Below are 54324 nucleotides of genomic sequence, written 5' to 3'. Positions count from 1 at the left end.
GCCCGCGAGGTGATGGGAAGGTTGAACCCAAACTTCCAGCGCTTCAAGGAGCCGGTGAAGGCGCTGTCGGGCGGCCAGCGCCAGTCGGTGGCGATCGCACGCGCCATCCTCTTCGACGCCCGCATCCTGATCATGGACGAGCCGACGGCGGCGCTCGGGCCGCAGGAGACGGCGCAGGTCGGCGAGCTCATCAAGCAGCTCAAGAAGGAGGGCATCGGCATCTTCCTGATCAGCCACGACATCCACGACGTCTTCGACCTCGCCGACCGCGTATCGGTGATGAAGAACGGCCAGGTCGTCGGCCACGCCCGCACCGAGGACGTCACCAAGGACGAGGTGCTCGGCATGATCATCCTCGGCAAGGTGCCGCCGAAGGCGATCCCCGGGCCGGGGGCGATGCAGGTGGCGTGAGAGGCGGAGAGGCGGAGCACAAGCCCCCCTCATCCGCCCTTCGGGCACCTTCTCCCCGATGGGGAGAAGGGGAAGAACGCCAACGCCGCAGTCCCTTCTCCCCTCGGGGAGAAGGTGCCCGAAGGGCGGATGAGGGCCCGGCCCGCCGCCCCTTTCCTTGCCCTTGCCGCCCACCCGGTCCATAAGATTGCGCGATCACCAACGCAGCCGGAACCGGACATGAACCTCAAGGAATTTTCCGCCCGCATCGGCCTGTCGCAGACGACGGTGAGCCGCGCGCTGAGCGGCTATCCGGAGGTGAAGCAGGAGACGCGAGAACGCGTGCTGGCGGCGGCCGAGCGCTTCGGCTACCGGCCGAACGTCAGCGCCCAGCGGCTCGCCACCGGCCGGGCGGGCGCGATCGGCATCGTCTTCCGCGGCGGCGGCCGCTTCGGCCCACATTCGAGCGAGTTCATGGGCGGCCTCTCCACCCGGCTGCAGGAGGACGGCATCGACATCCTCGTCTCCACCGTGGAGGGCGCCGGCGACGAGGAGGCCGCCTACCGGCGGCTCGCCGGCAGCAAGCGCGTCGACGCCGTCGTCCTGCATTCGCCGGCCTGCGAGGACGCGCGCATCCCGCTGCTGCGGACGCTCGGGCTCCCCTTCGTCGTGCACGGGCGCAGCGACACGGCCCTCCCCTTCGCCTATCTCGACATCGACAACCGCGGCGCCATCGCCGCCGCCACGCGCCACCTCGCCGACCTCGGCCACCGCCGCATCGCGCTGATCAACGGCGACACCGTCAGCACCTATGCGCGCGACCGCGACCGCGGCTACCACGCCGTGCTCGCCGAGCGCGGCATCGCCGCCGATCCGGCACTCCTCGGCCACGGCGAATTCACCGACGAGACCGGCTTCCGCCTGATGCAGGCCTTCCTCGCGCTCCCCGCACCGCCGACGGCGGTGATCGCCGGCTCGATGATGTCGGCGCTGGGCGCGATGCGGGCGATCCGCGTCGCCGGGCTCGGCGTGGGCAACGACATCTCGCTTGTCGCCCATGACGACGTCTTCCCCTATCTCAGCCCGGAAAACCTCGTGCCGCCGCTCACCACGACGCAATCGCCGATCCGCGCGGCGGGCGGGCGGATCGGCGACATGGCCCTGCGGCTGCTGCAGGGCGAGCCGGTCGAAAGCCTGCAGGAGGTCTGGCCCGTCGACCTCGTCATCCGCGGCTCGACGGGACCGGCACAGGCCTAAAACATTTCCGCAATGCCGGGCGCGAAACCCCCGCGCACTTTCGGCTGGAACGCTAGACGGCCAGTTCGCGCCGCTCCCGCTCGGTCTCCATGGCGAGGTCGAGGACCCGCTGCAGCTCGGCGGCGTGGCGGAAGCCCGGCTCCACGGCCTCGCCCGCCATGACGGCGGCGGCGAAGCGCTGGTAGTTGGTCGGCACCCTGCCGGCGTCGATCTCGCGCCAGACGGCCCGCTCGACGTCGTCGCCGAGACAGCCGGCGAGCCTCGACCCCTCCGTCGAATGCGTCACCTCCAGCGCGCCCTTGTCGCCGTGGATGCGCAGGCGCAGTTCGTTGAGATGCCCCGTCGCCCAGCGGCTGGCGTGGATCACGCCGAGCGCACCGTTGGAGAAGTCGACCGTCATGGTGAAGCTGTCGTTGGCATCGAGCTGGTATTCGCCGATGCGGTTGTCCGGCGCCTTGTCGAAGGCCTTCATCCGGGCGAAGACGTGCTCCACGTCGCTGCCGGTGCCGTAGCTCGCGAAATCGAGGATGTGGATGCCGACGTCGCCGAGCACGCCGTTCGAGCCGTGCCGGGTGGAAAGCCGCCAGAGCCACTGGCTCTCCGTCGCCCAGTCGCCCCAGGCCTTCGAGACCAGCCAGCTCTGCAGGTAGGAGGCCTCGACATGGCGCACCTTGCCGATCTCGCCGGAAAGCACCATGGCGCGCGCCACCTGCAGCGGCGCGACGTTGCGGTAGGTGAGGTTGACCATGGTGACGAGGCCGGAGGCCTCGGCCGCCAGCGCCATCTCGTCCGCCTTGGCGTAGTTCTCGGCGAGCGGCTTCTCGCACAGCACATGCTTGCCGGCGGCGATCAGGGCCAGCGTCGTCGGATGATGCGCCCGGTCGGGCGTCACGTTGGTGGCGGCATCGAAGCCGTTCCAGGCGATCGCATCCTCGAGCGAGGTGAAGATGTTGGGAATGCCGTGCTTCGTTGCGAAGGCTTCCGCGCGCGACGGGTCGACGTCGACGGCGCCGACCAGCTCGACGCCCTCGACGGCGGAGAAATGGGTGGCATGGGTGTTCGCCATGCCGCCGGTTCCGAGGATGAGAAGACGCATGGTTTTCCTCAGCGGTAGCCGGCTTCACCGGCTTCGTGCAGCCTCGGCCCGCGCTCGACGATGGGCTCGGGCGCCTGTTCGACCGGCACGTTCGGCGCGTCGTGGACCGCCTTGTAGGCGCCCTGCGGGTTGAAGGCCCATTTCACGCCGTTGACGAGCACCTTCTGCACCGTCGCGTCGTGGTAGGTCGGATAGGTCTCGTGGCCGGGGCGGAAATAGAAGATGTTGCCCGCGCCGCGCCGCCAGGTCAGCCCCGAGCGGAACACCTCGCCGCCGGCGAACCACGAGATGAAGACCGTTTCCAGCGGTTCCGGCACGGAGAAGGGCTCGCCGTACATCTCCTCGTTCTCCAGCACGAAGTTCTCGCCGATCCCGTCGGCGATCGGATGGCGCGGGTTGACGACCCAGACGCGCTCGCGCTCGCCGGCCTCGCGCCATTTCAGCGCGCAGGGCGTGCCCATCAGCCGCTTGAAGATCTTCGAGAAATGCCCGGAATGGAGCACGAGGAGGCCCATGCCTTCCCACACGCGCCGGGCGACGCGCTCGACGATTGCGTCCTCCACCGCGCCGTGGTCCGTGTGGCCCCACCAGAGGAGCACGTCGGTCTCGGCAAGCCGCGCCTCGGAAAGCCCGTGCTCGGGCTCCTGCAGGGTCGCGGTTTCGGCGCGAATCGCGGGATCGCGGTTGAGCGCGGCCGCGATCGTGTTGTGCATGCCGTCCGGGTAGATCCCGCGCACGACCGCATTGGTCTGCTCGTGGATGTTCTCACCCCATACAATGGTGCGTATCGCCATGATGCCTTGTCCTTGAGGTTCGCACTCCGGTCGTGAAGCCGCCGGAGCCGAGATTTGAAATCGCTTTCAATTGCCCACGACGGATAAGGCCGGACCGGCCTTTTGACAAGCCGATCTATGGCGCTTTCCGCCGATTTCAATGGAACGTGGATTTCGAGAAGAGGTTCAACACGATCACGCCCGCGACGATGAGCGCGAGGCCGGCGATGGCGGCGGCGTCGAGCTTCTGGCCGAAGACGAAGAAGCCGACGAGCGAGATCAGCACGATGCCGAGCCCGCTCCAGATCGCATAGGCGATGCCGACGGGCACGTAGCGCAGACTCCAGGACAGGAAGAAGAAGGCGACCGCATAGCAGACCACCATCAGGGCGGTCGGACCGGGCCGGGAGAAATGCTGCGCGGCCTGCATCGCCGAGGTGCCGAGCACCTCGAAGACGATGGCGACGACAAGGACGGAATAGACGAGGGCGAGGTTCATGGGGGTCTCCGGCGCGGCCGCGCGCAAGGGTGGAAGAGGATGTCAGGACGGCGAGAGCGCGATCAGCCGCTCCATCATCGCCGCGCGCTGCGCCGGGGTCATCGACGGCGCGCCGAGGAGGTCGGAGAGCCAGATGCCGTCGACGGCATAGCGCACCAGCAACGCGTCGAGGGGGGCCTCGGCCCGCACCTCGGCGCGGCCGTCGACCCAGGAGCGCAGGCGCTCGCGCAGATGCGGCTCGGAAATCATCGCGACCGTGAGCGCCTTCCAGCCCTCCTCCCCCTCCGCCACGCCGCCGGCCGGGAAGCAGACGGCGATATAGGCGCGGGTGAAGCGGCCCTTCTCGACGGGGTCGGCCGCCATCCGCTCGGCAAGCGCCTGGTCGAACCGGTGGGCGAGATCGTCGAACAGGCCGTCGAGCAGCGCCAGCTTGTTGGGGAAATGGTGGAGCAGCCCGCCCTTGCTGACACCGGCCGCCTGCGAGACCGCGTCGAGCGTCACGCCCGCCGGCCCCTTTTCCAGAAGCAGCCGCGCCGTCTCCGCCAGCACCTCGCGGCGGACGGCTTCCGGATGCTTCCTGCGGTTGCGGCTGTTGCTCATGCCGAAACATACCGTCCGGACGGTTTGTCGTCAATCGCGGCCTCGGCCCGGAGACGCTTCGTCGCAGCGGCGCGCGCCCCGTTGCGGCCGGCCGCGCCGGGCGCTAAGACCCGAAGGAACGGGGACGAGGGGCGATGTCCGGCGACGACGGCGAGAAGACGACCACGCTCTACGAGGCGATCGGCGGCGATCCCGCCGTACGCGCATTGACGCGGCGTTTCTACGAGCTGATGGACAGCCTGCCGGAGGCCGCGCGCTGCCGCGCCGTCCATCCGCCGGACCTTTCCGGCAGCGAGGAGAAGCTCTACGAATATCTCACCGGCTGGCTCGGCGGCCCGCCGCTCTACACCGAGAAGCGCGGCCATCCGATGCTGCGCCGCCGCCATTTCGCGGCCCCCATCGGCCCGGCCGAACGCGACGAGTGGCTGCTCTGCTTCACCCGCGCCCTGGAGGAGACGGTCGCGAGCGAGGGCCTGCGCAGGATCATCCTCGAGCCGGTGACGCGGCTCGCCCATCACATGCAGAACCAGGAACAGACCCCATGACCTCTTCGACGCGCTCGCTGACGCTCCTTGCCGCCGGCCTGATGGGCTTTGCCGGCGTGGCCACCGCGGCCGCCGCCTCGCACGGCGCCGATCCGCGGCTGATGGCCGGCGCCTCCGCCATGTGCCTGGCGCATGCGCCGGCCCTGGTGGCGCTCTACGCCGCCTGGCCGACGATGCGCACGGCGCCGGCCGCCGCCCTGCTGCTCACGCTCGGAACGGCGCTCTTCGCCGGCGACCTCGTCTTCCGCCACTGGAGCGGCCACGGGTTCTTCCCCATGTCCGCGCCGACCGGCGGCGTCACGACGATGCTCGGATGGCTGGCGGTGGCGGCGGGCGCCTTCCTGCGGCGCGGCTAGAGCCTCCTGCGGGCACCCATCTGGACGCGCGGCGCTCTGAGCCAGCCGGCAGAGCGGGTCAGCCCTGCGGAATCCTGCCGAAGCGCAGGAGGTTGCCGTGCGGATCGTGGACATAGAATTCCTCCATGTTCCAGGGCCGCACGGTCATCGGCGACAGGCGGGCGATGCCGCGCGTGGAAAATTCCGCGTGGAGCGCGCCGATGCCGCCGCCGCGCAGATAGACCGACGTCGCCTCGCAGAGCCGGCGGTCGTCGGTCAGCCAGAAATGCGGTTCCATGCCGGCCGTGCGCCGGAGGATGAGATAGGCTTCGTCCCGGTGCACGATCTCCGCGAAGCCGAGCTTTTCGGTGTAGAACGCAAGCGTCTCGCCGAGGTCGAGCGACGGCAGGACGGGCAGGACCTCGATGCGGTCGGGATCGTCCCACGCCGCCGTCATGCGCCCTCGACGACGCTGAAGCCCTCGAACTTCGGATGGCCGACATACATGGGCTTGCGGTCGCCGGCGCTGCGGTGCGCCTGGCGGAAATTCTCCGAGGTCGTCCAGTTGACGAAGTCCTCCTTGCGCGCCCAGACCGTGTGGGAGGCGAACAGCGTGTAACCCTCGTCCGCCACCGTTTCCCCGCGCAGGAGATGGAAGGACTGGAAGCCCGGCATCTCGGCAAGGCTCGTGTCCCTGTTCTTCCAGACATCCTCGAAGGCCTCTTCCTGGCCGACGGCGACGTGGAAACGGTTCATGGCGATAAACATGGAAAGACCTCGATCTGTCAGCGCGATTCCCGCCGCGCGCGGTGCGGCGCGGCCAGAGGGAAAGCTACGACATTGTCGTTGCGCGCTTCAAGAGGCGTTTCCGTTTCGAAGGCGGGCGTGCGGGCCGGCGGGCGGACATGCCGCACCGGAAACTCCGTCACGTTGGGTGCCTCCATCATCGCCGCACGGCGCGTCAGCAGGGCGTAGAGCTCCGGCACGAGGCCGTCGCCGTTCTGCTGGGCGAGCTTGTGCAGGCCGATCATCATGAAGGCCTCGGGTCTTTCGTCATTCACTGGAGGGGATCTCCCTGGCTGAGTGTCTGCAGGGCGCGCTCGAAGGAGGACTTGCTGCCGTTGCGCAGCGGCACGAAGGCCTTCTCCCACTTCTTGCAGCCCGTCTTCACGCGGATGCAGGCATCATGGCTAATACAGTCGATCGGGCAGAAGACGCAGTCGACCGAGGGGAGCACGTTGTCGATGCGCGAGACCGCCTCGCGCAGACCGCCGTCGTGGTGGATGAGGTTGGCGCCGTAGGCGCTGGCGATCTGGCGCAGGTGCGCCACCTGGCAATCGCGCCCGCCGACATAGAGGAAGCTGCGCCCCTCGAGCGCCGCCTTGCTTTCCGGCGTCTGGGCCGCGTCGCGTTCCCTCGCCTGCTGCTGCCTGTGCTTCTCGCGCATCGCCTTCCTCTCCGCTTCGCCGGTCCGGCGCTTGATCCTCGTGACTTCCACGCTGCGCGGCTCCTGCGGCGCCCGCGCCTCCGGCCGGGCCGCGATGGCGGCCGGGGCTGCCGGCACGCCGCCCTGAAGCTGGCGCTTCAGCGCGACCACCTGGCGCTCGAGGTCCGCGATGCGCCTGTCGCGCTCGGCGATCGCCGCCTTCAAGACCGCTTCCATGCGGCCTGCAGTCATTCCATTCATGCAGCATCCCCCTTGGCACTCCGCGATGCGTGCGGAGCCTCAGTTCGGCTGCAACCTACAAAACTTGATTTTCAGAGTAAAGTATAAACATGACTATCCCAGTCATATTTATCGGCAAAAAATCCCGCCGGGCGACGGCACGGCGGGAAAAGATGTCCTGACGCGATTGCGGGCGCGAAACCGCGGTGCGCTCCGGCCGGGTTCGTTCTTTCAGTTGAAGACGATCGGCACGCTGAAGGCCCAGGACGAGCGCCCGGCCCCCTCGGGGATCTTCGCGAAGGGCGCGGCGCGGCGCACCGAATCGAGCGCGGCCTTGTCGAGCTCGGGCTGGCCGGAGCTGCGGGCGACGCGGATGCCGCTCGCATCCCCGCCCGCGCCGACGACGAAGCTCACGACCACGCTGCCGCGCCCGCCGCCGGAGACGCGCCGCTTGGCGCGGTTGATCTTGTTGCGGACCTTGCCCGGATAATTGCTGACGGCGGCATTGCCGGCGGTGGACGAATTGCCCTTCTTCTGGCCGCCGAGCGAGGCGGTCTTGACGTCGGCGGAGCCGTCGACCTGCCCCCTGGAGGCGGTCTGCTTCGACTGGCCCTTCTCGCCGGCCTTCCTCACCGGCTTCTTCTTTTTCTTCGGCTCGGGCTTCTCGGCCTTCTTGACCGGCTCTTCCTTCTTCACCTCGGGAACCGGCTTGATCTCCTCCTCCGGCATGATCTCCGGCTTGATCTCGGGAATCGGGATCGCGGCGATCTCCACCTCGGCCGACGGCACGACGACCTCCTCGACGGGCTCGGAGACGAGCGGCTCGACGTCCGTCGGCGTCACGGTCTCGACCGGCTCGGGCTCGACCTCGTCCGGCCGGATCTCCGCCACTTCCTGCGGGGTCGGCTGGGTGACGTCGGGCTCGACCACCTCGGGCGTGATCGTGTCCTCGGGATTGCCGGCCTCGACCGCCTCGAAGGCGCTGTTGCCGAGCATGGCCACTTCCGCTACCACGCCGCCGGCGATCAGCGCCTCGTCTTCCTGCGGCGGCGGCGACATCGTCAGGATCGCGGCAGCTCCTGCATGCGCCAGCAGCGAGATCACGACCGCACCGCCCCAGAGCCACTTGCTTCCAGCCATCACGTCACCCGTCATTCCATTTCCGGGGCACGCGCCTCATGCGCGCGCCGTTCACTCAGCCTTCGAGGCCGGCGGTCGCCTTCGACCGCGTCACGATGCCGTCCATGCAACGGCCCTTGTCGATCCCCTCGCCCTCGCAGACCGGGGCGTCGTTGATCAGAAGGTTCTTCACGTTCTCGCAGGCGATCCCCGGCACGTCGAACTGGCGCACCTTGGACTTGCCGGCCGGCAGGTCGCGGAAGTCGAGCAGCGCTAGGCGCTCCACCGTGCCCTTGTCGTTGAAGATCACGAACTCGAAGGAGACCTTCGACACGCCCTCGGCCAGCCTGTTGCCCGCGACGAAGGTGAACTTGCACCCCTTCTGCGACGATTCGAGGGCATTGAGCTCGATTTCGAGCCCCTTGGCCGCCGACGCCTCCTGCGCCGGGGCACCGCCGGCGGCGGCAATGCAGAACATGGCGGTAAGCAGAAGCGTGCGTGGGGTCATGGGTTCGCCTGTCTCAAATGTCCATCCGGGCCGGCCGTCCCCGCAGAGAATTAACACGAGTTTACCGCGCCGGTATTGCGTGCATAGGTAAATATGAGTAAGGAAGTCAAGATAGTACGCCCCAAATTCCCGGCAACCCCCTGTTCCGAAAACAAAATTCGTTGACGGAAAAGTGCGGCCCGGGAATGCGGCGGCAGGTCCAGTTTCATTCAAGGTCACGCCATGTCAAACACGCCCCGCCCGACGCCCGCCGAGATCCGCGCCTTCCGTGCCGAAAACCCGAAGATGCGCGAGCGCGACATCGCCGCCCAGCTCGGCATTTCCGAAGCCGCCCTCGTCGCCGCCGAAGTGGGCCTCACGGCCGTGCGCATCGACGGCGGCGCGAACCGCTTCCTGGAGCGCGCCGAGGCGCTCGGCGAGGTCATGGTGCTCACGCGCAACGAGAGCGCCGTGCACGAGAAGATCGGCGTCTTCGAGAAGATCGAGACCGGCAAGCACGCCTCGATCGTGCTCGGCGAGAACGTCGACCTGCGCATCTTTCCCACCCGCTGGGCGCACGGCTTCGCCGTGACGAAGACCGACGGCGAGACCGTCCGCCGCAGCCTGCAGTTCTTCGACAAGGCCGGCAACGCCGTGCACAAGGTGCACCTGCGCCCGGCTTCCGATCTCGAGGCCTACGAGGCGATCGTCGCCGACTTCCGCCTCGACGACCAGTCGCAGGACTTCGTCGAGGTCGTCACCGAGAAGGTGAACGACACAGGCCCCGTCGACGTGGCGGCGCTGCGCGCCGAATGGAGCGCGATGACCGACACCCACCAGTTCTTCGGCATGCTGCGCAAGCTGAAGATCGCCCGGCAGGACGCCGTGCGCAGCGTCGGCGAGGATTTCGCCTGGCAGGTGCGCGCCGACGCCGTGGGCGACATGATGCGCAGCGCCGCCGAGAACGACACGCCGATCATGTGCTTCGTTGGCAACGACGGCTGCATCCAGATCCACACCGGCCCGGTGAAGAACATCCAGCCGATGGGGCCGTGGCTCAACGTCATGGACCCGACCTTCCACCTGCACCTGCGCATGGACCACATCGTCGAGTGCTGGGTGGTGCGCAAGCCGACGGCCGACGGCCACGTCACCTCGCTGGAGGCCTATGACGCCAAGGGCGAGATGATCATCCAGTTCTTCGGCCCGCGCAAGGAAGGCATCGCCGAGCGTCCCGAATGGCGCGAAATCCTCGACGGCCTGCCGCGCCCCGACAGCGTCGCCGCCTGAGAACCGGAGCCGTTCCGGCGGCCTTGCGTCCGGAATTGCGCAGAGACAGAGACAACCGCGTAGGATCACGACCCCGCGAAGGATCAAGACAATGAGCAAGAGCTTCGATTTCCGCCGCGCCCGCCCCTGGGAAGTGGCCCTTACCGTGTTCGCCCTGTCGGCGCCGCTCCTGGCGCCGTTCGCCGCCCCCGGCACGGACAGCTTCGTCTCCCGGGCGGTCGCCCAGGAGATGCAGAAGATCGACACGTCGCGGCTCGTCGCCATCGGCGGCGCCGTGACGGAGATCGTCTATGCGCTCGGCGAGGAAGGCCGCCTCGTCGCCCGCGATTCCACCAGCACCTTTCCTGAGGCCGCCAACGCGCTGCCCGACGTCGGCTACATGCGCGCGCTCTCGCCGGAAGGCGTGATCGCCATGAACCCGACGGCGATCCTCTCCATCGAGGGCGCCGGTCCGCCGGACGCGCTCGCCGTGCTGAAGAGCGCCGGCATCCCCTTCGAGACCGTGCCGGAAGGCTACGACCGCGCGGCGATCCTGAGGAAGATCGCCGTCGTCGGCGACGTGCTCGGCGTGCCGGAAAAGGCCAAGGCCCTGGAGGACCAGGTCGCCGCCGACCTCGACGCGGCCATCGCCGACGCCGCCAAGCGGCCGGAGGCGGAGCGCAAGCGCGTGCTCTTCATCCTGTCCTTCCAGAACGGGAAGATCATGGCGGCGGGCGGCCACACGGCCGCCGACGGCATCATCGGCCTCGCCGGCGCGATCAACGCCACGGAAGGCGCCTTCGAGGGCTACAAGCCGCTCTCCGACGAGGCGATCGTCAAGGCGAAGCCCGACGTCATCATGGTGATGAGCCGTCCGGGCTCCGACGCCGGCGACGAGGAACTGCTGGCCCATCCGGCGATCTCCGTCACCCCGGCGGCCGCCAACAAGGCGGTGCTGCGCATGAACAGCCTGCACCTCCTCGGCTTCGGCCCGCGCACGGCCTCCGCCATCCGCGACCTGAACGGCGAACTCTACGGCAAGGGCCATGTCTCTCAGTGACGCCATGCGCGGCCGTTTCGCGCGCGGTCCCGCCGTGACCTCGCCGTCCGCGGCGCGGGCGAGCGGCGACCGCACGCAGGCCGCGCGCCTGGCGATCCTGCTGCTTGCGGTCCTCGCTGTCGTGTCCCTGGCGCTCTCGGTCGCGACCGGCGCCTCCGACGCCTCCGCGGTCAACGTCATCAGGGCGCTCGTCACCGGCGCCGACGAGACGGCGCTCAGCCTGCGCGACCGCATCATCGTCTTCGACATCCGCATGCCGCGCGCGCTCCTCGGCTTCCTGATCGGCGCCGCGCTCGCCATGTCCGGCGCGGTGATGCAGGGCCTGTTCCGCAATCCCCTTGCCGATCCCGGCCTCGTCGGCATCTCCTCCGGCTCGGCGCTCGGCGCCGTGCTGATGATCGTGCTGGGCGCCGGCCTGCCGCCCGCGGTGATGGCGACGCTCGGCGCTTTCGCGCTGCCGCTCGCCGCCTTCGTCGGCGGCCTGATCACGACGCTCGTCCTCTACCGCATCGCCACGCGCGGCGGCCAGACCTCGGTCGCCACCATGCTGCTCGCCGGCATCGCCATCGCCGCACTTGCCGGCGCCGTCACCGGCATCCTCATCTACATGGCCGACGACAAGCAGCTGCGCGACATCACCTTCTGGAACCTCGGCTCGCTCGCCGGCATGACCTGGACGAAGCTTCTCGCCGCCGGCCCCGTCATCCTGCTGGCGCTGCTCGTCGTGCCCTTCCTGTCGCGCGGGCTCAACGCCATCACGCTCGGCGAGGCCGCCGCCTTCCACATGGGCGTGAAGGTGCAGCGGCTGAAATACACCGCCGTCGTGGCGGTCGCCGGCGCCGTCGGCGCCTCGGTCGCCGTCAGCGGCGGCATCGGCTTCGTCGGCATCGTCGTGCCGCACCTGCTGCGCCTCGTCATCGGCCCGGACCACCGCTACCTGCTGCCGGCCTCGGCGCTCTTCGGCGGCGTGCTGCTGCTCGGCGCCGACATGCTGGCGCGCACCGTCGTCGCCCCCGCCGAGCTGCCGATCGGCATCATCACGGCGCTCGCCGGCGCACCCTTCTTCCTCTGGGTGCTCCTGCGCGACCGCGGGCGCAACGGCTGGTGAGCATATCATGATCCGCGCAAGGAACCTCACAGTCAGCCTGTCCGGCAAGACCATCGTGCACGGCGTGTCGCTGGAGGCGAAGGCGGGCGCGCTCACCGCCATCGTCGGCCCTAACGGCTCCGGCAAGACGACGACGATGAAGGCGCTCGCCGGCGAGCTTTCGAGCACCGGCGAGATCGCCATCAACGGCCACGACGTGCGCCGGCTGGAGCCGTGGCAGCTCGCCGTCAAGCGCGCGGTGCTGCCGCAGGCCGCCACCATCGCCTTTCCCTTCACCGTGCGCGAGATCGTCCGCCTCGGCCTTTCGGTCGGCCCGAACCGCCATGCCGAACGCATCGACGCCATTACCGCCGAGGCGCTCGCCGCCGTCGACCTCGCGGGCTTCGCCGGCCGGCTCTACCAGGAGCTTTCCGGCGGCGAGCAGCAGCGCGTGCAGCTCGCCCGCGTGCTGTCGCAGATCTGGGAGCCTGTGCTCGACGGCGAGCCCTGCTTCCTGATGCTCGACGAACCGGTCTCGGCGCTCGACATCCGCCACCAGCTCACCATCATGCAGCTCGCGCGGCGCTATTGCGCAGGCGGCGGCGGCGTCGTCGCCGTGATGCACGACCTGAACCTCACCGCCATGTTCGCCGACCACATGGTGATGATGCGCGGCGGCCGCATCGAGCTTGCCGGCCCGCCGGCCGAGGTGATGACGGACGATGCGATGGAGACCGTCTTCGGCTGCCGCATGCGCATCAACACCGTTCCGGCGCCCGGCATTCCCTTCGTGCTGCCGCACACCGCGTCGACGTGAATCTCCGGTTCCCGGGCGGAACTTTTCGCGCGATTGCGCGTTGTCCGCCGCGAACACCGTTCCGCCTGTCGCGCGGACGGTCGCAAAAAGGAGAACCGGCATGGCCAACGGACTGTTTTCGTCGCGCAGCAAGACCCTTCGCAGCGGGCTTCGGGAAGAGGCGCAAGCGGTGGAGGAGCAGATCGCCGAGCTGCGCGCGGAAATCGCCGCGCTCGCCGGCTCGCTCGCGGGCGACGCCCGCAAGGCACGCAGGAAGGCGGGTGCCGCCGCTCAGGACCTGGCCGGGGACCTGAAGGAGCGCGCCGAAAGCGACCTGCACGACATGATCGCCGCCGGCGAGGATATCCTCGCCTCCCTCCAGGACCGCTACCGCCAGTCGGGCAAGGAGATCCGCAGGAGCGTGCACGAGCATCCGCTCGCCGCCCTCGGCCTCGCCGCGGCCGCGGGCTTCGTCATCGCCGCGCTGATGCGGCGCTGAGGCGGGGATCGCAACGGCATGCTTTCCCTCGTCGCCATCCTCGCACAGAATGTCTACACCCGGGTCGAGGATCGCGTCGGCGAAGAGGTCTCGACCGCCAAGCGCACGGCGATCGCCGGCCTCGCGATCGGGCTTCTCGCGGGCACCGCCTATGTGCTCGCCGTCGTCGCGACCGCGATCCTGCTTGCCGGGCGCTACGGCGCGGTGCCGGCGCTGTTCGGCCTTGCCGGCGGCTTCCTGCTCGCCGCGCTGATCGTGCTCGCGATCCTCGTCGTGAGGAACCGCCGCGAACGGGAGCTTCGCCGCATCCGCCGCGAGCAGCTCGCCGCCCGGCGCGACCTGATGGCCGCCGCCGCCGCGCTCGCCGTCAGGAGGCCGTTCGCCGCGACCGGCATCGCGCTCGCCCTCGGCTACCTGTTCGCCCCGAAATCCCGCCGCCGCCGCGACTGACCGTCAGAGCGGCATGCGCACCAGCGCGGTGACGCCCTGCGGCAGGTACTCGACGTGCACGCTGCTGCCGAGCACCTTGTCCAGGCTGCGCTCGATCAGGATCGAGCCGAAGCCGCGATGGCTCGGCGGCGAGACCGGCGGGCCGCCGACCTCGTGCCAGGTCATGTTGAGCACGCGCTGGCCCTCCTCGAGGACGACGCGCGCGGTGATGACCACCTTGCCGCTGCGCACCGACAGCGCGCCGTACTTGCGCGCGTTGGTCGCCAGCTCGTGCAGCACGAGGCCGAGGCCCACGGCCTGGTCCGGCCCGAGCTCCACCTCGTCCTTGTGGATCTCCACCTGGCTCTCGTAGTCGAGCGTATAGGGCACGAGCTGCTTCTGCAGCAGCATGTTGAGGTGGATCACGCCCCATTCGTGGTCGCTGAGGAGCGCATGCGCATCCGACAGCGACTGCAGCCGGCCGGCGAAGGCATCCATGAACTCGACCGGATCGCTCGTCTGGCGCAGCGTCTGGCGCGCCAGCGACTGCAGCATGGCGAGCGTGTTCTTGACCCGGTGGTTGAGCTCGCGCAGCAGGAGGCGCGTGCGCTCGGAGGCGAGCTGCGCATCCGTCACGTCGACGTTCACGCCGACGAAGAGCGTCGGCCGGCCTTCCGCGTCCCGCTCGTGCACGCGCCCGCGCCCGAGCAGCCAGCGCCCCGACTGGCGCGCGCGAAACACCTCGTCGTATTCCTGCCCGCCGGCCAGCGCCTCGCGCAGCCGCTCGACCGTCGCCTTGCGGTTGGCCGAATGCACGGCCTTGAAGAAGGTGCGCGCACGCATCGGCCGGGCGGGCGCAATGCCGAGCATGCGGTAGAAGGTCTCGTTGCCGGAGACGAACCCGGTCTTCAGGTCCCAGACCCAGCTTGCGACATTGGCCGCGTCGAGGGCCATCGCATGCCGGCGCTCCTCGCGCGAGGAGGCTTCCGCGGCAAGCGTGCGGCGCCGCGTCTCCTCCTTGAGCTTGAAGACGGAGCCGGCGAGCGAGGCGAGCCGCGCCAGCCGCGCCGCCGCGTCGGAGGCGACAGTCTCGTGCGGCTCGACGTCGAAGACGCAAACCGTGCCGATCGCCTGGCCGTCGATCATGATCGGCGCACCGGCATAGAAGCGCAGGTGCGGCGCACCCGTCACGGTCGGCAGGCCGGCGAAGCGGACGTCGTTGCGCGCATCCCGCACGATCAGCGGCGAGCCCGCAGGCCCGGCGATCATGCGGGCACAGAACGAGGCGTCGGACGGGGCGCGGATGTCGCTCGTGCCCTGGCGGGCGAAGAACCACTGGTCGACCCGGCCAAGGACGGTCACCAGCGCGATGGGCGCGGCAAACAGCGCCGACGCCAGGGCCGCGATGTCGTCGAAATCCGGATCCGGCCCCGGAAAGACGGGCACGGCCGCCTCCAGCGCGGCGATGCGCTGGGGCGCGCCGAGCGCTTCGGCGACATCGGGCGGCAAGGCCTGGGTCCTGTCTTTCATGAGCCCCCGGTTCGGCGTTCTTCGGCCGTCTTCACGCGGCCCGGCTGTGCGTCACGGCCCGTCCTGTCAGATGACCAGCAAAACCGTATGTCCGCAAGCCGATACAACCATCTGCCCTCAAGACGCGAACGCCCGCGAGGTGATCGGCGCCGAAACGGCGTCCGGCCCGTAGTCGCTCTCGCCGTCGACCTGAAGGAGGACCTGCAGGCGCTGGCGCGCGCGGTTGACGCGGCTCTTGATCGTGCCGAGCGCGCAGCCGCAGATCTCCGCCGCCTCCTCGTAGGAGAAGCCAGAGGCGCCGACGAGGATGATCGCCTCGCGCTGCTCGTCCGGCAATTTCTCCAGCGCCCGCTTGAAGTCCTGCATGTCCAGCGAGCCGTATTGCGACGGGTGCTGGGCGAGGTTCTCGGTGAAGATGCCGTCGCTGTCCTGCACCTCGCGGCCGCGCTTGCGCAGCTTGCTGTAGAGTTCGTTGCGCAGGATCGTGAAGAGCCATGCCTTCATGTTCGTGCCCATCTCGAACTGCTCCTGCTTGGCCCAGGCCTTCATGATCGTGTCCTGCACGAGATCGTCGGCCTGGTCGTGGCGGCCGATCAGCGAGATGGCGAAAGCACGCAGGCTCGGAAGAACCGCGAGGAGTTCACGCTTGAAAGTGGTCTGCCCCTGTTCCATCGCTCCCCTCACTCGGCTCGTTGTACGCTGCCTTCAGCGGCATCCAGTCTTTCCAGGAGATCCAGAAAGCGCTGGGGAAGAGCCTCGTCCTGTACGGATTGATAGAAATTCCTGAGCTTCAACGCAATCTGCGCATTGGGATTGTCCGGCACAAGAGCCGACTTCGCGGGAGTGAGCCTCCCTACGGGCTTGCTGTTCATACTTTTCACTTCGGCCACTCTCACTGTGTCTTGTCCGATCCGGATCCGTTTCGCCGTGGAAATGCAGCGCCGCAAAAAAGGTTCCCTGCACGGAACCAAAATTTGCCGCGCGCGTTGGAGCGTCGAACGCAAGTCCCGCAAACCGAAGAACAGGGGAACAACCATGGCCATTTCCGATCGTATCGGGCCGAACCTCCCGGCGCTGCGCCGCTACGCGCGCGCCCTGACGGGAACCCAGTCCTCGGGCGACGCCTATGTCGCCGCCACGCTGGAAACGATCCTTGCCGATCCTTCCGTGCTTTCGGGCGAGGAGGACGACAAGACGGCGCTCTTCGGCCTGCTCAGCCGCATCATCGCCTCCTTCCCGATCTCGATGGGCCGCAACGCCGGCGTTCCCGCACCGGGCGCCGAGGCGCCCTTCGACCTTTCCGCCGTGCCGCCACTCGGCCGGCAGGCGCTGCTGCTGACGACCGTCGAGGGCTTCTCCGTGGAGGACGCCGCCCGCATCCTGCAGGCGCAGGACGCCGCGATCCGCGCGCTGCTCGACACCGCCTTCGCCGAGATCGCCGCCCAGGCGGAGACCGGCATCATGATCATCGAGGACGAGCCGCTGATCGCGCTCGACCTCGCCCACATGGTCAACGGCATGGGCCACCGCGTCGCCGGCATCGCCCGCACGCGGGCGGAGGCCGAGGCGCTTTGGAGCGACAGCCGCCCCGGCCTGGTGCTTGCCGACGTGAAGCTCGCCGACGGCAGCTCCGGCATCGACGCCGTCAATACCATCCTCTCCACCAGCAAGATCCCGGTCATCTTCATCACCGCCTATCCCGAGCGGCTCCTGACCGGTGAACGGCCCGAGCCCGCCTTCCTCGTGTCCAAGCCGTTCGACCCCGAACAGGTCAAGGTGCTGATCAACCAGGCACTCCTGTTCACGCCGCGTACACGCGCAGCGGCCTGACCGCAGCTCCCCGGAGGGCCGCAGCGGCGACGCGGCCGGCGGCGGTGGGACGGCACGCCCACCGCCGCCTTGGCACGTCCGGACACGGCCGGACCGATACGAAAAAGCAGCCAGCGCCGGGGAGGCGCTGGCTGCTTGCAAGTCCCACGGACCGGAGGGGGATACGGTGTCGTGGTCATGTCGCCGGCGGGGGGCCTCGCATCGGGGGAGATATGCGCGTGCCGGCGACGACTGGAAAACCCACGGCCGCGCTTTTGGTTCCGGCGGCTCCGAAAATTTTTTTAGGGCGCCCGTCAGGCGATCGCGTCGAGTTCCGCACGGTGGCGCTGGAGCGCGAGGAAGCGGCGGTAATTCCGGTCGTAGACGGCCTTGCGGCCGGCATCCGGCAGCAGGTCCTGCGCGCCCGGATACATGCCGCGGCCGGCGGCCGGAAGGTCGGGATGGAGGCCGCCCGCGACGGCCGCCGTCATCGCCGTGCCGAGCAGCACGGCGTCGCTCGTCTCCGCCACGACGAGGCGGCAGCCGGTGACGTCGCGGTAGAGCTCCATCAGCAGCGGGTTGCGCAGGTGCCCTCCCGCCACATGCAGCGCGTCGACGACGTAGCCGCAGCCGCCGAGCGTCTCGAGGATATGGCGTATGCCGAGCGCGATCCCCACGCAGCTGCGCCAATAGAGCCGGCAGAGGCCGTCGAAGGACGCGTCGAGCGACAGCCCGCTGATGACGCCGAGCGCGTGCGGATCGGCCAGCGGCGTGCGGTTGCCGTGGAAATCGGGCAGCACGTGCAGCCGTGCGCCGAAAGCCTCGCCCTCCGCCTCCCGCAGCGCACGGATGCGCGCGACAATAGCGGCGTGGACGGCGGCCGACGGCTCGCCGCCCGCGCTGTGGCTGCGCACGACGTGGTCGAGCAGCGCGCCGGCCGCCGACTGCCCGCCCTCGACCAGCCACCAGCCCGGCAGAACCGCCTCGTAGTACGGTCCCCACATGCCGAAGCCGAACCTCTTCTCGCGCGAGAAGGCGACGATGCAGCTCGACGTGCCGCCGATCAGCGCCAGCCGGCGCTCCAGCGCCTCCGGCTCGCCGGCGAAGGCGCCGAGCACGCCGAAGGCCCCGGCATAGGCGTCGACGAGGCCGGCGGACGCCACACAGCCGGTGTCGAGGCCGAGATCGGCGGCGGCCGCCGGCGTCAGCGGCCCGACCGCTGCTCCCACGGCCAGCGTCGTCTCCGGCAGCAGGCCGCGCGCGCGCAGATCCTCCAGGCCGATTGCGGAAAGGAAGCTGTCGTTCCACGGCGCCGCCTCGTGGGCGAGGTAGTTCCATTTCGAGGTCGTGGTGCAGCGCGAGCGGGCGGGCGAGCCCGTCGCCCGCCAGGTCATGAAATCGGCGAGGTCGAAGAAGTAGCCGGCCTCGTCCCATTGCTCCGGCCGGTTGCGCTTCAGCCACATCAGCTTCGGCATCTGCATTTCCGGCGACATGGCGCGGCCGGAATGGACAAGCACGGGATGGTCCGTCGCCGTGCAGAAATCGGCCTCGGCGATCGCACGGTGGTCGAGCCAGACGATGGTGTCCCAGCGCGGATCCTCGCCGGAGACGGCGAGCGGCCGGCCCTGCCGGTCGCGCACGACGAGCGAGCAGGTCGCGTCGAAGCCGATGGCGGCGATGCGGCCGGCCTCGACCTTCGCCGCCGCGCGGGCGCCGCGCACGGCGATGCAGACGGCGCGCCAGATATCCTCCGAATCGTGCTCGGCATGGTTCTCGCGCGGTCGCAGCATGGCGATCGGATGGTCGGCGCGCGCCAGCATATCGCCGCTCCGGTCGAACACACCGGCACGCGCACTGCCGGTCCCGATGTCCACCGCAACGATCAGATCGCGCATCAAGATACTTTCCCGTCGACCTCTTCCGCGCGGACAAACTGTCCCAATTCCCGCATGTCGTCAAACAGGCGGTCGGGGCCGAGACCGAGAAGGGCCGCCCGGTGGCTTTCGCTGCGGGCGTGCGAGCCGCCGGTGAAGGCGAAGACGCGCATGCCGGCGGCCTTCGCCGCCACGACGCCCGCCGGGCTGTCCTCCACGACGACGCAGCGCTCGGGGCGGACCCCCATCGCCGCGCTCGCATGCAGGAAGAGATCGGGCGCCGGCTTGCCGTGCGCGACCATGCTGGCGCTGAAGATGTTCGGCTCGAAACGGTCGATGAGGCCGGTGACCGTCAGCGACAGGCGGATGCGCTCGGGCTGCGAGGAGGAGGCGACGCAATGGGCGATGCCGAGCGCGTCGACCGCCTCGGCGATGCCGGCGATCGGCTGCAGCTCTTCGCGGAAGCGGGCGTAGAGCGCCTGGCGCATGGCGTCGAGGAACGGCCCGTCGACGGCGAGCCCGTGCTCGTCGCGCAGCATTTCCGACATGCTCTTCAGGCTGCGGCCGAGGAAGCGCTCGTGCGCCTCCGCCTCGCTCATGGCGACGCCGGCGGCGGCCAGCGCCTCGACCAGCACCGAGAGCGAGATCGGCTCGCTGTCGACCAGCACGCCGTCGCAATCGAAGATCACCAGTTCGGTCGGCGTCGCTGCCATGGCTTTCGCTCCGTTTCCGGCCGATCGCCTACTATGCCGCGAGCTTGCCGTCCAGATAGAGCCGGAGCGTCGCCCGCGTTCCCTTCTCCTGCAGCGTCCTCAGCGCATGGGCGAAGCGGCGGCGGAACAGGTCGGAACCGGCGACCTCGCCGAAGATGTCCTTCAGCTCGAGGAACGCCGCGGGATCGCCCTTCGCCGCCTTGGCCGCGGCATGGATGCGGTCGATGTTCGGGTCGTTGAAGGCGATCGCCTTGCCGCTGTCCGACGTTCCGGCGAGATAGCGGCACCAGAGCGCGGAGACGAGCGACAGGCCGACGACATCCTCGCCGCGCCGGAGCCGGTCGGCGGTCGACGGCAGGATGAACTTCGGCTGGCGGTTGGAACCGTCCTGGGCGAGCCGCGGGATCGTGTCGCCGATCTTCGGGTTGGAGAAGCGCCGCTCGATCAGGTCGAAATAGTCGTCGAGGTCGGTGTCCGGCACCGGCGGGATGACGGGGATGATCTCCTCCTTCTCCAGCTTGGCGAGGAAGGCGCGGATATCGGCGTCCTCCATCGCCTCGTGCACGAAATGGATGTCGAGGAGGGCCGCCGGATAGGCGATCGCCGCATGCCCGCCGTTGAGGATGCGGATCTTCATGTGCTCGTAGGGCGCCACGTCCGGCACGAACTGCACGCCGACCTTCTCCAGCGCCGGACGCCCTTCAGGGAAACGATCCTCCAGCACCCACTGCTTGAACTCCTCGCAGAACACCGGCCACTGGTCGTCGATGTCGTATTCGGAGGCGACGATGCCGATCTCGCGCGGGCCGGTCGCGGGCGTAATGCGGTCGACCATGCCGTTCGGGAAGGCGACGTTCGCGTCGATCCAGTCGGCGAGCGCCGGGTCGGAGAGGCGCGCGAGCCCCGAGACGGCCGCATGCGTCACCTCGCCGTTGCCGGGGATGTTGTCGCAGGACATGACGGTGAAGGGGGCGATGCCCCTGTCGCGCCGCGCCTTGAGGCCGGCGATGATGAGGCCGAAGACGGTCTTCGGCGCGCCGGGATTTCTCCCGTCCGCCGCGATCGCCGGATGCGCCGGATCGAAGACGCCGGAGGCGGGATTGATGAAATAGCCGCCCTCGGTGATCGTCAGCGAGACGATGCGGATCGCCGGGTCGGCGAGCCGGGCCACCGTCGCCGCCACATCGCCGGGCCTCAGATAACCGATCATCGCGCCGGTGACGCGCGCGTCCGAACGGTTGTTGTCCTGCTCGACGACGGTCGTCAGGAAATCCTGCCCGGCGAGCTTTTCCCGCATCGCCTCGTCGGAGGGCAGCACGCCCGCGCCGACGATCGCCCAGTCGTGGTCCTCGCCGAGGTTGAACAGGTCGTCGAGATAGACCGCCTGGTGCGCCCGGTGGAAATTGCCGACGCCGAAGTGGACGATGCCGGCCTTGAGGGCGGAGCGGTCGTAGGCCGGCACGCTTGCGGTCCTTGCGACCTCTTTCAGGGTGGCGAGCGACAGTTTCGTGGTCATCATCTTGTCCTTCCGGATGGAGGCGGGCTGGCCTCCGGTCTCTCACTCATGCCGGCCCGCGCGGGCCTCAGCTCATCCAGTTGCCGCCGTCGACATTGTAGGTCTGGGCGACGACGTAGTCGCTTTCCGCCGAGGCGAGGAAGACCGCCATGCCGGTCAGGTCCTCGGCCGTTCCCATGCGGCCGTAGGGCACGGCCTCGCCGACGAGGCGCTTCTTCTCGCCGCGCGGACGGTTCTCGTACCGGGCGAAGAGCGCATCGACCCCCTCCCAGTGCTCGCCGTCGACCACGCCGGGGGCGATGGCGTTGACGTTGATGCGGTGCTGGATGAGGTCCAGCCCGGCCGACTGGGTGAGGCTGATGACGGCCGCCTTGGTGGCGCAGTAGACGGCGACGAGCGCCTCGCCGCGCCGCCCGGCCTGGCTCGCCATGTTGATGATCTTGCCGCCGCGGCCTTGGGCGATCATCTGCCTGGCCACTGCCTGCAGCGTGAAGAGCGTGCCGGAGACGTTGATGGCAAACAGCGTCTCGTAGCTCTCGCGGGTGATCTCGACGATCGGCGCGAGGTCGAAGAGGGCGGCATTGTTGACGAGGATGTCGATGCCGCCGGCTTCCGCCACGCAGGCCGCGACCGCCGCGTCGATGGACGCCTGCCGCGTCACGTCCATCTCCACCGCATAGGCCGCGGGGCCGATCCCGCCCGCCGTCGCTCGCGCCCGCTCGATGTTGATGTCGGCGATGGCGACGCGCGCGCCCTCGCGCACATAGGCCTCGGCGAACGCCTTTCCTATGCCGCGCGCCGCGCCCGTGATGAGCGCGCTCTTTCCCTCCAGCCGTTTCATCGGATAGCGAGTCCCTTGTCGTCGAACCTGTGGATGCGGTTTTCGTCCGGGGTGAGGTAGACGGTGTCGCCGTGGGTGACGGCGAAGTCGCCGCCGGCGCGCACCGTCACCATGCCGACGTCCTCGACGTTGACGTGCAGGAACGTGTCGGAGCCGAGATGCTCGGCGACGCCGACCACGCCCCTCCACGTGCCGCTTTCGGTCGAGAGCCGGAGGTGCTCGGGACGGATGCCGACGGTCGGCGCGCGGTAGGGCTCGGCCGCCTTGCCCTTGACGAAGTTCATCCGCGGCGAGCCGATGAAGCCGGCGACGAACAGGTTGTCCGGCTTGTTGTAGAGGTCGAGCGGCGAGCCGACCTGCTCGATGTTGCCGGCGTTGAGCACGACGATCTTGTCGGCCATGGTCATCGCCTCGACCTGGTCGTGGGTGACGTAGATCATCGTCGTCTTGAGCTGCTGGTGCAGCTCGCTGATCTCGAGCCGCATCGTGCCCCTGAGCGCCGCGTCGAGGTTCGACAGCGGCTCGTCGAAAAGAAAGGCCGACGGTTCGCGCACGATCGCGCGGCCGATGGCCACGCGCTGGCGCTGACCGCCGGACAGTTGACCCGGCCGCCGCTCCAGGTAGTTGGTGAGGTTCAGCACGCGCGCGGCCTCCGTCACCTTCTTCTCGATCACGTCCGGGCTCACCTTCGCCATCTTCAGCGGGAAGGCGATGTTGTTCTTCACCGTCATGTGCGGGTAGAGCGCGTAGGACTGGAACACCATGGCGAGCCCGCGCTTGGCGGGTGCGGCCTTGGTAACGTCCCGCCCGTCGATCTCGATGGTGCCGCTCGTGGTGTCCTCCAGCCCGGCGATCAGGCGCAGGAGCGTGGACTTGCCGCAGCCCGACGGGCCGACGAAGACCACGAACTCGCCGTCCTCGATGGTGAGGTCGATGCCCGGAATGACCTGCGTCGCGCCGAAGCTCTTGTTGACGTTCCTGAGAATGATCTTGCCCATGGATTTTCCTCCCCGGTCCTTGTTCGTCTTACTTCACGGCGCCGAAGGTGAGGCCGCGGACAAGCTGCTTCTGCGAAAACCATCCCATGATCAGGATGGGGGCGATGGCGAGCGTGGAGGCCGCCGACAGTTTCGCCCAGAACAGGCCCTGGGGGCTGGAGAACGAGGCGATGAAGGCGGTCAGCGGCGCGGCGTTGGTCGTCGTCAGCCGGATCGTCCAGAAGGCCTCGTTCCAGGCGAGAATGATGTTGAGCAGCATGGTGGAGGCGATCCCCGGCACCGCCATCGGCGCGAGCACGTAGACGATCTCCCCCCAAAGCGTCGCCCCGTCCATGCGCGCGGCTTCGAGGATCTCGCCCGGGATCTCGCGGAAGTAGGTGTAGAGCATCCACACGACGATCGGCAGGTTGATCAGCGTCAGCATGATCGTCAGCCCCAGCCGCGTGTCGAGAAGCCCGGTGTCGCGGAAGATCAGGTAGATCGGCACCAGCACGGCGACGGCCGGCATCATCTTCGTCGAGAGCATCCACATCAGGATGTCCTTGGTGCGGTTGGTCGGCGAGAAGGCCATCGACCAGGCTGCGGGCACCGCGACGAGGAGTGCGAGCAGCGTCGAGCCGACCGACAGCACGACCGAGTTCATGAAGGGCTTGAAGTAGTCCCGCTGCGTCTGCACCGTCACGTAGCTTTCCAGCGTGAAGGACGGGATCAGGTTGAAGCCCTGGATCGCCTCCGGCTCGCTCTTCAGCGAGGTGATGATGGTGTAGAGGATCGGGAAGAAGATGATGAGGGCGACGATCCAGGCGGCGATCGTGGCGACCGCCATGCGTCGGGTTGAGACTGCGCGTGCCATGTCCGGTCCTCCTCTCTAGCGGTCCAAGTTCTTGCCGACGGCGCGCATCAGGAAGATGGCGACGACGTTGGCGAGGATGACGGCAATGATGCCGCCGGCCGATGCGCCGCCGACGTCGTAGCCGAGAAGCGCCGTGCGGTAGATCAGGAAGGCGAGGTTGGTGGACGCATAGCCCGGCCCGCCGTTGGTGGTGACGAGGATCTCGGCATAGACGCCGAGCAGGAAGATCGTCTGGATCAGGATGACGACCGTGATGGCGCGGGCGAGATGCGGCAGCGTCAGGTAGACGAAGCGGGAGACGAAGCCGGCGCCGTCCATCTCGGCGGCCTCCTTCTGCTCGCCGTCGAGCGATTGCAGCGCGGTGAGCAGGATGAGGGTCGCGAAGGGCAGCCATTGCCAGGCGACGATGATGATGATCGAGAACAGCGGATATTGCGCGAACCAGTCGACCGGCTGGAAGCCCAGCGCCCGGTTGATGTCGGCGAGCACGCCGTAGCCCGGGTGCATGATCATGTTCTTCCAGACGAGCGCGGCCACCGGCGGCATGACGAAGAAGGGCGAGATGATCATGATGCGCACGATCCCCTGCCCCCACATCGGCTGGTCGAGGAGCAGCGCGATGGCGATCCCGCCCACCACCGTGATCACCAGCACGCCGCCGACGATCAACAGCGTGTTCCAGATCGACTGGAAGAAGGCCGGGTCGGTGTAGAAGTACTTGTAGTTGAACAGGCCCGTCCAGCTGACGTTCGCCGGGTTCAGGAGATTGTAGTTCTGGAACGAGAACCACAGCGTCATCGCCAGCGGCACGATCATCCAGATGAGCAGAAGCGCAACAGACGGCGCAAGCATCAGCCGCGCCAGGCCGCGCGTGTTCTCGGTTGCCATGGGTTCCTCCTCCCGAAGGCCGGTGGAAGCCGGCCTGTATCGTCGCATCGTCCTAAAGGGCGGAGCCGCCCCTCACCTGCCTGCCGGCATCCTCTCCCCGCAAGCGGGGCAAGGAACTCATGCCTTGCCGCTTTACCCTTCTCCCCGCTCGGGAGAATATTCCGGCAGGGGATGAGAAACGCGCAGGCGTCATCTCGTCCGGGGCTGCCCGGAGCGCATCCGGGCAGCCCGTCCTTGGGGAGGTAGCTTACTTGATGTAGCCGGCGCGGGTCATCTCGCGCTCGGAGACCTGCTGGGCCTGGGCGAGCGCGTCGTCGACCGACATCTGGCCGGCGAGCGCCGCCGAGAAGAGCTGGCCGACCGTCGTGCCGAGACCCTGGAATTCCGGGATCGCCACGAACTGCACGCCGACATAGGGCACCGGCTTGACCGTCGGGTTCTTCGGGTCGGCCGCGTTGATCGAGTCGAGCGTCATCTTCGCGAAGGGCGCCGCCTTCTGGTACTCGGCGTTCTCGTAGAGCGAGGTGCGCGTGCCCGGGGGAACGTTGGCCCAGCCTTCCTTGTCGGCGACGAGCTTCAGATAGTCCTTGCCGGTCGCCCAGGCGATGAACTTCTCGGCCGCTTCCGCCTTCTGCGTGCCCGCCGGGATGGCGAGGTTCCAGGCCCACAGCCAGTTGCCGCGCTTGCCCAGCCCCGTGTCGGGGGCGAGCGCGTAGCCGACCTTGTCGGCGACCGTCGATTCGGCCGGGTTCGACACGAAGGAGGCCGCCACCGTGGCGTCGATCCACATGCCGCACTTGCCCTGCTGGAACAGCGCTAGGTTCTCGTTGAAGCCGTTGGAGGACGCGCCCTGCGGGCCGGCGTCGTTCATCAGCTTGATGTAGAAGTCGAGCGTGTTCTTCCATTCCGGCTGGTCGAACTGCGGCTTCCAGTTCTCGTCGAACCAGCGCGCGCCGAAGGCGTTCGAGGTCGCCGTCAGGAAGGCCATGTTCTCGCCCCAGCCGGCCTTGCCGCGCAGGCAGATGCCGTTGATGCCTTCGTCACGATTGGTCATCTTGCGCGCCGCGTCGGCGATGAACTCCCAGGTCGGCGCGTCGGGCATGGTGAGCCCCGCCTTCTCCATCAGGTCCTTGCGATACATGACCATGGAGCTTTCGCCGTAGAACGGCGCGGCATAGAGCTTGCCGTCGTCGCCGGTCAGACCCGAGCGGATCGCCGGCAGCAGGTCGTCGACGTCGTAGTCGGCGCCGAGGTTGTCGAGCGGCAGGAGCCAGCCCTGCTTCGCCCAGATCGGAACCTCGTAGGTGCCGATCGTCATGATGTCGTACTGGCCGCCCTTCGTCGCGATGTCGGTCGTGACGCGCTCGCGCAGCACGTTCTCTTCCAAGGTGACCCATTCGAGCTGGATGTCGGGGTTCTTGGTCGTGAAATCTTCCGTCAGCCCCTGCATGCGGATCATGTCGCCGTTGTTGACCGTCGCGATGGTCAGCGTCTCGGCATTGGCATATCCGCACAGGAGAGCAGCCGAGCAGGTGCCCAGCAGAAGGGTTCTCACATTCATCGTCTTCCTCCCAGAAGGTTATGAGCATTTGCTTCGCTCATGGGCAATTACTCACATTTTCTCGCGAGAAGTCAACGGCGATTCTTTGCTGCACCGCAGAAAGGAATGTCCAAGCTGTTGATAGGAGCCGAAAACGGCGTCGGGATCAGGCCGAAAGCAGGTATCTGGCCGTCGTTTCGTCGGTGATGAGGCCGTTGATCATGCCACCGCGCAGCGCGGAGAGCAGCGCCAGATACTTGCGCTTGCCCTTTGCGAGGCCGATGACCGTCGTGGTCTCGCGCGGCGGCAGGGGCACGGAGGCGACGCGCTCGTTGATGCTGCCCTCGAGCAGCCTGCCCTCGCGGTCGAACATCCAGCCGCAGATCTCGCCGGCCGCCCCCTCCTCCATCAGCCGCGCCATCTCTTGCGGGTCGAGGAAGCCGTCGAGGCAGAGCGGCGCGTCCGCGCCGAGCTCGCCGATGCCGACGAAGGCGACGTCCGCCTCGCGCCCGAGTTGCAGCGTCGACTGCACGAGGCTCTGCCGGTGCAGCAGGTCGCGCTCCTCCGGGGAGGAGACGAGCACCGGCAGCGGCATCGGGAAGTGCCGCGCCTTGACCGCATCGGCCATCGAGAAGATGACGTTGTAATAGGCGGCCGAGCCGTCCGGGCCGATATTGCCCGTCAGCGAGAGGATGCGGTGCTGCGGGCATTCCATCGCCGGAAGCTGGTCGATCGCCGCCTTCAGCGTGCGGCCCGTGCCGACCGCAAGAACAATGGGCTCCGGCTTCTTCAGCCAGCGCTCGATCTCCGCCGCCCCCGCCTCGGCGATGCCGATGGTGGTCGAGGACGAGCCCGGATCGGCCGGCACGACGTCGACATGGACGAGGCCGAACTTGCGGCGGAGCTGCTCGCCGAGCTCCAGGCACTCGGCGATGGGATGGTCGAGGCGGACCTTGATCAGCCGCTCGGCGACCGCGAGCGAAACCAGGCGTTGTGCCGACTGGCGCGAGATGCCCATCGCGGTGGCGATCTCGTCCTGAGTGCGGCCGGCGACGTAGTAGAGCCAGCCCGCCCTTGCCGCGTCGTCCAGTCTCCCGCCGGTCTCCGGTCGCTTCGCCATCGTCTCTCCCCGCCTTCGTCTTTTCAGTGCTGCCATCATTTCGCCCCGCCTGTCAAACGCCGCCCGATGGCGCGGATGGAACAGCCGATGACGAAAACATAACCGCGGAAGTCAGGTTATGCTGCGCTGCAACGCCTGAGAAACCGGGATTCTTTTGAAATTTTACCGTTTGATAAAAAAATAAACCTGGGTTACCGTTTCCACATTCGAGAAGCCCACGCGAATGGGAGACGATAATGGGAACGACGCAATCCGGGATCCACGGCGGGCGGCTTTCGCCGTCCGACTACGAGCGGAACTTTTCCGATCTGCACCCCCGCCTCGACGATCACGAGGCGCTGGTGGCGGCGGACCGCTGCTATTTCTGTCACGACGCGCCGTGCATGACGGCCTGTCCGACCACGATCGACATTCCGATGTTCATCCGCCAGATCTCGACGGGCAACCCGATCGGCTCGGCGAAGACCATCTTCGACCAGAACATCCTCGGCGGCATGTGCGCCCGCGTCTGTCCCACCGAGACGCTGTGCGAAGAGGCCTGCGTGCGCAACACCGCCGAGCACCGCCCGGTCGAGATCGGCCGCCTGCAGCGCTACGCGACCGACGTCGCGATCGCCGGCAACCACCAATTCTACGCGCGCGCCGAGCGCACCGGCAAGGCGGTCGCCGTCGTCGGCGCGGGGCCGGCGGGGCTCGCCTGCGCCCACCGGCTCGCCGTCATGGGCCACGACGTGGTGATCCTGGAGGCGCGCGAGAAATCCGGCGGCCTCAACGAATACGGCATCGCCACCTACAAGGCGGTGGACGACTTCGCGCAGCGCGAGGTCGACTACGTGCTCTCCGTCGGCGGCATCGAGGTCAAGCACGGCGTCAAGCTCGGCCGCGACTTCACGCTTGCCGACCTCACCGCCAATTTCGACGCCGTCTTCCTCGGCATGGGGCTTGCCGGCGTCAACGGGCTCGGCGTCGAGGGCGAGCATCTTCCCGGCGTGGTCGACGCCGTCGACTTCATCGCCCGCCTGCGCCAGGCGAAGGACAAGGCCGAGGTGCCGGTCGGCCGCCGCGTCGTCGTCATCGGCGGCGGCATGACGGCGATCGACGCCGCCGTGCAGGCGAAGCTCCTGGGCGCCGAGGAGGTGACGATCTGCTACCGCCGCGGCAAGGAGCACATGAACGCCTCGCCCTTCGAGCAGGACCTCGCCGCCTCCAAGGGCGTGATGATCCGCCACTGGCTGCAGCCGAAGCGGGTGATCGCCCGGGACGGCCACGTCGCCGGCATCGAGGTCGAATATACCGAGCTCGTCGACGGCAGGCTCGCCGGCACCGGCGAGACCGGCGTGCTCGCCGCCGACCAGATCTTCAAGGCGATCGGCCAGACCTTCGAGGCTTCCGGCCTCGGCGCGCTTTCGATTACCGGCGGCCGCATCGCCGTCGATGCCGAAGGCCGCACCTCTGTTCCCGGCATTTGGGCGGGCGGCGACTGCGTGAAGGCGGGCGAGGACCTGACGGTCACCTCGGTCGCCCAGGGCCGCGACGCGGCCGAATCGATCCACCGGGCGCTCGCTGCCGCCGTGCAGCCCGCCGCGGCCGTCGCCTGAAGGAGGATGGGACATGGCTGATCTTCGCAACGACTTCGTCGGCATCAAGTCGCCCAACCCGTTCTGGCTCGCCTCCGCGCCGCCGACCGACAAGGCCTACAACGTCGAGCGCGCCTTCAAGGCCGGCTGGGGCGGCGTCGTCTGGAAGACGCTGGGCGAGGAAGGCCCGCCGGTCGTCAACGTCAACGGGCCGCGCTACGGCGCGATCTGGGGCGCCGACCGGCGCCTCCTCGGCCTCAACAACATCGAGCTCATCACCGACCGCGACCTATACGTGAATCTGCGCGAGATGAAGCAGGTGAAGATGAACTGGCCGGATCGGGCGCTCGTCGCCTCGATCATGGTGCCCTGCGAGGAGGAGAGCTGGAAGGCGATCCTGCCGCTCGTCGAGGAGACCGGCGCCGACGGCATCGAGCTCAACTTCGGCTGTCCGCACGGCATGTCGGAGCGCGGCATGGGTGCGGCCGTCGGCCAGGTGCCGGAATATATCGAGATGGTCGTGCGCTGGTGCAAGCAGTACACCCGCATGCCCGTCATCACCAAGCTGACGCCGAACATCACCGACATCCGCAAGCCCGCCCGCGCCGCCAAGGCCGGCGGCACCGACGCCGTGTCGCTGATCAACACGATCAACTCGATCGTCTCCGTCGACCTCGACAATTTCGCGCCGAACCCGACGGTCGGCGGCAAGGGCACGCATGGCGGCTATTGCGGCCCGGCGGTGAAGCCGATCGCGCTCAACATGGTGGCCGAGATCGCCCGCGATCCGGAGACCTACGGCCTGCCGATCTCCGGCATCGGCGGCATCACCACCTGGCGCGACGCCGCCGAGTTCATGGCGCTCGGCGCCGGCAACGTGCAGGTCTGCACCGCCGCCATGACCTACGGCTTCAAGATCGTCCAGGAGATGATCACCGGCCTGTCGAACTGGATGGATGCCAAGGGCCACCGCACGCTCGACGACATCGTCGCCCGCGCCGTGCCGAACGTCACCGACTGGCAGTATCTCAACCTCAACTACATCGCCAAGGCCCGCATCGACCAGGACGCCTGCATCAAGTGCGGCCGCTGCCACATCGCCTGCGAGGACACCTCGCACCAGGCGATCACCCAGTTCGTCGACGGGGTCCGGCATTTCGAGGTGATGGAGGACGAGTGCGTCGGCTGCAACCTCTGCGTCAACGTCTGCCCGGTGGAGAACTGCATCACCATGGTGGGGCTGGAAGCCGGCACGCTGGACCAGCGCACCGGCAAGCCGGTCGACCCGACCTACGCCAACTGGACGACGCACCCGAACAACCCGATGGCGCGGCAGGCGGCGGAGTAAAAAGGCGGCTTTGCCCCTACCCTAACCCTCTCCCCGCAAGCGGGGAGAGGGAACTTGTTCTACGCACCATGGTGAATCAGGAAGACGGCGCGGCAACCCCTTCTCCCCGCAAGCGGGGAGAAGGTCGCGGCAGCGGGATGAGGGGCGACGCCTCGCCTCACCCGAACAGGTGGAAATTCTGCCCCGCGCTGTAGGCGGCAAAGGCGATGGCGCCGAAATAGACGACCGTCAGGGCGATCATCGCATAGCCGGCCGCCACGACCAGGCCGTCGCGCTGCGAGATGCCGGCCGACAGCAGCAGGACGGCGACGGCGGGAAGCGTGTTCGAGAAGGGGATGATGCTGAGCGGCAGCATGAGGAGCACGCCCGCACCCATCAGCGCCAGCCCGTTCAACCGGTTCATCACCGCGCCGGCGGTGAGGAACGGCAGGCGCGGCCGGAAGAACCGGTCGATCCTCTTCAGGAAGCGCACGCCGCGTTCGAGCACCGGCACGAGCTTCACGCTCTCCAGCCGCCGGTCGGCGACCTTGCCCGGCAGCCACGGCAGCGTGTTGAGCGTGATCGCGATCGCGATCAGCACGATCCCCGCGCCGAAGACCGTCGAGACCCCCGGGATCGAGACGGGGAACAGGAAGGGCAGCGACAGGAAGCCGCAGAGCAGCAGCAGCCCGTTCTCGCCCATGGTCGACAGCAGGTCGCGCAGCGTGATGTGCTCGCCGCGGATCGAGCCGATCACGTCCTCCAGAAGCTCGCTCGTCTTGCGTGTCGTGTCCTTGAAGCCTATGGCGGCGGTCATGCGGTGTTCCTTCTCCATCGTGGCCAACGGTCTATGACCGCGACGCCTGCCAGACAATAGGATCTTTTTCTTGACGAAGCGTATGCCCGTCTCCGCCGCGCTCAGCACACAGGCGTCGGGCCGCGAGAAGCTCGGCGGCCATCTGGCGATGTTCCTCTTCGCCATGCTGATCGCCGGCTCCTTCTCCTTCGGCGGGCTCGCCGCGCAGCACGTGCCGGCCGCCCCCCTGATGCTCTGGCGCTACCTGCTGACGACTGTCGTCATGGCCGTCCTCGCCTTCGGCCTGTTCCGCGCGCCCTTCGCCCGGCCGCGCGAGCCCTGGCGATTCGCCGTGCTCGGCGGCCTGATCGCGCTCTACATGCTGACGATGTTCGTCGCACTCGAATTCACGAGCCCCGTCTCGACCGGCGCCGTCTTCACGCTGATGCCGCTGCTGAGCGCCGCCTTCGCGCTGCCGGTCCTCGGCCAGCGGACGAAGCCGGGCGTGCTCGCCGGCCTCGTGATTGCCGCCGCGGGCGCCGTCTGGGTGATCTTCCGCGGTGACCTCGACGCCATCCTCACCTTCGATGTCGGCACCGGCGAGATGATCTTCTTCGGCGGCGTCATCTGCCATGCGCTCTATGTGCCGCTCATCCGCCGCTTCGACCGCGGCGAGCACCCGGTCGTCTTCGGCTTCTGGGTCACGGTCGCCGCGACCGCCTGGCTCCTGCCGGTCGGCATCCGCGAGCTTGCGGCCACGGATTTCTCCGCCCTGCCGCTCTCCGTCCACGCCGCCGTCGCCTACCTCGCGGTGGTGACGACCGCCATCTCCTTCCTGCTCCTGCAATATGCCTCGATGCGCCTGCCGGCCTCGAAAGTGCTGGGCTACGGCTACCTGACGCCGAGCTTCATCATCCTGCTCGAAGGCCTGATCGGCCACGGCTGGACGAGCCCGCAGGTCGCGGCCGGCGCGCTGGTGACGGCCTGCGGGCTTTTACTGATGGCGCTGCTGCCGGACTAAATTTGGTCGGATTCCTGTCGGAACGATCCGTCCCCCTGTGCGTTGCGGCCTTGTCGGGACGTATGCCGAAAGCCACGGAGCCTGTCTTGAAGCGGTTTGAGATCATCGACGGCATGCGGGGCTATTTCCTCGTCTTCATGCTCATCAACCACCTCATCTTCGTCGGCGGCTACTGGATGGTGGAAGTCAACCACCGCCAGTTCGCCTTCGTCGAGGACGCGCAGGGCTTCGTCTTCCTGTCGGGCCTGCTCATCGGCATGGTCTATGCCCGCAAGATGCTGAAATACGGCTACAGGACCGGCCGCCAGCTCATCCGCAGCCGCGCGTTCGAGCTCTATCGCTACGCCATGGGCACGGTGATGGCCGTGCTGGTGGTGCAGATGCTGCTGCCGGACGCCTACCGGCTCTGGTACAACTGGCTCGGCACCACGAATTTCGACGAGCCGCTGCGGCTCGCGGCGATCGCCGCCTTCCTGTTCCAGCCGACCTTCATGGACATCCTGCCGCAATACATCGTCTACATGCTCTTCGCCCCGCCGCTCGTCTGGCTATGCCTGCGCGGAAAATGGATGCATGTGCTCGCCGGCTCGCTGATCGTCTGGATGGCGGCGCAGCTCGGCCTGCAGCGCGTCGTCACCGAGCCGCTGAACGCGCTCGTCACCGGTTCGGACGACCAGGGCATCCGTGCCTCCTTCAACATGCTCGGCTGGCAGATCGTCTTCTTCCCGGCCATGGTGATCGGCGTCCTCACCGCGCAGGACAAGGTCGACTGGAACCGCATCTTCTCGCCGGAAAGGACGCTGCTGCCGAAGGTCGCGCTCGCGATCTGCCTGTTCTTCATGCCGCTGCGCATCGCCACCGCCTGGGGCCTGCTGCCGCCGCCGGTGCTGGAGAAATTCGCGACGATGGAGATCCGCGCCGACTTCGGCCCGGTCTACCTCCTGAACTTCGCGGCCGTCGCCCTCGGCCTCGCCTGGCTGCTGATCGCCGGCCCGAAGCACCGTGCTGCCTGGGTGCGCGGCCTCGCCCGCGTCGTCACCGGCGTCTTCACGCTGCGCTTCCTCCGGCTCCTCGGCCGCCATTCGCTGCAGGTCTATGTCTGGCACGTCGCCATCGTCTATGCGGTCTACTATGCCGATGGGCGCACGCCGGAGCTCTCGCAGCTCACCAAGACGACGATCGCCGTCGTCTGCATCGCGCTGCTTGCCCTGCCGGCGCTGTGGCGCGAGCGCGAGGCGCTCGCCGCCCGCCTGTTCGGCCAGCCGAAGCCGGAAGCCGTCAAGGCGAAGTCGACGCCGGCTGCTCGCTGACATTGAGCCCGCCGAGGAAGAGCTGCTCCAGGAAGCGCGCCGCGTCTTCGAAGCGCCCGTCGCCGGCGTTCTCCTGCCCCAGCACCGCGCGCACCTGCACGTCGAAGTCGGCATAGTGCTGCGTCGTCGACCAGATCGAGAAGATCAGGTGATAGGGATCGCACTTGGCGATCTTGCCGGCCTTGGCCCAGGCGCGGATGACGGCGGCCTTCTCGTCCACCAGTTCCTTGAGCGGCCCCTTCAGCTCGTCCTCGATGTTCGGCGCGCCCTGCAGGATCTCGTTGGCGAAGAGCCGGCTCTCCCGCGGGAAATCCCGCGCCATCTCCAGCTTGCGGCGGATGTAGCTGCGGATCTCGGCGACCGGGTTGCCCTCGGCGTCGAACTCGCGCAGCGGATCGAGCCAGGTGTCGAGCACGCGGGTGATCAGCGCCCGGTGCATCGCCTCCTTGGTGCGGAAATAGTAGAGGAGGTTGGGCTTCGACATGCCGGCCACCTCGGCGATCTGGTCGACGGTGGCGCCGCGGAAGCCGTGCAGCGAAAACACCTCCAGCGCGGCCTCCAGGATCTGCTCTTCCTTCTCCTCCTGGATGCGCGTGCGCCGCTGCGTCCTGGCTGCCCTCGGTAGTGCCATGCGTCCCCCGCCCGTGCGGTAAAGTGCCGCCAAATTCACCAGTTTTTACAGCGCCATTTTTTCGGGCACAGCCCGAAGCTTTTTGGTTTTTCGGCTTGAGTGCCGCAATGGAAGCTGTAATGTTTACCAACCGGTCAAATTATCAGCCACTTGCCAGGCAAAGGCAACCGCTGATCGGAAGGCGCAGAAAAAATCAAAAGCGCCGCCAGCCGGTGGGAACGAAAAGGGCCGCGAAGGCCGAAGGATATGGGAGCAGAATCATGGCCGCACCCGGCGAGAACATGCGTGTCAACGCGGACCGCCTGTGGGATTCCCTCATGGAGATGGCGAAGATCGGCCCCGGTGTCGCCGGCGGCAACAACCGCCAGACGCTGACCGACGCCGACGCGGAGGGCCGGAAACTCTTCCAGCGCTGGTGCGAGGCGGCGGGCCTTTCCATGGGCGTCGACACGATGGGCAACATGTTCATGACGCGCGAGGGCACGGACCCCGAGGCGCTCCCCGTCTATGTCGGCTCGCATCTCGACACCCAGCCGACCGGCGGCAAATACGACGGCGTACTCGGCGTGCTCGCGGGCCTGGAGGTCGTGCGCTCGCTGAACGACCTCGGCATCAGGACGAAGCATCCGATCGTCGTCACCAACTGGACGAACGAGGAAGGCGCGCGCTTCGCCCCCGCCATGCTCGCCTCCGGCGTCTTCGCCGGCATCCACACGCAGGACTACGCCTATGCCCGCAGGGACCCGGAGGGCAAGACCTTCGGCGAGGAGCTCGCGCGCATCGGCTGGGTCGGCGACGAGGAGGTCGGCGCGCGCAAGATGCACGCCTATTTCGAGTACCATATCGAGCAGGGGCCGATCCTCGAGGCGGAAGAGAAGCAGATCGGCGTCGTCACCCACTGTCAGGGCCTGTGGTGGCTGGAATTCACGCTGACCGGGCGCGAGGCGCACACCGGCTCGACGCCGATGGCGATGCGCGTCAATGCCGGCCTCGCCATGGCCCGCATCCTCGAAATGGTGCAGGCGGTCGCCATGGAGAACCAGCCGGGCGCCGTCGGCGGCGTCGGCCAGGTGTTCTTCTCGCCGAATTCCCGCAACGTGCTGCCGGGCAAGGTCGTCTTCACCGTCGACATCCGCTCGCCCGACCAGGCGAAGCTCGACGGCATGCGCGCCCGCATCGAGGCGGAAGCGCCGAGGATCTGCGAGGCGCTGGGTGTGGGCTGTTCCGTCGAGGCGGTCGGCCATTTCGACCCCGTCACCTTCGACCCGGCGCTGGTCGCGACCGTGCGCAAGGCCGCCGGGGACCTCGGCTACAGCCACATGAACATCGTCTCCGGCGCCGGCCACGACGCCTGCTGGGCGGCGAAGGTCGCGCCCGCGACGATGATCATGTGCCCCTGCGTCGGCGGCCTCTCGCACAACGAGGCCGAGGACATCTCGAAGGAATGGGCCGCCGCGGGGGCCGACGTGCTGCTGCACGCGGTGATCGGGACGGCGGGGATTGCGGAGTGAGCGGATGACAGTGTCGGTGGATACCCCCTCATCCGGCCCTTCGGGCCACCTTCTCCCCGCCGGGGAGAAGGGAAAACATGCTGCAACGACTGTCCATGCTTCGGCGCCGCAGGCGCTGAACTGGAGAAAAGAAGAAAGCAGTTCCGCAGATATTCCCTTCTCCCCGGCAGGGAGAAGGTGGCCCGAAGGGCCGGATGAGGGGGGCATGCCGAACGCAAGCGACATCATCAAACGACGCATCGGCAAAACCGGCCAGGCCCGAAGATTGCGAAAAATCGAAACGGAAGAAGAGCGCCTTCTCTGGAGCGATCTTCGCGACCGTCGCTTGAATGGTTTCAAATTCTCCCGGCAAATGCCTTTGGGCACCTATATCGTCGATTTTCTCTGTCGTGACCAACACCTCATCGTCGAAATCGACGGCTTTCATCATGCCGCAAGCCAACCGGACGAAACGCGGACCATCTGGTTGAATAGCCGCGGCTATTCCCTTCTGCGCTTCTGGAATCACGAAGTCACCCGGGAGCGGCGCGCCGTTCTCGACACGATCCTTGCAGCCTTGACCGGACAGATCACCGAACGCTGTCACGCCACGCGCTTCTATCCGGCCATTCCTGAAAAAACAGGGGAGCAACCATGAGCACAGTCATCAAGGATGGAACCGTCGTCACCGCGGACCTCACCTATAAGGCCGACGTCAAGATCGAAGGCGGCAGGATCGTCGAGATCGGGCCGGACCTTTCCGGCGACGAGGTGCTGGATGCCGCGGGCTGCTACGTCATGCCGGGCGGCATCGACCCGCATGTCCATCTCGAAATGCCCTTCATGGGCACCTATTCGGCCGACGACTTCGAGAGCGGCACGCGCGCGGGGCTTGCCGGCGGCACGACGATGGTGGTGGATTTCTGTCTTCCCGATCCCGGCCAGTCGCTGCTGGACGCGCTGAAGCGCTGGGACAACAAGTCGACGCGGGCGAACTGCGACTATTCCTTCCACATGTCCGTCACCTGGTGGGGCGAGCAGGTCTTTAACGAGATGAAGACGGTGGTCGAGGAGAAGGGCATCAACACCTTCAAGCACTTCATGGCCTACAAGGGCGCGCTGATGGTGAACGACGACGAGATGTTCGCCTCCTTCCAGCGCTGCGCCGCGCTCGGCGCGCTGCCGCTCGTCCATGCCGAGAACGGCGACGTCGTCGCCGCCATGCAGGCCAAGCTGATGGACGAAGGCAACAACGGGCCGGAGGGCCACGCCTATTCGCGCCCCGCCTCCGTCGAGGGCGAGGCGACCAACCGCGCCATCATCATCGCCGACATGGCGGGCGCGCCGCTCTATGTCGTGCACACTTCCTGCGAGCAGGCGCACGAGGCGATCCGCCGCGCACGGCAGAACGGCATGCGCGTCTACGGCGAGCCGCTGATCCAGCACCTGATCCTCGACGAGAGCGAATATGCCAACAAGGACTGGGACCACGCCGCCCGCCGCGTGATGAGCCCGCCCTTCCGCGACAGGAAGCACCAGGATTCGCTCTGGGCCGGGCTTGCCGCCGGCTCGCTGCAGGTGGTGGCGACCGACCATTGCGCCTTCACCACCCAGCAGAAGCGCACCGGCCTCGGCGATTTCCGCAAGATCCCGAACGGCACCGGCGGCCTCGAAGACCGCATGCCGCTGCTGTGGACCCACGGCGTCGTCACCGGCCGGCTGACGATGAACGAATTCGTCGCCGTCACCTCGACCAACATCGCAAAAATCCTCAACGTCTATCCGAGAAAGGGCGCGATCCTCGTCGGCGCGGATGCCGACATCGTCGTCTGGGACCCGAAGCGGACGAAGACCATCTCGGCGAAGAGCCAGCAATCGTCGATCGACTACAACGTCTTCGAGGGCAAGGAGGTCACGGGCCTGCCGCGCTTCACGCTGACGCGGGGCGTCGTCGCCATCGAGGAGGGCGCGGTCAAGACCCGCGAGGGCCACGGCAAGTTCGTTTCCCGCGAGCCCTTCGCGGCGGTCAACAAGGCGCTCTCCACCTGGAAGGAGATCACCGCCCCGCGCAAGGTGGAGCGCAGCGGCATACCGGCAAGCGGCGTATGATCCGCCCTGCCGCCCTCCTCCTCGGCCTCGCGCTCGCCGGCCCGGCGGGAGCGGCGGCCGGCATCGACGGCAGCTACGGCGACCGGGACGGCTGTCTCTACGCCACGACCGGGGACTCCTCGGGCGCCGATTTCTTCTTCCTGCTCGACCGGGAAGGCGTGACGACCGCCGTCTCCCGCTGCGCCTTCACGGGCGAAGGGCGGACGGAGGGCGGCGCGACGATGATCGCCGCCGACTGTCACGAGGAAGGCACGACGGAGGCGGAGCGCCACGAGCTGACGCTCACGCCGGAGGGGGGCGGCTATATCGTGAGCTTCGCCGACGGCACGCGCTGGGGGCCGCTGATGCGGTGCGGGCCGTGAGGATGGCGGGTGTGCTCACGCCTCTCTGTCCCGTTGGGGCAACCGCATATGCGGCTTTGCCCCTCACCCGAGCCCTCTCCCCGCAAGCGGGGAGAGGGAGCCCGCCCCACGAAACGACAATGGCTCGGGAAGCCGGCACGGCAAATTTCCTTCTCCCCGCTTGCGGGGAGAAGGTGGCCGGCAGGCCGGATGAGGGGCAAAGCCGCATATGCGATCGCCCCGGCAGGACAGGGAGGGATAGCCGCCTTCGCCGTCCCTCACCCCGGAACCAGCGCCTCCAGATGCGGCAGCAGCACGACGCTCTCCTGTTCGTGCGGGTCGGTGCGGGCGATCACGGCGGAGGCCGGGGCGTCGGAGAGGTTGGCGGGCAGGTGCGGCACGCCGGCCGGGATGTAGAACATCTCCCCCGCCTTGACGACGACATGGTGCTCCAGCCGCTCGCCGTACCAGGTATGCGCCTCGCCGGAGAGCATGTAGATCGCCGTCTCGTGGCTCTCGTGCATGTGCGCCTTGGCGCGGCCGCCCGGCGGGATCGTCAGGAGGTGCATGCAGATCGCGCTCGCTCCCGTCGTCTCGCGGGCGATGCCCTCGAAATAGTCGAACCCCTGCTTGCCCGCATAGGTGCCGCCCGGGCGCACCACCCGGCATTCCGGCTTCACCGTCCCCGTCATCGTCCCGCCTCCAGTCGTGAGAATTCCGTGCCAGAACCGATCATGAAGACAATGCCGATTGCAATGCAAGAGAGGGACGGGCAACCTGCCTCGCACCGTCCGCAAGGCGGTGCGAAGGGATGAACGCCATGTCCGACATCAAGCCCGCTACCGCTGTCGTCTCCGCCGCCGGCCTCGGCCTCACCTTCGAGACCGCCGACGGCCCGGTCAACGCGCTGACGGGCGTCGACCTCACCGTCGGCAAGGGCGATTTCGTCTCCTTCATCGGCCCTTCCGGCTGCGGTAAGACCACGTTCCTGCGCGTCATCGCCGATCTCGAGAAGCCGACTGCAGGGACCATCACCGTCAACGGCATGACGCCCGAGGAGGCGCGCAAGCGCCGCGCCTACGGCTACGTCTTCCAGGCGGCGGCCCTCTATCCCTGGCGGACGATCGAGAAGAACATCGCCCTGCCGCTGGAGATCATGGGCCACACGAAGGCCGAACAGAAGGCGCGCGTCGAGCGCACGCTCGACCTCGTCAACCTCGCGGGCTTCGGCAAGAAATATCCCTGGCAGCTTTCGGGCGGCATGCAGCAGCGCGCCTCGATCGCCCGCGCGCTCGCCTTCGACGCCGATCTGCTCCTGATGGACGAGCCCTTCGGCGCGCTCGACGAGATCGTCCGCGACCATCTCAACGAACAGCTCCTGAAGCTCTGGGCGCGGACGAACAAGACGATCTGCTTCGTCACCCATTCGATCCCCGAGGCCGTCTATCTCTCCACGAGGATCGTCGTCATGAGCCCGCGCCCCGGCCGCGTCACCGACGTCATCGAATCGACGCTGCCGAAGGAACGCCCGCTCGGCATCCGCGAGACGCCGGAATTCCTCGAGATCGCCCACCGCGTCCGCGAGGGCCTGCGCGCCGGCCACAGCTACGAGGAGCACGTCTGATGAAGCTCTCCTACGTGCTCTGGCTGTTTTCGACGACGGCCGTCTTCATCGTCGCCGCGAGCCTGTCGCGCGCCTATGTCGCGACCGGCAACGTCGCCCTCGTCGTGCTTTCCATGACGCTCTACCTCGCCGGCAACCTGATGATGCTGAAGCTGATGCGCGACGGCGGGCTCGGGATCGCCATCTCGCTCTCCGCCGTCACGCAGCTCGTGCTGATCAACGGCGTCGCCTTCCTGTTCTTCGGCGAGCGGCTGAGCGGCGCCCAGCTTGCCGGCGTGGCGCTCGGCGTCCTGTCGATGGGCCTGATGCTGACGCCCGCCACGGCGCGGAGCTGACGCGATGGAGCGGGAAACCTTCCTCCGGGACCGCCTGCTGCCGATCGGCACCGTCCTTCTGGCTCTGGTCGCGCTCTGGTACGTCTTCGCGGTGATCCTCAACGCGCCCTTCGAGCGCGACACGGCCGCGCGCGCCGGCGAGACGATCACCTTCTCCGAGATCCTGCCGAAGACGATGGCGCAGGAGCGCCCCGTGCTGCCGGCGCCGCACCAGGTCTTCGCAGAACTGTGGGACACGACGGTCAACAAGGCGATCACCTCGAAGCGCAGCCTCGTCTATCATGCCTGGATCACGCTGTCGGCGACGCTGCTCGGCTTCGCCATGGGCGCGGTGCTCGGCATCCTGCTCGCCATCGGCATCGTCCACAACCGGGCGATGGACCGCTCGCTGATGCCCTGGGTCATCGCCAGCCAGACGATCCCCATCCTCGCCATCGCGCCGATGATCATCGTCGTCTTGAACGCCGTCGGCATCTCAGGCCTGATGCCCAAGGCGCTGATCTCCACCTACCTCTCCTTCTTCCCGGTCGTCGTCGGCATGGTGAAGGGACTGCGCAGCCCCGAGCAGATCCAGCTCGACCTGATGCACACCTACAACGCCTCCCCCGCGCAGACCTTCCGGAAGCTGCGCTGGCCGGCCTCGATGCCCTATCTCTTCACCTCGCTGAAGGTGGCCGTCGCCATCTCGCTCGTCGGCGCCATCGTCGGCGAGCTGCCGACCGGCGCGGTCGCCGGCCTCGGCGCGCGGCTGCTCGCCGGCTCCTACTACGGCCAGACGGTGCAGATCTGGGCGGCGCTGTTCATGGCGGCGGGCGTGGCGGCCCTCCTCGTCGCCGCGGTCGGCGTCGCCCACGGCCTCGTCCTCAAGCGCATGGGAGCCCGGGCATGAAGCTTGCCGTCCTCCTCGCCGCCGTCCTCTTCTGGCTCGCCGCCTGGGCCTTCAACGAATGGCTGGTGCGCCGCCGTTTCGCGAGCCCCGCCGCCGAGCGCGCCGCGCGCATCGCCGTGCCGCTGCTCTTCGGCGTGACGATCCTCGTGCTCTGGGAAGGCACCGTGCGGGGCTTCTCCATCCCCTCCGTGCTGCTGCCGCCGCCGAGCATGATCTGGGCCCGCCTGACGGGCTCGCTGCCGACGCTCTGGGCCGACTTCCGCCAGACCTTCCTCAAATCGGTGCTGACCGGCTACGCGCTCGGCTGCGGCCTCGGCTTCGTGGTGGCGATCCTCATCGACCGCTCGCCCTTCCTGCAGAAGGGGCTTCTGCCGCTCGGCAACTTCGTCTCGGCGCTGCCGGTGATCGGGGTGGCGCCGATCATGGTCATGTGGTTCGGCTTCGACTGGCAGTCGAAGGTCGCCGTCGTCGTCATCATGACCTTCTTCCCGATGCTGGTGAACACGGTCTCCGGCCTTGCCGCCACCAGCCACATGGAGCGCGACCTGATGCGCACCTACGCGGCCGACTGGTGGCAGACGCTCATAAAGCTGCGCCTGCCCGCCGCCTGGCCCTTCATCTTCAACGCGCTCAAGATCAACTCCACCCTGGCGCTGATCGGCGCCATCGTCGCCGAATTCTTCGGAACGCCCATTGTCGGCATGGGCTTCCGGATCTCCACGGAAGTGGGCCGCATGAATGTCGACATGGTCTGGGCCGAAATCGCGGTCGCCGCGGTGGCTGGCTCCGCCTTCTACGGGGCGGTGGCGCTCGTCGAGCGGATCGTCACGTTCTGGCATCCGTCTGTCCGCGGTGGACAGGCCTAACGATAAAGAGGGAACTGCACATGAAGACGACAATCGCATCGGTTCTGCTGGCGGGCACGTTCTCGCTAGCCGCCTTCCAGGCGGAGGCGGCCGACAAGGTGACGCTGCAGCTCAAATGGGTGACGCAGGCCCAGTTCGGCGGCTACTACGTCGCCAAGGACAAGGGCTTCTACGAAGAAGAGGGCCTCGACGTCGAGATCAAGCCGGGCGGCCCGGACATCGCCCCCGCCCAGGTGATCGCCGGCGGCGGCGCCGACGTCATCGTCGACTGGATGCCTTCGGCGCTCGCCACCCGCGAGAAGGGCGTGCCGCTCGTCAACATCGCCCAGCCCTTCAAGTCCTCCGGCATGATGCTCACCTGTCTCAAGGAGACCGGCGTCACCTCCCCCGACGACTTCAAGGGCAAGACGCTCGGCGTCTGGTTCTTCGGCAACGAATATCCCTTCCTCTCCTGGATGAACCACCTCGGCATCAAGACCGACGGCGGCGCGGACGGCGTGACCGTGCTGAAGCAGGGCTTCAACGTCGACCCGCTGATCCAGAAGCAGGCGGCCTGCATCTCCACCATGACCTACAACGAATACTGGCAGGTCATCGACGCCGGCATCACGCCGGAGGACCTCGTCACCTTCAAGTACGAGGACCAGGGCGTGGCGACGCTGGAGGACGGGCTCTACGTGCTGGAGGACAAGCTCGCCGATCCCGCCTTCAAGGAGAGGATGGTGAAATTCGTCCGCGCCTCGATGAAGGGCTGGAAATATGCCGAGGAGAACCCGGACGAGGCGGCCGAGATCGTGCTGGAGAACGATTCCACCGGCGCGCAGACCGAGAAGCACCAGAAGCGCATGATGGGCGAGGTCGCCAAGCTCACCGCCGGCTCGAACGGCGCGCTGGACGAGGCCGACTACAAGCGCACGGTGGCCACGCTCCTCGGCGGCGGCTCCGACCCGGTCATCTCCAAGGAGCCGGAAGGCGCCTGGACCCACGCGATCACCGACGAAGCGCTGAAGTAGGCGGGGCTGAAGACGCCCCTCATCCGGCCTGCCGGCCACCTTCTCCCCGCAAGCGGGGAGAAGGAAGAAAGAAGCTAAGGCTTCCCGTTTTCAGGAAACCCGCACGGCATGTCCCTTCTCCCCGCTTGCGGGGAGAAGGTCGCGGTAGCGGGATGAGGGGCAACAGTCCCGCTTCGGCGCAGCCTCGCTGCCTTGGAATCGCCAAAGGCATAAAATATTGAGGCACCATTCTGTTCCCCCTTGTAAGGGCTGGGAACGCCGATTACATACGTCGGACAATTTGAGCCAGGGGTGGCCACGCGCCGTTCCGCGTCCGCCGGATTGTCAGAGAACGAGGGGGTCGGCCGGCAATGGCGGCGGGGCCCGGACACCGAAACGTCATGCATGCATTGGAAAGTTCGGCCCATGGCTTGTGGACCCAGGAAAGCACTCTCTTTTTCCGTCGCCGTCCTGCTGGCGCTCAGCCCCGTCGCGGCCCTCGCCGCCGACGCGGCGACGAATGAGGCGGAAGCCCAGGCCGAGCAGAACCTTCCCTCCATCGTCGTCACCGCCGCGGAGACGCGCCAGATCCGCGACCGCGTGATCGCCTCCGGCACGGTGCAGGCGGTCGAGGAGGTCTATGTCGCGCCGCTGGTCGAGGGCCTGTCGATCCGCACGCTCGAGGCCGACGTCGGCGACCGGGTCGAGGCGGACGGCACGCTCGCCACCCTCAACGACGACACGCTCGTCCTCCAGAAGAGCCAGCTCGAAGCCGGCCTCGCCAAGGCCCGCGCCGGCCTCGCCCAGATCAAGGCGCAGCGCACCGAGGCCAGGGCCACCGCCGACGAGGCGGTGCGCGCCCGAGACCGGGCCCTCCGGCTCTCGAAGGCCGGCACGCAGTCGCAGGCCGCCGCCGACCAGGCCGTGGCCGCCGCGGAAAGCGCGCTTGCCCGCGTCGAATCCGCCGAACAGGCGATCGCGGTCTCCGAGGCGGACATCAAGCTCGCCGAGGCGCAGATCGCCGACATCGACCTCAAGCTCGCCCGCACCGCCGTCAAGTCGCCCGTCGCCGGCGTCGTCTCCGCGCGCTCGGCCAAGATCGGCGCGATCGCGACCGGCGCCGCCACGCCCCTCTTCACCGTCATCCGCGACGGCAAAATCGAGCTCAAGGCGGACGTGGCGGAGGACGACATCCTCAAGCTCGCCCCCGGCCAGAAGGCGACGGTGACGCTCGCCGGCGGCGCGGCGAAGCTTTCCGGGACGATCCGCCTCGTCGAGCCGACGCTCGATGCGCAGAGCCGCCTCGGCCGCGTCTATATCGGTTTCGACCAGCCGGAGCGCGCACGCGCCGGCATGTTCGCGAGCGCCGAGATCGTCACCGAGGAGAAGGAAGGCATTGTGCTGCCGCTTTCCGCCGTTACGACGGCCCGCGGCGAGACCGTCGTGCGCAAGGTGGAGGACGGCGTGGTGCGGCTCGTGCCCGTCGAGACCGGCATCCAGGACGGCCAGGTGATCGAGATCGTCAGCGGCCTTGCCGTCGGCGAGGAGGTGGTGGCGAAGGCCGGCGCCTATGTGCGCGACGGCGACCGCGTCAACCCGGTCCATGCCGAGCAGGCCGCCGCCGACTGACGCCCGACGAACGACAGCGCCCGCAAGGCACACAGGAACAGGACTTTAGGGACATGAACTTTTCAGCCTGGTCGATCCGCAACCCGATTGCGCCGCTGCTCGCCTTCTTCCTGCTGATCTATGTCGGCATCCAGTCCTTCTACACGCTGCCGATCACGCGCTTCCCGAACATCGACGTGCCGATCATCGCCGTCTCGGTGAGCCAGAGCGGCGCGGCCCCGGCCGAGCTCGAAGTGCAGGTGACGAAGGAGATCGAGGACGCGGTCGCCGGCATCGCCGGCGTCGACGACATCATGTCCACCGTCACCGACGGCAGCTCCATAACCTCCGTGCTCTTCGAGATCGAGGTGCCGACGAACCAGGCGCTGCAGGACGTGAAGGATGCGATCGACCGCATCCGCAACGACCTGCCCGCCTCCGTCGAGGAGCCCGTCGTCTCGAAGATCGACGTCGAGGGCCAGGCGATCCAGACCTTCGCCGTCTCCTCGCCCAACATGACGCTGGAGGAACTCTCCTGGTTCGTCGACGACAAGGTCAAGCGCGCGCTGCAGGGCCAGACCGGCATCGGCAAGGTCGACCGCTTCGGCGGCGCCGACCGCGAGGTGCGCATCGACCTCAACCCGGACAAGCTTTCCTCCTTCGGCATCTCCGCCGCCGACGTGAACCGCCAGCTTCGCAGCATGAACGCCGACGTCGGCTCCGGCCGCGGCCAGCTCGCCGGCAGCGAGCAGGCGATCCGCACGCTCGGCGACGCCCGCTCCGTCGAGAAGCTCGCCGCCACCACCATCGCGCTGCCGAACGGCCGCTTCGTGCGCCTTTCCGACCTCGGCACGGTCACCGACACCTACGAGGAGCCGCGCTCCTTCTCGCGCTTCAACGGCAACCCGGTCGTCACCTTCGCCGTCTTCCGCTCGAAGGGCGCAAGCGAGGTGACGGTGTCGGAATCCGTCGAGAAGGCGCTTGCCACGGTGCGCGCGCAATATCCGGACGTCGCCATCGAGCAGGTGGACGACGCCGTCTACTTCACCTACGGCAATTACGAGGCAGCACTCCACACGCTGATGGAGGGCGCGCTGCTCGCCGTCGTCGTCGTGCTCCTCTTCCTGCGCAACTGGCGGGCGACGCTGATCTCGGCGGTGGCCCTGCCGCTCTCGGCGATCCCCACCTTCTTCGTGATGGACCTGCTCGGCTTCTCGCTGAACCTCGTCTCCTTCCTCGCGCTGACGCTCGCCACCGGCATCCTCGTCGACGACGCCATCGTCGAGATCGAGAATATCGCCCGCCACATCCGCATGGGCAAGACGCCGTACCGCGCGGCGATCGAGGCGGCCGACGAGATCGGGCTTGCCGTCATCGCCACGACCTTCACGATCATCGCCGTCTTCGTGCCGGTCTCCTTCATGCCCGGCATTCCCGGCCAGTATTTCATCCAGTTCGGCCTGACGGTCGCGGTCGCCGTGTTCTTCTCGCTGGCGGTCGCCCGCCTGATCACGCCGGTCATGGCGGCCTACCTGATGAAATCGGGCGACGCGGACGGGCACGGCGAGCAGAAGGAAGGCGCCTTCATGCGCGGCTACACCTGGCTCGTCAGCACGACGACGCGCCGCTGGTACGGCCGCTACGCCACGCTGCTCGCGGCGATCGCCTTCCTCGTCGGTTCCGTCGCGCTGCTGTCGACCGTGCCCGGCAGCTTCATGCCGCCGGAGGACGCCTCGCGCCTCGTGCTCTCCGTCGAGCTGCCGCCGGACGCCATGCTGGAGGACACCGACCGCACGACGAGCCGCATCTACGAGCGGGTGAAGGACATCGACGGCGTTTCCAACGTCTTCGTGCTCGGCGGCTCCTCGCCCAAGGGTGACCTGGAGCTGCGCCGCGCCTCGGTGACAATCAACCTCGACAAGCTCGACCATTCGCTCGTCAACCGCCTCGTCAACGACGTGATCGGCCGCCTGCCGGTGATCGGCGCCCACCTGCCGAAGCTGGAACCGAAGGGCCGCATCCGCCCGCAATGGGAGATCGAGAAGGACATCTTCGCGGCCGTGCGCGACATCCCGGACGTGCGCGTCATCAAGCTCAACGACCGCGGCGAGCGCGACCTCTCCTTCAACCTGCTCTCCAACGACGAGGAGGCGCTGAACGACACCGTGGCGAAGCTGGAGGCGAAGCTGCGCGCCGATCCGCTGCTCGCCAATGTCAGCTCGGAAGGCTCGCTGCCGCGCCCCGAGCTGCAGATCCGTCCGCGCGACGACCAGATGGCCCGCCTCGGCGTCACCACGGCGCAGATCTCCGAGGTCGTGCGCGTCGCCACCATCGGCGACATCGACGCCGCGCTTTCCAAGATCTCGCTCGACGGGCGGCTGATCCCGATCCGCGTGCAGGTCGACCGGACCTTCCGCACCGACCTCGCCGCCATCCGCAACCTGAAGATCCAGACGGCGAGCGGCACGCTCGTGCCGCTGTCGACCGTCGCCGACATCGACTATTCGGAAGGCCCGAGCGCGGTGAAGCGCCACAACCGCAACCGCGTCGTCTCCGTCGGCTCGGACCTCCGGCAGGGCGTCGCGCTCGATACGGCGAGCGCCCGCTTCAAGGAGATCGCCTCCAGCATCGACATGCCGCCCTCCGTCCAGTTCGCCGAAAGCGGCGACGCGGAGATCCAGGCCGAGATGCAGCAGTCCTTCGGCAACGCCATGCTGCTCGGCCTGCTGCTGGTGCTGATGGTGCTGATCCTGCTGTTCAAGGACGTGATCCAGCCCTTCACGATCCTGCTCTCGCTGCCGCTCGCCATCGGCGGCGTGGCAGCGGGCCTGATCCTCACGCAGAACTCGCTCTCCATGCCCGTGCTGATCGGCATCCTGATGCTGATGGGCATCGTCACCAAGAACGCGATCCTGCTCGTCGACTTCGCCATCGAGATGCGCCGCCACGGCATGGAGCGGGTGGCGGCGATGATCGAGGCGGGCCGCAAGCGCGCACGCCCCATCGTCATGACCTCCATCGCCATGTCGGCGGGCATGCTGCCCTCGGCCCTCGGCGTCGGCGAAGGCGGCTCGTTCCGCTCACCGATGGCGATCGCCGTGATCGGCGGCATCATCGTCTCGACCGTGCTGTCGCTCGTCGTCGTGCCGTCCTTCTTCCTGATCATGGACGACGTCTCGCGCTTCTTCGCCTGGGCCTTCGGCCGCTTCGTTGGCAAGAAGGACGAGGAGCGCCTGGCGCTCGACCCGGAAGAACTGACGCGGCTTGCCGACAATACCGCGCAGAACGTCTCCGAGCTCGAAAAGCGCATCGAGACGCTCGAGAAGAAGACCGCCGAGCGCAAGCCCTTCAGCGTCGTCCACCACTCGGCACTGGCCGCCGAGTAACGCCGCGCACCGCAGGAACAGAGCGGCCGGTCCGTCGAAAGGCGGGCCGGCCGTTCGTTTTCTTCTTTGATCGAGATCAAACCCGACTATCCGTCACTGGTTTATCGTTCTTGCATCGGAAGAAGACCAACAACGCTTGCGGGAGCGTGGAGTGAAATCGATGAACAGGCTGTTGAGACCCGGCGTACGGGAAAGGGAAACCTTGCTGAGCTCCCGCCTTTTGTCGCAACTTGGCGTCGAGAGCGCCGCGGCCATGATGGAGATCGCCGCGATCGGCACGTTGCCGGCCCGGCAGATTCTCTTCCGCGAGGGCGAGGCCGCCGACACGCTCTTCTGCGTGCTCTCCGGCTATATCCGCGTCTACAAGCTCGACCCGGACGGACGGGAAGCCGACGTGGAGCTCTACGGCCCCGGCGACCTGATCGGCGTCAGCCTCGTCTTCGACGGCGGCCGCTACACGGCGACGGCCCAGGCGGCCGAACCCTCGACGCTCGCCCGCTTCGACCTGAAGCGCGTACGCGAGATCGCCGGCCGCCGGCCCGACCTGGCGCTCGTGCTGATGAACGCGCTCTCCGAGCAGCTTGCCAGCGCCTATTCCAACCTCGCCAACGACCGGCTGCACACGGCGCCGCAGCGCGTCGCGCGCTACCTGCTCGACAATTGCGCGCATGACGGCAAGGCGGCCAGCTTCCGCCTGCCCTACCAGAAGAGCCTGCTCGCCGGAAAGCTGGGGCTCGCGCCGGAAGCCCTGTCGCGCGCCTTCTCCATGCTGCGCGGCCACGGCGTCAACGTGCGCGGCCGCTTCGTGCAGGTCGAGGATCCGGAGGCGCTCCGGCGCATCTGACGGGCGGGCGGCTCAGGCGAGCCCGCCGTTCACCCTCAGGAAATCGACGATCCGCTCCACGCCCTCGCCGCGCTTCATGTCGGTGAAGACGAAGGGGCGGCTCGCGCGCATGCGCCCGGCATCCCGCTCCATCACCGAAAGGTCGGCGCCGACGTGGGGCGCGAGGTCCTTCTTGTTGATCACCAGCAGGTCCGACCGGGTGATGCCCGGCCCGCCCTTGCGCGGGATCTCCTCGCCCTGGCAGACCGAGATCACATAGATCGTCAAGTCCGCGAGGTCCGGCGAGAAGGTGGCGGCGAGATTGTCGCCGCCCGATTCGATGAAGACGACGTCGAGGTCGGGGATGCGCCGGTTGAGATCGGCGATGGCCTGCAGGTTGATCGAGGCGTCCTCGCGGATCGCCGTGTGCGGGCAGCCGCCCGTCTCCACGCCGACGATGCGCTCCGACGGCAGCGCCTGCATGCGCACCAGCGCCTCGGCATCCTCCGTCGTGTAGATGTCGTTGGTGACGACGGCGATGGACCAGTCCTCGCGCATCGCCTTGCAGAGCTTCTCCGTCAGCGCCGTCTTGCCCGAGCCGACCGGACCGCCGATGCCGACGCGCAGGGGACCGTTCTTCGATGCCATGGGAACCTCCAACCTCTTGTCTACGAGCGGAATAGCCGCGTCCGGAGCGTCTCGTGCCGCAGGCTTGCGATATCGGCGCGGATGACCGCACCGCCCAGATCGTCGAGCGTCGAGCACGCCGCCGCTTCGGCCCGTTCCAGCACATGCGCCTCCAGCCCGGCCAGGACCGCCACGCCGTCGCGCTGGCCGATCACGCCGCAGCGGATCGCGACCGAGACGAGATTGGAGAGCGCCGCGTGCAGCCAGGCCGCAAGTGCCGCCGCAAGCCCGACGCCGTGGGCGCCCGCGACCGCCCCCACCGCCACCGGATAGGCGGCACCCGGCGAAAGCCGCTCCAGCAGCGGATGCGGCCAGCCGGCGGCCGCGGCGAGGAAGGCCTCGCCGAGCAGCATGGTCTCGCGGTGGCGCTCGGCGGAGCCGGCAAGCGCCTCGGCGAGCTCGGCGACGGCGGCGAGGCGCGCCGCGTCCTCCGCCGACCGGTAGGCCTCCGCCAAAAGCACCGCGTCGTTCCAGAGCGTACCATTGGCGAGCAGCGCGTCGAGCCAGTCGCGAAGCGTTCCGCCGTCGCGCACGTCGCCGTCGCCCGCGGCCTGCTCCAGCCCGCCGGAATAGGCGAAGGCCCCGACCGGGAAGGCGGGCGACAGCCAGGTCATCAGCCTTACCAGCGCCGCCGGCGCCACCGCCTCAGCCATGGGCATGATGGTGATGGTAGGCGCCGCGCAGCGGATGGAACGGCTCGGACACCTCCCGCACGGTCGCCCCCAGGCCCACGAGCATATCCCGGATCACGTGATCACGCAGGATGAGGATGCGCGCTTCCTCCACCTGCGCCGGCAGATGGCGGTTGCCGAGATGCCAGGCGAGCTCGACGAGGTGCAGCCCGTCGCGCGGCGTCACCGCGTAGAGCGCCTCCTCCGCCGCGACGATCTCGACGCAGTCGCCGGTATCGAGCAGCAGCCGGTCGCCATGGGCGAGCTGGACGGGCTCCTTGAGGTCGAGCATCACCACGTCGTCGTGCTGCATGTGCAGGAGCTTGCGGCGCACGTGGCGCTGGTCGTGGGAGAGCACCACGACATCGATGGGCCGGCGGTCGCCGCCGGTTCCGCGCGGCAGGATTTCGGTCGAGCGATAGGGCAAGGGGCAGCCTCGGCGTGTCAGCGATCGTCGGGCCGAGAAAAGCACGTTTGCGCCGGCGAGGGAACTCCCGCCTCGCGGGATCAGCGCCCGCGGCCTCCCGCCGCCCGGCGGCGCGGCGCCAGAAGCTCCGTCGCCTCGTCCTCGTGCACCGCCCGGTCGCGACCGACGGACTTGGCGAGATAGAGCGCCCGGTCGGCAGCCTCGAACACGCTTTCGAGCGGCCGGCCGGCCCGGTCGGCGATGCCGGCCGAAAGGGTCACGAACACCGTGCCCTCCGCCCACTCCACCGGATGCGAGGCGACCGAGCGGCGCGCCTCCTCCACCATCAGCCGACAGTCGTCGCGGTCCTCGCTGCGGACCAGGACCGCGAATTCCTCGCCGCCGAAGCGGCCGACCGCATGCGGCGGCGGAAAGACGCGCAGCAGCTCCTCCGAGACGGCGACGATCACCGCATCGCCGACGGCATGGCCGTGGCGGTCGTTGACGGCCTTGAGGCGGTCGACGTCGAAGAGCGCGAGCGAGCCCTCGCCGCCGCCCGCCGCCATCTCCTCCGTGAAGGCGCGCCGGTTGAGGAGGCCGGACAGCATGTCGGTCCTGCTCAGCCGCTCGAATTCCGCCCGCGAGATCGCAAGCTCGTGCGCCGCCGAGCCGATCAGCCAGGCGAGCAGCGCCGTGACGCTGGAAGCGATCAGGATCGTCGTCGTGCCGCCGAAGCGCAGCGCCGCGGCGAAGGGATAGGGCAGGAGATCGAAATGCGCGAGGACGGCCGCCACCGTCAGGTAGATCGCGGTCGCCATCACCGTCGCCACCAGCACGGTGTGCAGCACGAAGGTCGAGATGTCGGCCTTCGTCTCGAAGGTGCCGACATCCATCCGGGCCCGCATCCAAAGGGCCAGCCTGCGAAGCATCGCTTTCTCCATAATCGCGGAAAAAGCCTAGCAGCATTTCTTACAGGCCCAGCTAATACAAATGGTAGAAGTTTACCGGTCAGAAAAGGAAGTAACGCTGCGCCATCGGCAGCACCGTTGCCGGCTCGCAGGTCAGCAACTCGCCGTCGGCCCACACCTCGTAGGTTTCCGGATCGACCTCGATCTCGGGCGTCAGGTCGTTCAGCACCATCGAGGCCTTGGAGATGCCGCCGCGCGTGTTCCTGACCGGCAAGAGTTGCTTGGCGACGCCGAGGCGCTCCCTGAGGCCGAGGTCGATGGCCGCCTGCGAGACGAAGGTGACGGAGGAATTCGTGCGGCTCTTGCCGAAGGCGCCGAACATCGGCCGGTAATGCACCGGCTGCGGCGTCGGGATCGAGGCATTGGGATCGCCCATCGGCGCGGCCGCGATGGTGCCGCCGAGCAGCACCATCTCCGGCTTCACGCCGAAGAAGGCGGGGTTCCACAGGACGAGGTCCGCCCGCTTGCCGACCTCGACCGAGCCGATCTCGTGGGAAAGCCCGTGGGCGATCGCCGGATTGATCGTGTACTTGGCGATGTAGCGGCGGATGCGCAGGTTGTCGTTGTCGCCCGTCTCGCCGGAGAGCCGGCCGCGCTGGCGCTTCATCTTGTCGGCCGTCTGCCAGGTGCGGATCGCCACCTCGCCGACCCGGCCCATCGCCTGGCTGTCGGAGGAGACGATCGAGAAGGCGCCGATGTCGTGCAGGATGTCCTCCGCCGCGATCGTCTCCCTGCGGATGCGGCTCTCGGCGAAGGCGATGTCCTCCGGGATCGAGGCGGAGAGGTGGTGGCAGACCATCAGCATGTCGAGATGCTCGGCGATGGTGTTGACCGTGTAGGGCCGGGTCGGATTGGTCGAGGACGGGATGACGTTCGGCTGGCCGCAGATCTTGATGATGTCCGGCGCATGCCCGCCGCCCGCCCCTTCCGTGTGGAAGGCATGGATCGTGCGGCCCCGGATGGCGGCGATCGTGTCCTCGACGAAGCCGCTCTCGTTCAGCGTGTCGGTGTGGATCATCACCTGCACGTCGTAATCGTCGGCGACCGAAAGGCAGCAGTCGATGGCCGCCGGCGTCGTGCCCCAGTCCTCGTGCAGCTTCAGCGACGAGGCGCCGGCGCGGATCATCTCCTCCAGTGCGCCCGGCAGCGAGGCGTTGCCCTTGCCGGCGAAGGCGAGGTTCATCGGGAAGGCGTCGGCCGCCTCGATCATCCGGGCGATATGCCAGGGGCCGGGCGTGCAGGTGGTGGCGAGCGTGCCGTGCGCGGGACCGGTGCCGCCGCCGAGCATGCAGGTGATCCCGCTCGTCAGCGCCTCCTCGATCTGCTGCGGGCAGATGAAGTGGATGTGGGCGTCCATGCCGCCGGCCGTGACGATCCGGCCCTCGCCGGCGATCACCTCGGTGCCCGGGCCGACGACGATGGTGACGCCCGGCTGCGTGTCCGGGTTGCCGGCCTTGCCGATCGCCGCGATGCGCCCGTCCTTCAGGCCGATATCGGCCTTGACGATGCCCCAGTGGTCGATGATCAGCGCATTGGTGACGACGGTGTCGACGGCGCCTTCGGCCCGCGTCGCCTGGCTCTGGCCCATGCCGTCGCGGATCACCTTGCCGCCGCCGAACTTCACCTCGTCGCCGTAGCTGGTGAAATCCTTCTCCACCTCGGCAAAGAGCTCCGTGTCGGCAAGGCGCACCCTGTCGCCGACGGTGGGGCCGAACATCCGGGCATAGGCGGCGCGGGACATCGTGTGGGGCATGGTCAGCGTCCTCCGGAGGCGGATGGCCGGTTGTCGGGATGGAGGCGGCGAAGGCGCCCCTCGGCGATGCGGGCCTCGACCCAGAGCCGCTCGGCGGCGAAGGGATGGCCCGGCCAGCCCTGGTGGCCGAAGCCGGCGAGCGTGACGTCGTCGCCGTCCGCGGCGAGGTTGTCCAGCACGTCGGCGATGACGACGAGGCCGCTGCTCGGCACGACATAGGCCGGCGGCGCGTGCGCCGAGAGCGCCGCGTCGAGCCGGTCGTGCACGGCCGGCGGCACGATCCGGAGCGCGCGGCCGGTGAGCTGCGCGAAGGTCGTAAAGCCGAGCGTATGGTCGTCGCAGAAGTCGTCGAGGTCGGGATGCCGCTCGGACAGCGGCCCGCGCAGGGCCGCGAATTTCTCCGGCGCGCGCACGCACCAGATCGCGCGCGCCTGCCGTACCGTCTCCAGCGACTGCCAGCCGCCGCCGAGCATGGCGAGCGCCGGGCGGCCGGTGTTGCAGACGGCGACCACGTCCGTCCTCAGCCCGCCGCGTCCGGCGGAACGGCACGCGTTGAAGCGGATCACCAGGTCCGCGCCGTCGATCGCCTCCGCCACCCCCTCCGGGATGTCGCCGTTGCCGACGATGACGATGCGGCGTGCCACCCGATCCCCCTCCCCTCAGTCTTCTTCCGTGAAGAGCGCCTTGAGCTCGGCGGTGCGCTTGCGGGTGAGGTCGGCGAGGCAGCCGGACACCAGCATCGGTTCCATCGAGCCGCCGCGCGCCTCGAAGCCCGCAAGCTCGCATTGGCCGTCGCGATAGCCGATCCAGGCGCGCTGCGCCCGCGTCAGCGCATCGGCCGCACCGACATATTGCTCGCCCATGTCGCGCACGGAATCGTCCATCTCCCGGGCGGCAGCCATGGCTTGCCCGTAGGCGGCGTTCAGCTCCGCGTCGGCCGCCTGGTAGTCGCGGTCGGCGCAGATGTTGAGCTCGATCTGCGCCATCGCATTCCCGCAGTCGACCTCCGGCTCCTCCTGCGCGAGCGACGGCAGGGAGAGAAGGAGGACGGCGGCGGCGGGCAGCAGGCGGGCGGCGCGGACCATCTCAGAGGCTCCCCATCACTGCCTGGCGGAAGCCGTAGAC

The 54324-nt window shown here is 68.1% G+C and carries 60 protein-coding genes (2 of these 60 running past the window's edge); 27 read left to right on the top strand and 33 right to left on the bottom strand.

The features are described 5' to 3' along the window. Together NNZ72_RS08230 and NNZ72_RS08225 are read left to right on the top strand one after the other, a co-directional pair. A protein-coding gene (locus tag NNZ72_RS08230) for an ATP-binding cassette domain-containing protein (RefSeq protein WP_257314795.1) crosses the window boundary here: on the top strand, window positions 1–411 show its 3' portion. The gene continues 375 nt to the left of window position 1, outside the view; only the last 411 of its 786 coding nucleotides appear in the window; its start codon lies off the left edge, out of view; it ends in the stop codon at window positions 409–411. A gap of 219 nt (window positions 412–630) precedes the next feature. Further along, entirely contained in the window at window positions 631–1647 is a 1017-nt protein-coding gene (locus tag NNZ72_RS08225; protein WP_257314794.1) for a LacI family DNA-binding transcriptional regulator, read from the top strand. A gap of 52 nt (window positions 1648–1699) precedes the next feature. Here the strand turns inward: NNZ72_RS08225 and NNZ72_RS08220 are convergent, their stop codons facing one another. The 4 genes from NNZ72_RS08220 to NNZ72_RS08205 form a co-directional block, all read right to left on the bottom strand. Continuing rightward, a complete protein-coding gene (locus NNZ72_RS08220; protein WP_257314793.1) occupies window positions 1700–2743 on the bottom strand; it encodes a Gfo/Idh/MocA family protein in 1044 nt (347 codons plus the stop codon). An 8-nt stretch (window positions 2744–2751) separates the two neighbouring features. Further along, window positions 2752–3537 carry a ThuA domain-containing protein gene (locus NNZ72_RS08215; protein ID WP_257314792.1) on the bottom strand — a complete coding sequence of 262 codons (786 nt, stop codon included), beginning with the start codon at window positions 3535–3537 and terminating at the stop codon, window positions 2752–2754. A gap of 136 nt (window positions 3538–3673) precedes the next feature. Then, window positions 3674–4015, bottom strand: coding sequence for a DMT family transporter (locus NNZ72_RS08210; protein WP_257314791.1), 342 nt, complete (start codon window positions 4013–4015; stop codon window positions 3674–3676). Window positions 4016–4057: 42 nt separating this feature from the next. After that, complete coding sequence (locus tag NNZ72_RS08205) at window positions 4058–4615, bottom strand: TetR/AcrR family transcriptional regulator (protein ID WP_257314790.1); 558 nt, start codon at window positions 4613–4615, stop codon at window positions 4058–4060. 134 nt (window positions 4616–4749) lie between these two features. On the opposite strand from NNZ72_RS08205, the gene NNZ72_RS08200 reads away from it, so the two are divergent. Next, the gene (locus NNZ72_RS08200) at window positions 4750–5160 is read left to right on the top strand and encodes a group II truncated hemoglobin (RefSeq protein ID WP_257314789.1); all 411 of its coding nucleotides are present in this window, start codon (window positions 4750–4752) and stop codon (window positions 5158–5160) included. Further along, a complete protein-coding gene (locus tag NNZ72_RS08195) occupies window positions 5157–5516 on the top strand; it encodes a DUF423 domain-containing protein (protein ID WP_257314788.1) in 360 nt (119 codons plus the stop codon). The genes NNZ72_RS08200 and NNZ72_RS08195 overlap by 4 nt, the downstream gene beginning before the upstream one ends. Window positions 5517–5574: 58 nt before the next feature. On the opposite strand, the gene NNZ72_RS08190 is transcribed toward NNZ72_RS08195, so the two are convergent. From NNZ72_RS08190 to NNZ72_RS08165, 6 genes are all read right to left on the bottom strand, one after another. Then, window positions 5575–5952 (bottom strand): bleomycin resistance protein, encoded by a 378-nt coding sequence (locus NNZ72_RS08190; RefSeq protein WP_257314787.1) that lies wholly within the window; start codon window positions 5950–5952, stop codon window positions 5575–5577. Continuing rightward, on the bottom strand, window positions 5949–6263 hold the full coding sequence (gene hmuQ, locus NNZ72_RS08185) for a heme-degrading protein HmuQ (RefSeq protein ID WP_257314786.1): 315 nt from the start codon (window positions 6261–6263) through the stop codon (window positions 5949–5951). The genes NNZ72_RS08190 and hmuQ overlap by 4 nt, the downstream gene beginning before the upstream one ends. A 17-nt stretch (window positions 6264–6280) precedes the next feature. Next, a complete protein-coding gene (locus tag NNZ72_RS08180) occupies window positions 6281–6556 on the bottom strand; it encodes a hypothetical protein (protein WP_257314785.1) in 276 nt (91 codons plus the stop codon). Then, window positions 6553–6942, bottom strand: coding sequence for a DUF2325 domain-containing protein (locus NNZ72_RS08175; protein WP_257314814.1), 390 nt, complete (start codon window positions 6940–6942; stop codon window positions 6553–6555). The genes NNZ72_RS08180 and NNZ72_RS08175 overlap by 4 nt, the downstream gene beginning before the upstream one ends. Before the next feature lie 450 nt (window positions 6943–7392). Then, window positions 7393–8301 (bottom strand): energy transducer TonB family protein, encoded by a 909-nt coding sequence (locus NNZ72_RS08170; protein ID WP_257314784.1) that lies wholly within the window; start codon window positions 8299–8301, stop codon window positions 7393–7395. Between the two features lie 55 nt (window positions 8302–8356). Further along, window positions 8357–8788, bottom strand: coding sequence for a hypothetical protein (locus NNZ72_RS08165; RefSeq protein ID WP_257314783.1), 432 nt, complete (start codon window positions 8786–8788; stop codon window positions 8357–8359). A 222-nt stretch (window positions 8789–9010) separates the two neighbouring features. Between NNZ72_RS08165 and NNZ72_RS08160 the strand changes: the two genes are divergently transcribed. The 6 genes from NNZ72_RS08160 to NNZ72_RS08135 all read left to right on the top strand — a co-directional run bounded on the left by NNZ72_RS08160 (window position 9011) and on the right by NNZ72_RS08135 (window position 13928). Further along, window positions 9011–10057 carry a hemin-degrading factor gene (locus tag NNZ72_RS08160; RefSeq protein WP_257314782.1) on the top strand — a complete coding sequence of 349 codons (1047 nt, stop codon included), beginning with the start codon at window positions 9011–9013 and terminating at the stop codon, window positions 10055–10057. A gap of 91 nt (window positions 10058–10148) precedes the next feature. Then, the gene (locus tag NNZ72_RS08155; protein WP_257314781.1) at window positions 10149–11096 is read left to right on the top strand and encodes a heme/hemin ABC transporter substrate-binding protein; all 948 of its coding nucleotides are present in this window, start codon (window positions 10149–10151) and stop codon (window positions 11094–11096) included. Beyond that, window positions 11083–12204, top strand: a complete 1122-nt coding sequence (locus NNZ72_RS08150; RefSeq protein WP_371747735.1) for a FecCD family ABC transporter permease — start codon at window positions 11083–11085, stop codon at window positions 12202–12204. Before NNZ72_RS08155 ends, NNZ72_RS08150 begins: the two co-directional genes overlap by 14 nt. Before the next feature lie 7 nt (window positions 12205–12211). Next, entirely contained in the window at window positions 12212–13000 is a 789-nt protein-coding gene (locus tag NNZ72_RS08145; RefSeq protein WP_257314780.1) for a heme ABC transporter ATP-binding protein, read from the top strand. A 100-nt stretch (window positions 13001–13100) separates the two neighbouring features. After that, entirely contained in the window at window positions 13101–13478 is a 378-nt protein-coding gene (locus tag NNZ72_RS08140) for a glycine zipper domain-containing protein (RefSeq protein ID WP_257314779.1), read from the top strand. Window positions 13479–13496: 18 nt separating this feature from the next. Next, complete coding sequence (locus NNZ72_RS08135; RefSeq protein WP_257314778.1) at window positions 13497–13928, top strand: hypothetical protein; 432 nt, start codon at window positions 13497–13499, stop codon at window positions 13926–13928. Between the two features lie 3 nt (window positions 13929–13931). On the opposite strand, the gene NNZ72_RS08130 is transcribed toward NNZ72_RS08135, so the two are convergent. The 3 genes from NNZ72_RS08130 to NNZ72_RS08120 form a co-directional block, all read right to left on the bottom strand. Next, window positions 13932–15437: a sensor histidine kinase gene (locus NNZ72_RS08130; RefSeq protein ID WP_257314777.1), complete on the bottom strand. Its 1506-nt coding sequence runs from the start codon at window positions 15435–15437 to the stop codon at window positions 13932–13934. 117 nt (window positions 15438–15554) lie between these two features. Next, window positions 15555–16109: an RNA polymerase sigma factor gene (locus tag NNZ72_RS08125; protein WP_257314776.1), complete on the bottom strand. Its 555-nt coding sequence runs from the start codon at window positions 16107–16109 to the stop codon at window positions 15555–15557. A gap of 8 nt (window positions 16110–16117) precedes the next feature. Further along, window positions 16118–16309 (bottom strand): NepR family anti-sigma factor, encoded by a 192-nt coding sequence (locus NNZ72_RS08120; RefSeq protein WP_257314812.1) that lies wholly within the window; start codon window positions 16307–16309, stop codon window positions 16118–16120. Window positions 16310–16472: 163 nt separating this feature from the next. On the opposite strand from NNZ72_RS08120, the gene NNZ72_RS08115 reads away from it, so the two are divergent. Beyond that, window positions 16473–17267 carry a response regulator gene (locus tag NNZ72_RS08115; RefSeq protein WP_257314775.1) on the top strand — a complete coding sequence of 265 codons (795 nt, stop codon included), beginning with the start codon at window positions 16473–16475 and terminating at the stop codon, window positions 17265–17267. Between the two features lie 293 nt (window positions 17268–17560). On the opposite strand, the gene NNZ72_RS08110 is transcribed toward NNZ72_RS08115, so the two are convergent. From NNZ72_RS08110 to NNZ72_RS08070, 9 genes are all read right to left on the bottom strand, one after another. Next, window positions 17561–19141 carry an FGGY-family carbohydrate kinase gene (locus NNZ72_RS08110; protein ID WP_257314774.1) on the bottom strand — a complete coding sequence of 527 codons (1581 nt, stop codon included), beginning with the start codon at window positions 19139–19141 and terminating at the stop codon, window positions 17561–17563. After that, a complete protein-coding gene (locus tag NNZ72_RS08105) occupies window positions 19141–19833 on the bottom strand; it encodes an HAD family hydrolase (RefSeq protein ID WP_257314773.1) in 693 nt (230 codons plus the stop codon). The genes NNZ72_RS08110 and NNZ72_RS08105 overlap by 1 nt, the downstream gene beginning before the upstream one ends. 31 nt (window positions 19834–19864) lie before the next feature. Beyond that, window positions 19865–21349 (bottom strand): mannitol dehydrogenase family protein, encoded by a 1485-nt coding sequence (locus NNZ72_RS08100; RefSeq protein WP_257314811.1) that lies wholly within the window; start codon window positions 21347–21349, stop codon window positions 19865–19867. A gap of 67 nt (window positions 21350–21416) precedes the next feature. Then, window positions 21417–22190, bottom strand: coding sequence for an L-iditol 2-dehydrogenase (locus NNZ72_RS08095; RefSeq protein WP_257314772.1), 774 nt, complete (start codon window positions 22188–22190; stop codon window positions 21417–21419). Continuing rightward, window positions 22187–23188, bottom strand: a complete 1002-nt coding sequence (locus NNZ72_RS08090; RefSeq protein ID WP_257314771.1) for an ABC transporter ATP-binding protein — start codon at window positions 23186–23188, stop codon at window positions 22187–22189. The genes NNZ72_RS08095 and NNZ72_RS08090 overlap by 4 nt, the downstream gene beginning before the upstream one ends. A 28-nt stretch (window positions 23189–23216) precedes the next feature. Further along, a complete protein-coding gene (locus NNZ72_RS08085) occupies window positions 23217–24041 on the bottom strand; it encodes a carbohydrate ABC transporter permease (protein WP_257314770.1) in 825 nt (274 codons plus the stop codon). A 15-nt stretch (window positions 24042–24056) separates the two neighbouring features. Next, window positions 24057–24929: a carbohydrate ABC transporter permease gene (locus NNZ72_RS08080; protein WP_257314769.1), complete on the bottom strand. Its 873-nt coding sequence runs from the start codon at window positions 24927–24929 to the stop codon at window positions 24057–24059. 247 nt (window positions 24930–25176) lie between these two features. Next, window positions 25177–26490, bottom strand: coding sequence for an ABC transporter substrate-binding protein (locus NNZ72_RS08075; RefSeq protein ID WP_257314768.1), 1314 nt, complete (start codon window positions 26488–26490; stop codon window positions 25177–25179). Window positions 26491–26635: 145 nt separating this feature from the next. Continuing rightward, window positions 26636–27589, bottom strand: a complete 954-nt coding sequence (locus tag NNZ72_RS08070; RefSeq protein WP_257314767.1) for a sugar-binding transcriptional regulator — start codon at window positions 27587–27589, stop codon at window positions 26636–26638. Window positions 27590–27825: 236 nt separating this feature from the next. Between NNZ72_RS08070 and NNZ72_RS08065 the strand changes: the two genes are divergently transcribed. Both NNZ72_RS08065 and preA read left to right on the top strand, forming a co-directional pair. Further along, window positions 27826–29187 (top strand): NAD(P)-dependent oxidoreductase, encoded by a 1362-nt coding sequence (locus tag NNZ72_RS08065; RefSeq protein ID WP_257314766.1) that lies wholly within the window; start codon window positions 27826–27828, stop codon window positions 29185–29187. Window positions 29188–29200: 13 nt separating this feature from the next. After that, the gene (gene preA, locus NNZ72_RS08060) at window positions 29201–30514 is read left to right on the top strand and encodes an NAD-dependent dihydropyrimidine dehydrogenase subunit PreA (RefSeq protein ID WP_257314765.1); all 1314 of its coding nucleotides are present in this window, start codon (window positions 29201–29203) and stop codon (window positions 30512–30514) included. Between the two features lie 157 nt (window positions 30515–30671). Here preA and NNZ72_RS08055 read toward each other — a convergent pair whose 3' ends face one another. After that, window positions 30672–31310, bottom strand: a complete 639-nt coding sequence (locus NNZ72_RS08055; RefSeq protein ID WP_257314764.1) for an exopolysaccharide biosynthesis protein — start codon at window positions 31308–31310, stop codon at window positions 30672–30674. Window positions 31311–31380: 70 nt separating this feature from the next. Between NNZ72_RS08055 and NNZ72_RS08050 the strand changes: the two genes are divergently transcribed. Together NNZ72_RS08050 and NNZ72_RS08045 are read left to right on the top strand one after the other, a co-directional pair. Beyond that, window positions 31381–32310: a DMT family transporter gene (locus NNZ72_RS08050; RefSeq protein WP_257314763.1), complete on the top strand. Its 930-nt coding sequence runs from the start codon at window positions 31381–31383 to the stop codon at window positions 32308–32310. An 86-nt stretch (window positions 32311–32396) separates the two neighbouring features. Then, window positions 32397–33620 (top strand): OpgC family protein, encoded by a 1224-nt coding sequence (locus tag NNZ72_RS08045; RefSeq protein WP_257314762.1) that lies wholly within the window; start codon window positions 32397–32399, stop codon window positions 33618–33620. Here NNZ72_RS08045 and NNZ72_RS08040 read toward each other — a convergent pair. Beyond that, window positions 33589–34251, bottom strand: coding sequence for a TetR family transcriptional regulator C-terminal domain-containing protein (locus NNZ72_RS08040; RefSeq protein WP_257314761.1), 663 nt, complete (start codon window positions 34249–34251; stop codon window positions 33589–33591). The genes NNZ72_RS08045 and NNZ72_RS08040 overlap by 32 nt on opposite strands. Window positions 34252–34511: 260 nt before the next feature. Here NNZ72_RS08040 and NNZ72_RS08035 point away from each other — a divergent pair, with 260 nt between their 5' ends. Genes NNZ72_RS08035 through NNZ72_RS08020 form a run of 4 tightly spaced genes read left to right on the top strand, consistent with a single transcriptional unit; the run spans window position 34512 to window position 38212 of the window. Then, the gene (locus tag NNZ72_RS08035; protein ID WP_257314757.1) at window positions 34512–35762 is read left to right on the top strand and encodes a Zn-dependent hydrolase; all 1251 of its coding nucleotides are present in this window, start codon (window positions 34512–34514) and stop codon (window positions 35760–35762) included. A 4-nt stretch (window positions 35763–35766) separates the two neighbouring features. Continuing rightward, on the top strand, window positions 35767–36399 hold the full coding sequence (locus NNZ72_RS08030; RefSeq protein ID WP_257314756.1) for an endonuclease domain-containing protein: 633 nt from the start codon (window positions 35767–35769) through the stop codon (window positions 36397–36399). Further along, complete coding sequence (gene hydA, locus NNZ72_RS08025; RefSeq protein ID WP_257314755.1) at window positions 36396–37850, top strand: dihydropyrimidinase; 1455 nt, start codon at window positions 36396–36398, stop codon at window positions 37848–37850. Before NNZ72_RS08030 ends, hydA begins: the two co-directional genes overlap by 4 nt. Further along, the gene (locus tag NNZ72_RS08020) at window positions 37847–38212 is read left to right on the top strand and encodes a hypothetical protein (protein ID WP_257314754.1); all 366 of its coding nucleotides are present in this window, start codon (window positions 37847–37849) and stop codon (window positions 38210–38212) included. Before hydA ends, NNZ72_RS08020 begins: the two co-directional genes overlap by 4 nt. Window positions 38213–38469: 257 nt before the next feature. Here the strand turns inward: NNZ72_RS08020 and NNZ72_RS08015 are convergent, their stop codons facing one another. After that, window positions 38470–38883 carry a cupin domain-containing protein gene (locus NNZ72_RS08015; protein ID WP_257314753.1) on the bottom strand — a complete coding sequence of 138 codons (414 nt, stop codon included), beginning with the start codon at window positions 38881–38883 and terminating at the stop codon, window positions 38470–38472. 128 nt (window positions 38884–39011) lie between these two features. Between NNZ72_RS08015 and NNZ72_RS08010 the strand changes: the two genes are divergently transcribed. The 8 genes from NNZ72_RS08010 to NNZ72_RS07975 all read left to right on the top strand — a co-directional run bounded on the left by NNZ72_RS08010 (window position 39012) and on the right by NNZ72_RS07975 (window position 48735). Then, window positions 39012–39815: an ABC transporter ATP-binding protein gene (locus NNZ72_RS08010; protein ID WP_257314751.1), complete on the top strand. Its 804-nt coding sequence runs from the start codon at window positions 39012–39014 to the stop codon at window positions 39813–39815. After that, complete coding sequence (locus tag NNZ72_RS08005; RefSeq protein WP_257314749.1) at window positions 39815–40150, top strand: hypothetical protein; 336 nt, start codon at window positions 39815–39817, stop codon at window positions 40148–40150. The genes NNZ72_RS08010 and NNZ72_RS08005 overlap by 1 nt, the downstream gene beginning before the upstream one ends. Window positions 40151–40154: 4 nt before the next feature. Then, window positions 40155–41039: an ABC transporter permease gene (locus NNZ72_RS08000; RefSeq protein ID WP_257314747.1), complete on the top strand. Its 885-nt coding sequence runs from the start codon at window positions 40155–40157 to the stop codon at window positions 41037–41039. Continuing rightward, window positions 41036–41905: an ABC transporter permease gene (locus NNZ72_RS07995; protein WP_257314745.1), complete on the top strand. Its 870-nt coding sequence runs from the start codon at window positions 41036–41038 to the stop codon at window positions 41903–41905. Before NNZ72_RS08000 ends, NNZ72_RS07995 begins: the two co-directional genes overlap by 4 nt. A 20-nt stretch (window positions 41906–41925) precedes the next feature. Continuing rightward, window positions 41926–42918, top strand: coding sequence for an ABC transporter substrate-binding protein (locus NNZ72_RS07990; protein ID WP_257314743.1), 993 nt, complete (start codon window positions 41926–41928; stop codon window positions 42916–42918). Between the two features lie 405 nt (window positions 42919–43323). Next, window positions 43324–44526, top strand: a complete 1203-nt coding sequence (locus NNZ72_RS07985) for an efflux RND transporter periplasmic adaptor subunit (RefSeq protein ID WP_371747734.1) — start codon at window positions 43324–43326, stop codon at window positions 44524–44526. A 53-nt stretch (window positions 44527–44579) separates the two neighbouring features. Further along, window positions 44580–47891, top strand: coding sequence for an efflux RND transporter permease subunit (locus tag NNZ72_RS07980; RefSeq protein WP_257314739.1), 3312 nt, complete (start codon window positions 44580–44582; stop codon window positions 47889–47891). Between the two features lie 202 nt (window positions 47892–48093). Beyond that, window positions 48094–48735, top strand: a complete 642-nt coding sequence (locus NNZ72_RS07975; RefSeq protein WP_257314737.1) for a Crp/Fnr family transcriptional regulator — start codon at window positions 48094–48096, stop codon at window positions 48733–48735. A gap of 12 nt (window positions 48736–48747) precedes the next feature. Here NNZ72_RS07975 and ureG read toward each other — a convergent pair whose 3' ends face one another. The 8 genes from ureG to NNZ72_RS07935 form a co-directional block, all read right to left on the bottom strand. Further along, complete coding sequence (gene ureG, locus NNZ72_RS07970; RefSeq protein WP_257314735.1) at window positions 48748–49362, bottom strand: urease accessory protein UreG; 615 nt, start codon at window positions 49360–49362, stop codon at window positions 48748–48750. 20 nt (window positions 49363–49382) lie between these two features. Continuing rightward, complete coding sequence (locus tag NNZ72_RS07965; RefSeq protein ID WP_257314810.1) at window positions 49383–50054, bottom strand: urease accessory protein UreF; 672 nt, start codon at window positions 50052–50054, stop codon at window positions 49383–49385. Then, window positions 50047–50499, bottom strand: coding sequence for an urease accessory protein UreE (gene ureE / locus NNZ72_RS07960; RefSeq protein ID WP_257314732.1), 453 nt, complete (start codon window positions 50497–50499; stop codon window positions 50047–50049). The genes NNZ72_RS07965 and ureE overlap by 8 nt, the downstream gene beginning before the upstream one ends. Before the next feature lie 80 nt (window positions 50500–50579). Beyond that, the gene (locus NNZ72_RS07955) at window positions 50580–51407 is read right to left on the bottom strand and encodes a GGDEF domain-containing protein (protein ID WP_257314730.1); all 828 of its coding nucleotides are present in this window, start codon (window positions 51405–51407) and stop codon (window positions 50580–50582) included. A 79-nt stretch (window positions 51408–51486) separates the two neighbouring features. Beyond that, window positions 51487–53199, bottom strand: a complete 1713-nt coding sequence (gene ureC / locus NNZ72_RS07950; RefSeq protein WP_257314728.1) for an urease subunit alpha — start codon at window positions 53197–53199, stop codon at window positions 51487–51489. A 2-nt stretch (window positions 53200–53201) separates the two neighbouring features. Continuing rightward, window positions 53202–53843 (bottom strand): Urease operon accessory protein, encoded by a 642-nt coding sequence (locus tag NNZ72_RS07945; RefSeq protein ID WP_257314725.1) that lies wholly within the window; start codon window positions 53841–53843, stop codon window positions 53202–53204. Between the two features lie 15 nt (window positions 53844–53858). Continuing rightward, entirely contained in the window at window positions 53859–54284 is a 426-nt protein-coding gene (locus NNZ72_RS07940) for a lysozyme inhibitor LprI family protein (RefSeq protein WP_257314723.1), read from the bottom strand. A 1-nt stretch (window position 54285) separates the two neighbouring features. Beyond that, on the bottom strand, window positions 54286–54324 hold the end of the coding sequence (locus NNZ72_RS07935; RefSeq protein ID WP_257314721.1) for an urease subunit beta. 267 nt of this gene lie beyond the right edge of the window; 39 of the gene's 306 nt are visible here — the last part of the coding sequence; its start codon lies beyond the right edge, outside the window; the stop codon is at window positions 54286–54288.

It is taken from the genome of Shinella pollutisoli (assembly GCF_024609765.1).
GTDB lineage: Bacteria > Pseudomonadota > Alphaproteobacteria > Rhizobiales > Rhizobiaceae > Shinella > Shinella pollutisoli.
This window is presented reverse-complemented; position numbering and strand designations above follow the sequence as displayed.

Coding starts and splice junctions, on each gene's coding strand:
- NNZ72_RS08225 (WP_257314794.1), top strand. CDS start 631: ATGAACCTCAAGGAATTTTCCGCCCGCATCGGCCTGTCGCAGACGACG.
- NNZ72_RS08220 (WP_257314793.1), bottom strand. CDS start 2,743: ATGCGTCTTCTCATCCTCGGAACCGGCGGCATGGCGAACACCCATGCC.
- NNZ72_RS08215 (WP_257314792.1), bottom strand. CDS start 3,537: ATGGCGATACGCACCATTGTATGGGGTGAGAACATCCACGAGCAGACC.
- NNZ72_RS08210 (WP_257314791.1), bottom strand. CDS start 4,015: ATGAACCTCGCCCTCGTCTATTCCGTCCTTGTCGTCGCCATCGTCTTC.
- NNZ72_RS08205 (WP_257314790.1), bottom strand. CDS start 4,615: ATGAGCAACAGCCGCAACCGCAGGAAGCATCCGGAAGCCGTCCGCCGC.
- NNZ72_RS08200 (WP_257314789.1), top strand. CDS start 4,750: ATGTCCGGCGACGACGGCGAGAAGACGACCACGCTCTACGAGGCGATC.
- NNZ72_RS08195 (WP_257314788.1), top strand. CDS start 5,157: ATGACCTCTTCGACGCGCTCGCTGACGCTCCTTGCCGCCGGCCTGATG.
- NNZ72_RS08190 (WP_257314787.1), bottom strand. CDS start 5,952: ATGACGGCGGCGTGGGACGATCCCGACCGCATCGAGGTCCTGCCCGTC.
- hmuQ (WP_257314786.1), bottom strand. CDS start 6,263: ATGTTTATCGCCATGAACCGTTTCCACGTCGCCGTCGGCCAGGAAGAG.
- NNZ72_RS08175 (WP_257314814.1), bottom strand. CDS start 6,942: ATGCGCGAGAAGCACAGGCAGCAGCAGGCGAGGGAACGCGACGCGGCC.
- NNZ72_RS08170 (WP_257314784.1), bottom strand. CDS start 8,301: ATGGCTGGAAGCAAGTGGCTCTGGGGCGGTGCGGTCGTGATCTCGCTG.
- NNZ72_RS08165 (WP_257314783.1), bottom strand. CDS start 8,788: ATGACCCCACGCACGCTTCTGCTTACCGCCATGTTCTGCATTGCCGCC.
- NNZ72_RS08160 (WP_257314782.1), top strand. CDS start 9,011: ATGTCAAACACGCCCCGCCCGACGCCCGCCGAGATCCGCGCCTTCCGT.
- NNZ72_RS08155 (WP_257314781.1), top strand. CDS start 10,149: ATGAGCAAGAGCTTCGATTTCCGCCGCGCCCGCCCCTGGGAAGTGGCC.
- NNZ72_RS08150 (WP_371747735.1), top strand. CDS start 11,083: ATGTCTCTCAGTGACGCCATGCGCGGCCGTTTCGCGCGCGGTCCCGCC.
- NNZ72_RS08145 (WP_257314780.1), top strand. CDS start 12,212: ATGATCCGCGCAAGGAACCTCACAGTCAGCCTGTCCGGCAAGACCATC.
- NNZ72_RS08140 (WP_257314779.1), top strand. CDS start 13,101: ATGGCCAACGGACTGTTTTCGTCGCGCAGCAAGACCCTTCGCAGCGGG.
- NNZ72_RS08135 (WP_257314778.1), top strand. CDS start 13,497: ATGCTTTCCCTCGTCGCCATCCTCGCACAGAATGTCTACACCCGGGTC.
- NNZ72_RS08130 (WP_257314777.1), bottom strand. CDS start 15,437: ATGAAAGACAGGACCCAGGCCTTGCCGCCCGATGTCGCCGAAGCGCTC.
- NNZ72_RS08125 (WP_257314776.1), bottom strand. CDS start 16,109: ATGGAACAGGGGCAGACCACTTTCAAGCGTGAACTCCTCGCGGTTCTT.
- NNZ72_RS08120 (WP_257314812.1), bottom strand. CDS start 16,309: ATGAACAGCAAGCCCGTAGGGAGGCTCACTCCCGCGAAGTCGGCTCTT.
- NNZ72_RS08115 (WP_257314775.1), top strand. CDS start 16,473: ATGGCCATTTCCGATCGTATCGGGCCGAACCTCCCGGCGCTGCGCCGC.
- NNZ72_RS08110 (WP_257314774.1), bottom strand. CDS start 19,141: ATGCGCGATCTGATCGTTGCGGTGGACATCGGGACCGGCAGTGCGCGT.
- NNZ72_RS08105 (WP_257314773.1), bottom strand. CDS start 19,833: ATGGCAGCGACGCCGACCGAACTGGTGATCTTCGATTGCGACGGCGTG.
- NNZ72_RS08100 (WP_257314811.1), bottom strand. CDS start 21,349: ATGACCACGAAACTGTCGCTCGCCACCCTGAAAGAGGTCGCAAGGACC.
- NNZ72_RS08095 (WP_257314772.1), bottom strand. CDS start 22,190: ATGAAACGGCTGGAGGGAAAGAGCGCGCTCATCACGGGCGCGGCGCGC.
- NNZ72_RS08090 (WP_257314771.1), bottom strand. CDS start 23,188: ATGGGCAAGATCATTCTCAGGAACGTCAACAAGAGCTTCGGCGCGACG.
- NNZ72_RS08085 (WP_257314770.1), bottom strand. CDS start 24,041: ATGGCACGCGCAGTCTCAACCCGACGCATGGCGGTCGCCACGATCGCC.
- NNZ72_RS08080 (WP_257314769.1), bottom strand. CDS start 24,929: ATGGCAACCGAGAACACGCGCGGCCTGGCGCGGCTGATGCTTGCGCCG.
- NNZ72_RS08075 (WP_257314768.1), bottom strand. CDS start 26,490: ATGAATGTGAGAACCCTTCTGCTGGGCACCTGCTCGGCTGCTCTCCTG.
- NNZ72_RS08070 (WP_257314767.1), bottom strand. CDS start 27,589: ATGGCGAAGCGACCGGAGACCGGCGGGAGACTGGACGACGCGGCAAGG.
- NNZ72_RS08065 (WP_257314766.1), top strand. CDS start 27,826: ATGGGAACGACGCAATCCGGGATCCACGGCGGGCGGCTTTCGCCGTCC.
- preA (WP_257314765.1), top strand. CDS start 29,201: ATGGCTGATCTTCGCAACGACTTCGTCGGCATCAAGTCGCCCAACCCG.
- NNZ72_RS08055 (WP_257314764.1), bottom strand. CDS start 31,310: ATGACCGCCGCCATAGGCTTCAAGGACACGACACGCAAGACGAGCGAG.
- NNZ72_RS08040 (WP_257314761.1), bottom strand. CDS start 34,251: ATGGCACTACCGAGGGCAGCCAGGACGCAGCGGCGCACGCGCATCCAG.
- NNZ72_RS08035 (WP_257314757.1), top strand. CDS start 34,512: ATGGCCGCACCCGGCGAGAACATGCGTGTCAACGCGGACCGCCTGTGG.
- NNZ72_RS08030 (WP_257314756.1), top strand. CDS start 35,767: ATGACAGTGTCGGTGGATACCCCCTCATCCGGCCCTTCGGGCCACCTT.
- hydA (WP_257314755.1), top strand. CDS start 36,396: ATGAGCACAGTCATCAAGGATGGAACCGTCGTCACCGCGGACCTCACC.
- NNZ72_RS08020 (WP_257314754.1), top strand. CDS start 37,847: ATGATCCGCCCTGCCGCCCTCCTCCTCGGCCTCGCGCTCGCCGGCCCG.
- NNZ72_RS08015 (WP_257314753.1), bottom strand. CDS start 38,883: ATGACGGGGACGGTGAAGCCGGAATGCCGGGTGGTGCGCCCGGGCGGC.
- NNZ72_RS08010 (WP_257314751.1), top strand. CDS start 39,012: ATGTCCGACATCAAGCCCGCTACCGCTGTCGTCTCCGCCGCCGGCCTC.
- NNZ72_RS08005 (WP_257314749.1), top strand. CDS start 39,815: ATGAAGCTCTCCTACGTGCTCTGGCTGTTTTCGACGACGGCCGTCTTC.
- NNZ72_RS08000 (WP_257314747.1), top strand. CDS start 40,155: ATGGAGCGGGAAACCTTCCTCCGGGACCGCCTGCTGCCGATCGGCACC.
- NNZ72_RS07995 (WP_257314745.1), top strand. CDS start 41,036: ATGAAGCTTGCCGTCCTCCTCGCCGCCGTCCTCTTCTGGCTCGCCGCC.
- NNZ72_RS07990 (WP_257314743.1), top strand. CDS start 41,926: ATGAAGACGACAATCGCATCGGTTCTGCTGGCGGGCACGTTCTCGCTA.
- NNZ72_RS07985 (WP_371747734.1), top strand. CDS start 43,324: ATGGCTTGTGGACCCAGGAAAGCACTCTCTTTTTCCGTCGCCGTCCTG.
- NNZ72_RS07980 (WP_257314739.1), top strand. CDS start 44,580: ATGAACTTTTCAGCCTGGTCGATCCGCAACCCGATTGCGCCGCTGCTC.
- ureG (WP_257314735.1), bottom strand. CDS start 49,362: ATGGCATCGAAGAACGGTCCCCTGCGCGTCGGCATCGGCGGTCCGGTC.
- NNZ72_RS07965 (WP_257314810.1), bottom strand. CDS start 50,054: ATGGCTGAGGCGGTGGCGCCGGCGGCGCTGGTAAGGCTGATGACCTGG.
- NNZ72_RS07955 (WP_257314730.1), bottom strand. CDS start 51,407: ATGCTTCGCAGGCTGGCCCTTTGGATGCGGGCCCGGATGGATGTCGGC.
- ureC (WP_257314728.1), bottom strand. CDS start 53,199: ATGCCCCACACGATGTCCCGCGCCGCCTATGCCCGGATGTTCGGCCCC.
- NNZ72_RS07940 (WP_257314723.1), bottom strand. CDS start 54,284: ATGGTCCGCGCCGCCCGCCTGCTGCCCGCCGCCGCCGTCCTCCTTCTC.